General features: G+C 60.4%; 43 protein-coding genes, 3 tRNA genes and 1 pseudogene. 38 read left to right on the forward strand and 9 right to left on the reverse strand.

Features of this window, described 5'->3' with window-relative positions; translation table 11 throughout:
- The first annotated feature begins 94 nt into the window (after nucleotides 1–94).
- From F6S12_RS13700 to F6S12_RS13765, 14 genes and pseudogenes are all read left to right on the forward strand, one after another.
- Nucleotides 95–433 (forward strand): head-tail connector protein, encoded by a 339-nt coding sequence (locus tag F6S12_RS13700; RefSeq protein WP_315868984.1) that lies wholly within the window; start codon nucleotides 95–97, stop codon nucleotides 431–433.
- The gene (locus tag F6S12_RS13705; RefSeq protein ID WP_315868985.1) at nucleotides 420–758 is read left to right on the forward strand and encodes a phage head closure protein; all 339 of its coding nucleotides are present in this window, start codon (nucleotides 420–422) and stop codon (nucleotides 756–758) included. Before F6S12_RS13700 ends, F6S12_RS13705 begins: the two co-directional genes overlap by 14 nt.
- The gene (locus tag F6S12_RS13710; RefSeq protein ID WP_315868986.1) at nucleotides 751–1236 is read left to right on the forward strand and encodes an HK97-gp10 family putative phage morphogenesis protein; all 486 of its coding nucleotides are present in this window, start codon (nucleotides 751–753) and stop codon (nucleotides 1234–1236) included. The genes F6S12_RS13705 and F6S12_RS13710 overlap by 8 nt, the downstream gene beginning before the upstream one ends.
- A complete protein-coding gene (locus F6S12_RS13715) occupies nucleotides 1233–1601 on the forward strand; it encodes a DUF3168 domain-containing protein (RefSeq protein WP_315868987.1) in 369 nt (122 codons plus the stop codon). The genes F6S12_RS13710 and F6S12_RS13715 overlap by 4 nt, the downstream gene beginning before the upstream one ends.
- Before the next feature lie 53 nt (nucleotides 1602–1654).
- Nucleotides 1655–1993, forward strand: a pseudogene (locus F6S12_RS13720) (phage tail tube protein); the annotation flags it as partial.
- A 57-nt stretch (nucleotides 1994–2050) separates the two neighbouring features.
- Nucleotides 2051–2380 carry a phage tail tube protein gene (locus tag F6S12_RS13725; RefSeq protein WP_315869005.1) on the forward strand — a complete coding sequence of 110 codons (330 nt, stop codon included), beginning with the start codon at nucleotides 2051–2053 and terminating at the stop codon, nucleotides 2378–2380.
- 9 nt (nucleotides 2381–2389) lie between these two features.
- Nucleotides 2390–2740, forward strand: a complete 351-nt coding sequence (locus tag F6S12_RS13730) for a phage tail assembly chaperone family protein, TAC (RefSeq protein WP_315868988.1) — start codon at nucleotides 2390–2392, stop codon at nucleotides 2738–2740.
- Between the two features lie 29 nt (nucleotides 2741–2769).
- Entirely contained in the window at nucleotides 2770–3024 is a 255-nt protein-coding gene (locus tag F6S12_RS13735) for a hypothetical protein (protein ID WP_315868989.1), read from the forward strand.
- Between the two features lie 23 nt (nucleotides 3025–3047).
- Nucleotides 3048–5732: a phage tail tape measure protein gene (locus F6S12_RS13740; RefSeq protein ID WP_315868990.1), complete on the forward strand. Its 2685-nt coding sequence runs from the start codon at nucleotides 3048–3050 to the stop codon at nucleotides 5730–5732.
- Nucleotides 5732–6070 (forward strand): phage tail protein, encoded by a 339-nt coding sequence (locus F6S12_RS13745; RefSeq protein ID WP_315868991.1) that lies wholly within the window; start codon nucleotides 5732–5734, stop codon nucleotides 6068–6070. Before F6S12_RS13740 ends, F6S12_RS13745 begins: the two co-directional genes overlap by 1 nt.
- Nucleotides 6067–7290: a hypothetical protein gene (locus tag F6S12_RS13750; protein ID WP_315868992.1), complete on the forward strand. Its 1224-nt coding sequence runs from the start codon at nucleotides 6067–6069 to the stop codon at nucleotides 7288–7290. Before F6S12_RS13745 ends, F6S12_RS13750 begins: the two co-directional genes overlap by 4 nt.
- Nucleotides 7287–7640 (forward strand): hypothetical protein, encoded by a 354-nt coding sequence (locus tag F6S12_RS13755; RefSeq protein WP_161466345.1) that lies wholly within the window; start codon nucleotides 7287–7289, stop codon nucleotides 7638–7640. Before F6S12_RS13750 ends, F6S12_RS13755 begins: the two co-directional genes overlap by 4 nt.
- 49 nt (nucleotides 7641–7689) lie before the next feature.
- Nucleotides 7690–8373 (forward strand): phage minor tail protein L, encoded by a 684-nt coding sequence (locus tag F6S12_RS13760; protein ID WP_315868993.1) that lies wholly within the window; start codon nucleotides 7690–7692, stop codon nucleotides 8371–8373.
- Between the two features lie 2 nt (nucleotides 8374–8375).
- Nucleotides 8376–9152 (forward strand): C40 family peptidase, encoded by a 777-nt coding sequence (locus F6S12_RS13765; RefSeq protein ID WP_315868994.1) that lies wholly within the window; start codon nucleotides 8376–8378, stop codon nucleotides 9150–9152.
- Here F6S12_RS13765 and F6S12_RS13770 read toward each other — a convergent pair whose 3' ends face one another.
- Complete coding sequence (locus tag F6S12_RS13770; protein WP_315868995.1) at nucleotides 9153–9698, reverse strand: hypothetical protein; 546 nt, start codon at nucleotides 9696–9698, stop codon at nucleotides 9153–9155.
- Nucleotides 9699–9821: 123 nt separating this feature from the next.
- On the opposite strand from F6S12_RS13770, the gene F6S12_RS13775 reads away from it, so the two are divergent.
- Genes F6S12_RS13775 through F6S12_RS13805 form a run of 7 tightly spaced genes read left to right on the forward strand, consistent with a single transcriptional unit; the run spans nucleotide 9822 to nucleotide 16366 of the window.
- Nucleotides 9822–10241 carry a hypothetical protein gene (locus F6S12_RS13775; protein ID WP_315868996.1) on the forward strand — a complete coding sequence of 140 codons (420 nt, stop codon included), beginning with the start codon at nucleotides 9822–9824 and terminating at the stop codon, nucleotides 10239–10241.
- 52 nt (nucleotides 10242–10293) lie between these two features.
- On the forward strand, nucleotides 10294–10875 hold the full coding sequence (locus F6S12_RS13780) for a tail assembly protein (protein ID WP_221811686.1): 582 nt from the start codon (nucleotides 10294–10296) through the stop codon (nucleotides 10873–10875).
- A gap of 57 nt (nucleotides 10876–10932) precedes the next feature.
- Nucleotides 10933–14025, forward strand: coding sequence for a host specificity protein J (locus F6S12_RS13785; RefSeq protein ID WP_315868997.1), 3093 nt, complete (start codon nucleotides 10933–10935; stop codon nucleotides 14023–14025).
- On the forward strand, nucleotides 14022–14312 hold the full coding sequence (locus tag F6S12_RS13790; RefSeq protein ID WP_311168400.1) for a hypothetical protein: 291 nt from the start codon (nucleotides 14022–14024) through the stop codon (nucleotides 14310–14312). The genes F6S12_RS13785 and F6S12_RS13790 overlap by 4 nt, the downstream gene beginning before the upstream one ends.
- Nucleotides 14312–15139, forward strand: coding sequence for a hypothetical protein (locus tag F6S12_RS13795; protein WP_315868998.1), 828 nt, complete (start codon nucleotides 14312–14314; stop codon nucleotides 15137–15139). The genes F6S12_RS13790 and F6S12_RS13795 overlap by 1 nt, the downstream gene beginning before the upstream one ends.
- Before the next feature lie 58 nt (nucleotides 15140–15197).
- A complete protein-coding gene (locus F6S12_RS13800) occupies nucleotides 15198–15845 on the forward strand; it encodes a glycoside hydrolase family 19 protein (RefSeq protein ID WP_161466335.1) in 648 nt (215 codons plus the stop codon).
- Nucleotides 15842–16366, forward strand: a complete 525-nt coding sequence (locus F6S12_RS13805) for a lysis system i-spanin subunit Rz (RefSeq protein WP_315868999.1) — start codon at nucleotides 15842–15844, stop codon at nucleotides 16364–16366. Before F6S12_RS13800 ends, F6S12_RS13805 begins: the two co-directional genes overlap by 4 nt.
- Here F6S12_RS13805 and F6S12_RS13810 read toward each other — a convergent pair.
- On the reverse strand, nucleotides 16363–16695 hold the full coding sequence (locus F6S12_RS13810; protein ID WP_315869000.1) for a hypothetical protein: 333 nt from the start codon (nucleotides 16693–16695) through the stop codon (nucleotides 16363–16365). The two genes, F6S12_RS13805 and F6S12_RS13810, sit on opposite strands and share 4 nt — an antisense overlap.
- Nucleotides 16696–17168: 473 nt before the next feature.
- Nucleotides 17169–18023, reverse strand: coding sequence for a bifunctional methylenetetrahydrofolate dehydrogenase/methenyltetrahydrofolate cyclohydrolase FolD (gene folD, locus F6S12_RS13815; protein WP_011062276.1), 855 nt, complete (start codon nucleotides 18021–18023; stop codon nucleotides 17169–17171).
- A 280-nt stretch (nucleotides 18024–18303) separates the two neighbouring features.
- Between folD and F6S12_RS13820 the strand changes: the two genes are divergently transcribed.
- From F6S12_RS13820 to F6S12_RS13860, 9 genes are all read left to right on the forward strand, one after another.
- A tRNA-Arg gene (locus F6S12_RS13820) sits at nucleotides 18304–18380 on the forward strand.
- 32 nt (nucleotides 18381–18412) lie between these two features.
- Nucleotides 18413–18488, forward strand: a tRNA-His gene (locus F6S12_RS13825).
- A 57-nt stretch (nucleotides 18489–18545) separates the two neighbouring features.
- Nucleotides 18546–18630: transfer RNA gene (locus F6S12_RS13830), tRNA-Leu, on the forward strand.
- Between the two features lie 411 nt (nucleotides 18631–19041).
- Entirely contained in the window at nucleotides 19042–20352 is a 1311-nt protein-coding gene (tig, locus tag F6S12_RS13835; protein ID WP_011062275.1) for a trigger factor, read from the forward strand.
- A 92-nt stretch (nucleotides 20353–20444) separates the two neighbouring features.
- Nucleotides 20445–21080, forward strand: coding sequence for an ATP-dependent Clp endopeptidase proteolytic subunit ClpP (gene clpP / locus F6S12_RS13840; RefSeq protein WP_011062274.1), 636 nt, complete (start codon nucleotides 20445–20447; stop codon nucleotides 21078–21080).
- Nucleotides 21081–21192: 112 nt separating this feature from the next.
- Nucleotides 21193–22476 (forward strand): ATP-dependent Clp protease ATP-binding subunit ClpX, encoded by a 1284-nt coding sequence (gene clpX / locus F6S12_RS13845; protein ID WP_011062273.1) that lies wholly within the window; start codon nucleotides 21193–21195, stop codon nucleotides 22474–22476.
- 162 nt (nucleotides 22477–22638) lie between these two features.
- On the forward strand, nucleotides 22639–25035 hold the full coding sequence (gene lon, locus F6S12_RS13850) for an endopeptidase La (protein WP_011062272.1): 2397 nt from the start codon (nucleotides 22639–22641) through the stop codon (nucleotides 25033–25035).
- A gap of 148 nt (nucleotides 25036–25183) precedes the next feature.
- Nucleotides 25184–25456, forward strand: a complete 273-nt coding sequence (locus F6S12_RS13855) for an HU family DNA-binding protein (RefSeq protein WP_011062271.1) — start codon at nucleotides 25184–25186, stop codon at nucleotides 25454–25456.
- 226 nt (nucleotides 25457–25682) lie between these two features.
- Nucleotides 25683–27554, forward strand: coding sequence for a SurA N-terminal domain-containing protein (locus F6S12_RS13860; RefSeq protein ID WP_011062270.1), 1872 nt, complete (start codon nucleotides 25683–25685; stop codon nucleotides 27552–27554).
- Between the two features lie 69 nt (nucleotides 27555–27623).
- Here F6S12_RS13860 and F6S12_RS13865 read toward each other — a convergent pair whose 3' ends face one another.
- Entirely contained in the window at nucleotides 27624–28589 is a 966-nt protein-coding gene (locus F6S12_RS13865; protein WP_315869001.1) for an AraC family transcriptional regulator ligand-binding domain-containing protein, read from the reverse strand.
- A 66-nt stretch (nucleotides 28590–28655) separates the two neighbouring features.
- Between F6S12_RS13865 and F6S12_RS13870 the strand changes: the two genes are divergently transcribed.
- A complete protein-coding gene (locus tag F6S12_RS13870) occupies nucleotides 28656–29534 on the forward strand; it encodes a sterol desaturase family protein (RefSeq protein ID WP_019093765.1) in 879 nt (292 codons plus the stop codon).
- Between the two features lie 58 nt (nucleotides 29535–29592).
- Here F6S12_RS13870 and F6S12_RS13875 read toward each other — a convergent pair whose 3' ends face one another.
- Entirely contained in the window at nucleotides 29593–30798 is a 1206-nt protein-coding gene (locus F6S12_RS13875; RefSeq protein WP_015636346.1) for an MFS transporter, read from the reverse strand.
- 124 nt (nucleotides 30799–30922) lie between these two features.
- On the opposite strand from F6S12_RS13875, the gene F6S12_RS13880 reads away from it, so the two are divergent.
- Together F6S12_RS13880 and F6S12_RS13885 are read left to right on the forward strand one after the other, a co-directional pair.
- Nucleotides 30923–31822 (forward strand): LysR family transcriptional regulator, encoded by a 900-nt coding sequence (locus tag F6S12_RS13880; protein WP_011062266.1) that lies wholly within the window; start codon nucleotides 30923–30925, stop codon nucleotides 31820–31822.
- Nucleotides 31823–31914: 92 nt separating this feature from the next.
- Complete coding sequence (locus F6S12_RS13885; RefSeq protein ID WP_011062265.1) at nucleotides 31915–32760, forward strand: DUF2242 domain-containing protein; 846 nt, start codon at nucleotides 31915–31917, stop codon at nucleotides 32758–32760.
- A 5-nt stretch (nucleotides 32761–32765) separates the two neighbouring features.
- Here F6S12_RS13885 and aceE read toward each other — a convergent pair whose 3' ends face one another.
- Complete coding sequence (gene aceE / locus F6S12_RS13890) at nucleotides 32766–35441, reverse strand: pyruvate dehydrogenase (acetyl-transferring), homodimeric type (protein ID WP_077934514.1); 2676 nt, start codon at nucleotides 35439–35441, stop codon at nucleotides 32766–32768.
- A gap of 160 nt (nucleotides 35442–35601) precedes the next feature.
- Between aceE and F6S12_RS13895 the strand changes: the two genes are divergently transcribed.
- Entirely contained in the window at nucleotides 35602–36072 is a 471-nt protein-coding gene (locus F6S12_RS13895; RefSeq protein ID WP_053152753.1) for a MarR family winged helix-turn-helix transcriptional regulator, read from the forward strand.
- An 11-nt stretch (nucleotides 36073–36083) separates the two neighbouring features.
- Here the strand turns inward: F6S12_RS13895 and F6S12_RS13900 are convergent, their stop codons facing one another.
- Nucleotides 36084–37172, reverse strand: a complete 1089-nt coding sequence (locus F6S12_RS13900) for a transketolase-like TK C-terminal-containing protein (RefSeq protein WP_315869002.1) — start codon at nucleotides 37170–37172, stop codon at nucleotides 36084–36086.
- 214 nt (nucleotides 37173–37386) lie between these two features.
- Here F6S12_RS13900 and F6S12_RS13905 point away from each other — a divergent pair, with 214 nt between their 5' ends.
- The gene (locus F6S12_RS13905) at nucleotides 37387–37512 is read left to right on the forward strand and encodes a hypothetical protein (protein WP_011062261.1); all 126 of its coding nucleotides are present in this window, start codon (nucleotides 37387–37389) and stop codon (nucleotides 37510–37512) included.
- Between the two features lie 28 nt (nucleotides 37513–37540).
- Here the strand turns inward: F6S12_RS13905 and F6S12_RS13910 are convergent, their stop codons facing one another.
- The gene (locus F6S12_RS13910) at nucleotides 37541–38581 is read right to left on the reverse strand and encodes an AraC family transcriptional regulator (protein WP_019093770.1); all 1041 of its coding nucleotides are present in this window, start codon (nucleotides 38579–38581) and stop codon (nucleotides 37541–37543) included.
- Nucleotides 38582–38585: 4 nt separating this feature from the next.
- Nucleotides 38586–39716, reverse strand: a complete 1131-nt coding sequence (locus F6S12_RS13915) for a carbon-nitrogen hydrolase family protein (RefSeq protein WP_015636340.1) — start codon at nucleotides 39714–39716, stop codon at nucleotides 38586–38588.
- A gap of 509 nt (nucleotides 39717–40225) precedes the next feature.
- Here F6S12_RS13915 and F6S12_RS13920 point away from each other — a divergent pair.
- The 3 genes from F6S12_RS13920 (at nucleotide 40226) to F6S12_RS13930 (ending at nucleotide 44786) form a co-directional block, all read left to right on the forward strand.
- Entirely contained in the window at nucleotides 40226–41293 is a 1068-nt protein-coding gene (locus F6S12_RS13920) for a fatty acid desaturase (protein WP_315869003.1), read from the forward strand.
- A gap of 148 nt (nucleotides 41294–41441) precedes the next feature.
- Nucleotides 41442–42587, forward strand: a complete 1146-nt coding sequence (locus F6S12_RS13925) for a serine hydrolase domain-containing protein (RefSeq protein WP_315869004.1) — start codon at nucleotides 41442–41444, stop codon at nucleotides 42585–42587.
- 159 nt (nucleotides 42588–42746) lie between these two features.
- Nucleotides 42747–44786 (forward strand): NADPH-dependent 2,4-dienoyl-CoA reductase, encoded by a 2040-nt coding sequence (locus F6S12_RS13930; RefSeq protein WP_011062256.1) that lies wholly within the window; start codon nucleotides 42747–42749, stop codon nucleotides 44784–44786.
- Nucleotides 44787–44813: the final 27 nt, after the last annotated feature.

Below are 44813 nucleotides of genomic sequence, written 5' to 3' on the forward strand. Positions count from 1 at the left end.
AGCAGGATCAGCAGGATCAGCAGGACCAGCAGGATCAGCAGGATCAGCAGGATCAGCAGGAGCCGGCCGCTAAGCCGAAGGCGGGCAAGAAAAAATGACCGTCACGGCACTGGATCTGCTGCCGATCGGCACGATTCGCCAGCATCTCCGTGTCGATCATGAAAGCGAAGATGCGCTGATCGAGCTATACGCGGAATCGGCATTGGCCTGGGCTCTTTGGTACTGCGACAACCCATCTCTTTCATCAGCAGAGAGCATTCCGCCCAGCTTCAAGGCGGCAATGCTGCTGATGATCGGGCATTCCTACTCCAATCGCGAAGCTGTCGTCACGGGTGTTGCTGCGGCCGAGTTGCCAATGGCGGTTGAGTCGTTGCTGTGGTCTTCCCGAAATTGGCGCGGCCTGGTTGATGAGGTGAAAGATGAAAGCGGGTGATCTTCGCCATCCGATTGAGGTTCAGCAGAAGACCACGCCACGCGACCCCGCTACTGGGGAAAATGGCGAGCCGGTGTGGGAGCTGTTCGCCAAGGTCTGGGCCCAGGTGTCGCCGCTGTCTGCCCGTGACCTGATCGCCGCCCAGGCCGGACACTCCGAGGCCACGGGGCGCATGGTTATTCGATACCGTCCCGGCATCGACTCAACGATGCGCATTGTTTACCGCGGCGAGATCTACAGCATCGAAGGCCCGCCGCTGGAAGATCCCAAGTCCGGCCTGGAGTACCTGACGCTATTGGTGTCGAAGGGGGTAAAGGATGGCTGACGGTGTGGAGTTCAGCATTACCGGCCTCGATAGCCTGCTCGGCAAGCTCGAAGCCATCTCCTATGACGTGAAGCGCAAGGGCGGTAGATCCGCGCTGCGCCGAGCAGCCCAGGTTATCGCTGATAGAGCCAGGGAGGGCGCCCAGCGAATCGACGACCCGGAAACCGGCCGATCAATCGCAAACAACATCGCGCTTCGCTGGAATGGCCGGCTATTCAAGCAAACAGGTGACCTCGGGTTTCGGATCGGTGTGCTTCACGGTGCCGTCCTGCGCGATGGTGGCGATCTCAGGCCGAACGCTCCGACGCCGCACTGGCGCCTATTCGAGTTCGGCACGGAAAATATGGCCGCAGCGCCATTCATGCGGCCGGCTCTGGCGGACAGCATAAGCCAGGCTACGGCCACCTTTGCTTCGGAGTACGAGGCGGCCATAGATCGAGCAATCAGTCGAGCGCAGAGGAGGACAGCTTCATCATGACAGCTCCCATCTATGAGGTGTGCGCGCAAGATCCAGGCGTGATTGCCTTACTTGGCTCTGGAGCTTCCATGCGCCTCTATTCGTTCGGCGAGGCGCCGGAGGGTGTCGCCAAGCCCTACGCAGTCTGGCAACTGATCAGCGGCAACCCGGAAAATTATCTGGCGGGCCGGCCTGATGCTGACGGCTTCACCCTGCAGGTCGATGTGTACGGCACTACTGGCCCTTCTGTTCGCGCAGTGCGTGATGCCATCCGCGATGCAATTGAATTGCGGGCCTACATCGCTCGCTGGGGTGGGGAGGGCCGAGATCCAGCAACCAAGAACTATAGAACCAGCTTCGATGTGGACTGGATAGTCCAGCGCTGAAGTATCCGAGCCCGCCCAGTGCGGGCTTTTTCTTTGTCCAAGGAGTACACCCGATGTCGATTCTTACCCAGGGCACCCAGGTTTATGCGCTGGTGCCACCGTCCTCTGGCACTGGTCCCAGCTCCATCATGGAGATTGAATGTGCGACAGCCTTCAACCCAGGTGGCGCACCAAAGGAGCAGATCGAAGACACCTGCTTGAGCTCCCAGGAGCGGACCTACAAGCCAGGCCTACGAACTCCGGGTCAGGCTTCACTGACCATCAACGCTGACCCGAAAAGCCCGAGCCACATCCGCCTGCATCAGCTCTCTGAGCAGGATGGCGACAGCACTCTCAAATGGGCTGTCGGCTGGTCTGATGGCAAGGCCGAACCCACCGTTTCGGCTGCTGGCGGACTGGAGCAGGTCGCCGTCACGAATGGCGGCACCGGTTACACCGCAGCCCCTACTGTGAACTTGACCGGTGGCGGTGGGACCGGCGCCACCGCTGTTGCTGTCCTGGATGGCGACAAGGTCTCTGCAATCAACATCACCAGCCCCGGCGCCGGCTATACCAGCGCACCCACCGTTGGCTTCACCGGTGGTGCAGGATCTGGCGCAGCGGCTACTGCCATTGTCAGCCTGGAAGAAGATTTCAACCTGCCGCCTTCCAGGACCTGGTTTCTGTTCCAGGGCTACGTCGCCGACTTCCCGTTCGACTTCGCCGCCAATGCCGTGGTCAGCACCGCGGTATCCATTCAACGCTCGGGCGGCTCCGCCTGGATCAAGAAGTCAGCGTAAGGGAAGCCTATGAACCTGCAGCAATTGGAAGCCTCGGGCGGCCTGGTAGGCGCCGAGAAAGTGAAGAAGCAGATAGTCTGGACGCATGACGACCCGGCAACCGGCAAGTCGATCACTGACAAGTTCAGCGTCTTCGTGATGCCGCAATCGTTCGGCATGATCGAGAAGCTGTTCTCAGATGGCGAGAGCGAGCAGAGCCGCAATGCTCGCTACATCTCGGCCTGCGTCACTCTCGGCGAGAACGGCGAGGAAGCCATCCCTTATGAGTCCGCCTACCGTCTTTCGCCTGGCTTGGGCTGGGCGATGCTCGCCGCCGTTCATGAGGTAAACAGCACCGGGGCCGAACGCGCAAAAAACTGACCGCCGCCGACGAGTTCTGGCATGAGCTTGTGCTGAACGGAATCGGCGGCAGATCAGTGGCGGAAGCAAAGCAGCGCCTGAGTCATGCCGAGGTTATGGCTTGGGTCGCCTACCGCAGTAAACATGGCTCACTCAGCGTTGGCTTTCGCGTTGAGCAGATGGGGGCAATTGTTGCCCTGCAGACCAACAGACTTGCCGGCGGCCAGGCCGAACTTCTCGACTTTATGCCCAGCCAAGCCCGCGCTCCTGTTGATCTGGACGAGGCCATGGATCAGTGGGCTTGACCCTAATGTGATGGAATCCTGATATGGCAACTCGTTCGCTTGGGAGCCTTACGCTCGACCTCATCGCCAGGATCGGCGGCTTTGAGCAAGGGATGGACAAGGCAGCGCGGGTTTCCGAAAAGCGCTTGAAGGAGATCCAGAAACGCGCCGAGGAGGTGGGCAAGAAGATCGGCATAGCCATGGGCTCTATTGCTGCCGCTGCCACCGGCGCCGGCACTGCCGCCCTGGTCATGCTGAAAAGCACCGCAGCCGCGACAACGGAGTCTGACCGCTGGGCGAAGTCGCTGGGCATGAGTACCTCCACGCTTCAGCAGTGGCAGTATGCTGCAGAGCGCGCAGGCCTCAGTGCCGACAACATGGCAGATATCTTCAAGGATATCGGCGACAAGATCGGCGACGCCCTGGTGACCGGTGGTGGCGAAGCGATCGACGCCATCGACAAGCTTGGGCTGTCGCTCGACGACCTGGCAAACATGACGCCGGACAAGCAGCTGCTGGCGATCGCTGACGGCTTGAAGCAGGTCGGCTCGCAGTCCGAGAAAATCAACATCCTCGAAAGCCTGGGCAACGATCTTTCACGGATGTTGCCACTGCTCAACAACGGCGCCGAAGGCTTGCGCAAGTACATGCAGCAGGCCAAGGACTTCGGCATTGCGCTGGAGCCTTCGCAGATCGCCAGCTTGGTCAAGGCCAATGAGGTGATTGAGGACCTGCAGGCCCAGGTGCGGGGGTTGCGCAACGAGTTCGTAGCGGGCCTGGCAGATATCGACCTGAGCCCGCTGCAGCACTCGCTTGATGGCGTCCGAGACATCGTCAACGACCCGAGCTTCCAGCAAGGTATTGCCGACCTGGCGGCGATGGTCGTGAAGCTTACTGGTGCCGCGGCGCTGGGCCTGTCTCAGCTGCCCGACGACCTCAAGAAGATGAGCAGCGACCTGAAGTATGTGCTCAGCTGGTTTTCGACTGATGAGAAAAGCCGGCATCTGGCTGGGGTCAAGGACGAGGAAACCACCAACCGGGCATTGGGCAGCTACAACAAGGCCCAGGGCGGCTGGAACAAGTTCGCTGCAAACCCGACGATGTTCGTCGGTGAGTTATTCGGGCAGGATCTGTCGGCCGCGAAAAAGGCCTCAGATGACCGTCTGGCCAGTTACAAGGCATACACGGATCTGCGCGGCTGGGCGGACGACAAGCTGGTTGAAGGTAACAAGAAGCTGCTGGAAGGGGACAAAGCGCTTGCTGAGCAGGAAGGCAAGCTGACGATCTCTAGGAAGGGGGCGAATGGTGTCACCGACAAGCTGCTCGATTCATATGACAAGCTGGCCAAGCTCGAGAAGGACCGGGCCTCTCTGGTTGCTGCTCAGGCCAAGGATCCAGAAAACGCTGAGCGCTATCGGCGTGCAATCGAGGCCATCGACAAGCAGGTAGCCCAGCTAAACGGGGCTACCAAGTCTGCGGCAGAGGCGCAGAACAAACTCAAACAGCAGCTCAAGGAAGCCTCCGCGACATACAAAGAGCTCAAGCAGTCGTTCGATCCTGTGAGCTTCGCTGCCGACGAGTTTCGTAAGCGTGGCACTCAGCTGGATCTGCTGCTCAAGAACGGCAAGATCACCCAGGACGAGTACAACAAGGGCATCGCCGAGATGGCGAAGCAGTTCAACACCGCGGTGGCCACAACTGATCCGCTCCTGCTGCGCATGAAGGAAATTGCCTCGTACCAGGAGGCCTTGGATACCCAGCTCGGCAACTTGAAGCGGTCCGGGCAGCGCGCCGCTGATGCGGTAGGAATGGGCAGCAGCCGGGCTGCGCTGCAGGACCAGCTCAACGGCGTTGACGATACCTACGCCGAGGACCGAAAGGCCTTGGCCGCGCAGTACGCTGATGCTGGCAGCGGCATGTCCGCAGAGGAGTACAACCGTAAGCTCGATGCTCTGAAGAAGAATCATCAGCAGATGGCTGATCAGGTCAAGGCCAACTATGCCGAGATGAAAGAGGCGCAGGGCGACTGGACCAACGGAGCGCGCGGGGCCTGGGAAGACTATCTCGACAGCGCGCAGGATATGGCTGGCCAAACGCGCTCGCTTTTCAGCAACGCCTTCAGTTCCATGGAGGACGCGATCACTCAATTCGCGATGACAGGCAAGCTGTCCTTTGCCGACTTCACGAAGTCCATTCTTGCCGACATGGCGCGTATCGCAGCCCGGCAGGCGGCCTCTTCGGCGCTCAGTTCATTGTTCGGCATGGCTGCATCTGCTGCCAGTTCGTACTTCGGCGGCGCCACCGGAGCTACCCAGGCCGGGTACACCGGGTCCGGTTTCTCGTCGTGGGTTGCCGGTCAGCGCGCTACTGGTGGTCCCGTTGCGCCTAACTCTCTGTACGAGGTCAACGAGCGCGGCCCTGAGCTTTACAACCAGGGAGGGCGCTCCTACCTGATGACGGGCGCAAATGGCGGCAGCGTCACCCCGCTGACTTCTGGAGGCTCGTCTGGAATGGCTGGGGCGCCGGCAAGCGGGGGAGCCTACAACTTCCCAATAACAATCAATGTCGACGCCTCGGGCGCCGCCGGCGGTTCTGGCGTGGGCCAGGACGACGCTGTTGCAGCTGGGAAAAATATTCAGAACGCTGCGCGGGTTGAGGCCGAGACCGCAGTCCGAAAGGGGCTCGCGCCTGGTGGCAGCATCTACAACGCAATCAGAGGTAGAGGGTGATGGCAATCGAGACCTTTTCCTGGTGCCCGCGGGTTGATCCCACGGGCACCGTCTCATTTCGCACGAAATCTGCAAAGTTCGGCGACGGCTACGAGCAGGTTGCCCAGGACGGCATCAACAACCGCATGCAGACATGGCCTCTGACGTTTCTTGACACTGAATCAAGGTCTCGCCAGATCAAGAGCTTTCTTGACGCGCATGCCGGAGCTACGCCGTTCTTCTGGACGCCGCCTCTTGGTGAACAGGGGTTGTACCGCTGCAGGTCATATCAAGCTACGGCCCATGGCGCTGGCTTGTTTTCCATTGCTGCAGAATTCGAACAGGCATTCCACCCATGAGCATCGATCCCATCAACATCGGCGGGGCGCCCAACGATGGCAACGGCCAGGATCTGCGCTCGGGCGGCCAGATCATTAACGACAATTTCGCGGAGCTGGATGCCCGTACGGCTGCAGCCCAGGAGAAAGCTGAGCAGGGCGTTTCAGATGCTGCTGCGGCGCGAGATGCGGCTACAGAGGCGAAAGCAGTAGCCGATGCCGCGGTGCCTGCGACGGCCCTGGGTGACTCGGTTCCGCAGCTGATTAACGGTGTGGTGCCGGCCTCCCAACTACCGAGCTTCGTCGATGATGTGCTTGAATTTCCAACTCTGGAAGATTTTCCGGAAGCGGGTGAGACGGGGAAGATCTACATCGCGGTCAACGATGGCGACAGCCCGACCAACCCGACGCGGCAGTACCGGTGGAGTGGATCCGCCTATGTTGTGATTCCTGCCTCGCCCGGATCCACGGACCAGGTTCCCGAAGGTTCCGCGAATGTCTATTTCACGCAGGCCCGAGTGCGCGCAACGCTGCTGACGGGCTTGGGTGCCTTGGTCAATACTGCGATCCTGGCCAGCGACTCGCTGCTGCAGGCGCTGGCAAAGCTGCAGGGGCAGCTCAACGCCAAGCTGGGGAAGAGCGAAACGGCGGCCGACTCCGACAAGCTCGGCGGACAGCCTGCCGCGTTCTACGTGGCGCCCATGACGGGTGCTACGGCCTCAACTGACGGTGCCAAGGGGCTGGTTCCCGCTCCCCCTGCAGGGGCCACCGTGCGCGTGCTGAGCAGCCTTGGCACATGGATTGCGCAGGCGACTGGAGGTATCTGGGGGGCTATCGGTGGCAACTTGGCTGATCAGGCAGACCTGAAGGCCTGGCTTGATGCCAAGGCCAACGTTGCCGATCTAGTGCTCTCAAAATTTTATGTGTCACCAGAGCAAATCATCACGGCCGGCGGCTCTCTGACTCTGAACCATGGACTTGGTAAGCCGCCAGTGCTGTGGATGAGGACGCTGATTTGTAAGGTGGCCGATGCTGAGTATTCCGTCGATGACGTGATCGATGTGTATGGCGCCGTGGACTACGCATACAACTACGGGATGATGGTCACCGCAAACGCCAGCAATATTCAGTGCCAGTTCGGCAACGCAACCGGGGCATTTTTCGTTTTGAGGAAGTCCAGTCGCACCACGGTAGCGATCACCCCCGGTAGCTGGCGGCTTGTGATGAGGGTTTGGGCATGAGCACTAAATATCTGATGGATGCGAGCGGTAGCTACATCGGCGCATTTGGCGACGGCGTTGAGCTGCCCCCGGGCATCGAGGTTGAAGTGCCGCCTGACTACGCTGATCAGAAATGGCAGTTCCCGGGCTGGGGGCCAAGCCTCGCCCTGGCGCGTCAGATTGAAAACGATTGGCGCAATGCCGAGATGGCCGTTGCTGAAGTGAATGTCACGGCTATCCAGTTCGGTGACCCGGACGCATTGCCGGGGACGGAAAGCGCATGGAAGGCCTACTGGATCGCCCTGAAGAACTGGGCGGAAGGGAAGGGTGGTTATCCGGATAGCGCGAGGCGCCCGGTACGCCCTGCCTGAATCACTGCCACCCGCCTTGAGCGGGTTTGTTTTTACCCGAGGAAAAACGATGCCAATTACGGCCGATATCCAGACCCTGGAGCCAGGCGCGTGGGTGGAGCTTTTCGAGCTCGACGCTACCGCACTGGGCGCAGAGCTGTACCGCTTTCACGGCTACCCGCAGCAGTCGTCGATCTACTGGCAGGGCGAGGAGTACTCGCCCTGGCCGATCAAGGCTGAAGGCTTCGAGATGACAGGGCAGGGCGCTCAGCCCATGCCGACGCTGTCTGTCGGCAACGTCGGCGGGTTCATCACTGCCCTGGTGCTTTACTTCGAGGATCTGGTGGGGGCGAAGCTGATCCGGCACCGGACCTTGGGCAAGTACCTGGACGGCCAGCCGGAGGCGGATCCGGAAGAAGAGCTGCCACCGGACATCTGGTACGTCGAGCGCAAGGCCGCGGAGAACAACGAAACGGTGCAGTTCGAACTGGCCTCGGCCCTGGACTTCGCCGGCGTCCAACTGCCGCGCCGGCAGATTGTGGCCAATGTCTGCTGGTGGCTCAGCTGCGGCGGTTACCGCGGGCCCTACTGCGGCTACAACGGCGGGCCCGTGGCGGATGAGAACGACATCATCGTCACCGACGCATCCAAGGACAAATGCGGCGGGCGCCTGAGCAGCTGCAAGCTTCGCTTCGGCGAGAACAACCCTCTGCCTTACGGCTCATTCCCGGCCGCTGGCCTGCTTCGGAGCTGATCATGAACAAGTCCACCCGCGCCGCTATTGAGCGGCATGCGCTGGCTGAGTACCCGCGTGAGTGCTGCGGCCTGGTGATTCGTGAGGGGCGAAAGGAGGTCTATGTGCCTTGCCGCAACACGGCCTCGACGCCCAGTGAGCATTTCCGCCTGTCGCCCGAGGACTTCGCCGCCGCCGAGGATCGCGGCCAGGTGCTGGCGGTCGTGCACAGTCACCCAGACCACCCAGCAGCACCCAGCGAGGCGGATCGCGTCTCTTGCGAGGCCTCCGGGCTTCCCTGGCACATCCTTGAGGTCCGCAAGGGCGATGACGAACAGGTGCGCCCAGGAGAGTTTGTGAGCTTCGTGCCGGAGGGCTACCAGGCCCCACTGATCGGCCGCAAGTTCGCCCACGGTGTGCACGACTGCCTGAGCATCATTCTCGACTTCTACTGTCGCGAAATGGGCATCGACCTGGGCCAGTACGAGCGGGAAGACGGATGGTGGGAGAAGGGCGGAAACCTGTACCTGGAGAACCTGCCCGCGGCTGGCTTCACGCAAGTCAGTGCACCGCAGCATGGCGATATCGTGCTGATGCAGATCCGGTCGAAGGTGCCGAACCACGCTGGGGTGTACCTGGCCGACGGCGTGCTGAAGACCGAGCCCCAGCACTTCCCGGCCCCTGGGGCGATCCTGCACCACCTCTACAACCGGGACAGCAAACGCGACACCTATGGCGGCTACTGGCGCGAAGTTACGGTCAGCTACTGGCGGCACCGGGATGCATTGAAAACTAATTGACTACGCCGGAGGATCAAATGCCTGAAGCTCTTGAAAGTCCCGAAGGAAAAGATGAAAAAGATCAAGAAGCTGACGATGGGTCGATTCTTCCGTCGCGCGATGGTAAACGGTTATCAGATGTTGCGGCTCACTTCGCCGGAGTGAAAAGGATCGATACGCCAATACCACGCTTGCCAGAATCGGTTCGGCGTAGTCTGGGTATTTCGACCTGACCCAGCGCTCCCAGGCGTCGTTTAGGGCGTGAATCTCTTCTAGGTCGCGAGCCCGACTCTGATCGCGATAGGTCAGCTCCAGATACGACAAATAGTCATCTCCATCGATGCCCGATGCGCACCCAAGAGTCATAAACTGCCCAGTAGCACTGTTGAGCTCGATCAGAAGGGGGCGAAGCCCATTGGCATCAGTCGCCTCATGGATTTCACCAATGCGATCTGGATCAGCCACCAGATCGATTGCACCATTGTTATGGTCGCCATCGTCTCGACGTTCGGGGATGTATGGCCACCGCTGAAAGTTACCTGTGTCGAAGTCCTGTTTCATTGGCATGTGCTTGTCCTTGGCTGTTTGAGGCAGCCAAAGGCTACTACCGGCCGCTCAGGCCCAGTTACTGAGGATTCATCCAGCCGCTGTAAATGCTATCGTCTGCCGATCTCACAAGGAGCGGAAAACATGCGGATTTTGATTGCGGGGGTGGCGATGGCGCTGCTGGCGGGGTGCTCTTCGAATGCCATAACCGTTCAACAAGCTGAGCCAGCGCCGAATGATGAGGTGTATGCATTTCAGGTTCGGCCAGCTGGAGCCTATGGCACGATAACTGTGGTTAGGGATGGCGGAATCAATGCTTCAGCTTGCGACTTCGTGATCTACATCGACGGTAAGAAGGCAGCAAAACTTGGTTCAGGTCAAAAGGCCTCTTTCTTCGTTAAGGCCGGATCATTGAATCTTGGTGCAGGGTTGGCGGGAACAGGCCTTTGCATGGGGCAGGCGATTCGAACTGTTCCCGCCAATGCTACTGCTGATCGAGAGACCATTTTTCGGGTCAGTTCCGATATGTCGGGCCTATATATCGGGCCGTATGTTGAGTACTAACCAAATTACTAAGCGACCGCCTTCGGGCGGTTTTTTATTGCCTGGAGGAAACATGCTGGCAGAGAAAATGCAAACCGTTCTGTTATCTGGGTCGCTGGCTCGTATGTTCGGGCGTCGACACCGGATGGTAACTGGGGCGGGTTTCAGCGACATTCTGGGCTACTTCAAGCAGTTTCCAGGCTTCGAACAGCACATGCTGGAGAGCGCCAGTAAAGGGCTCCGCTTCGCGATCTTCAACGACAAGCAGAACCTTTCCGAAGATGATCTCGGAAAACCTACGGGGCGAGGCGTAATTCGAATCGTCCCAGTAATTGCAGGCTCAAAGCGTGCCGGACTATTGCAGACGATCGTTGGAGCAGTACTGATCATTGCTTCTTTTTTCGTCGCGCCTGGTGCTCAAGCAGCATTTCTTGGCGCAGGTGTAGGCATGACCGCCGGCGGCGTCATCCAGATGTTGAGCCCCCAAGCAAAAGGCCTGGGCACCCAAGACACCCCCAACAACCGGCCCAGCTACAGCTTCAACGGCGCCGTGAACACCAGCGTCCAGGGCAACCCGGTGCCGCTGCTCTACGGCCGGATGATCGTCGGAAGCGCGGTGATCAGCGCCGGGATCTACTCCGAAGACCAGATGTAAACCGAACCCGCCACCAGGCCCGCCAAGAGCGGGCTTTTTTTTGCCTGAAGGAAAGCCATGAACAATCAGATCATCACCGGCGCCAAGGGCGGTGAGTCGAAGCCGCGGCCGTCCGTTGAGGCCCCCGACAGCCTGCAAAGTACCGCGTATGCGCGGATCCTTGACCTGGTGAGCGAAGGCGAGATCCAGGGCCTGGTCGCGGGCGAGCGGTCTGTCTATCTCGACGAAACCCCGCTGGCCAATGCCGACGGCACCCGGAACTTCAGCGGTGTCACTCTGGACGCCCGCACCGGCAGCCAGGATCAGCTGCATATCCCGGGCTTTCCGGCGGTCGAAAGTGAAATCGCTGTGGGTGTTGAGCTGAAGTATGGCCAGCCCTGGGTTCGCGCTGTGCAGAACCTGCAGCTGTCGGCCGTGCGTGTGCGCTTGTCCACCCCGCGTCTGGCGCAGACCAACACCAGCAACGGCGACACCAATGGCTACACCGTGCAATACAAGATCGAGGTTTCCACTGACGGCGGGCCCTATGTCCAGGTGCTGGCCTCGGCGTTCAGCGGCAAGACCTCGACCAAGTACGAGCGCTCCCACCGGGTGGACTTGCCGCCGGCGAGCAGCAACTGGCAGATTCGCGTTACCCGCCTGACGCCGAACAGCACCCCTGGCGCTATTGCGGACAAGACAAGCATCGACGCCATCACCGAGGTCATCGACGCCAAGCTGCGTTATCCAGGTTCCGCTGTCGTCGGCCTGCAGTTCGATGCATCGCAGTTCCAGGCGATCCCGACCAGGTCCTTCGACCTGCGTGGCCGCATCATCCGCGTGCCGAGCAACTACGACCCGGAAAGCCGGCTGTATTCCGGTGTCTGGGATGGTTCGTTCAAGTCCGCCTGGACCGATAACCCAGCCTGGATTTTCTACGATCTGCTGCTGCACTTTCGCTACGGCCTGGGCCACCTGCTGAACGAAGCTCAGGTCGACCGGTGGGAGCTGTACCGCATTGGTCAGTATTGCGACCAGCCGGTGCCGGACGGGAAGGGCGGGATGGAGCCGCGGTTCACCTGCAATCTGTTCTTGCAGACCAGATCGAACGCGCTCGACGTGCTGCAGGACCTGGCCACCACGTTCCGCGGGATGTCCTACTGGGCCGCCGGCTCGGTGATGGCTATTGCCGACATACCCGAGGACCCGGTTTACACCTACTCGAACGCCAACGTGATCGACGGCAAGTTTGGCTATTTCGGCTCGGCGAAGAAGACCCGCTACACCGTGGCCCTGGTCAGCTGGAACGACCCGGCCGACTTCTACCGGCAGAAAGTCGAGTACGTCGACGACCAGGCCGGGATCACCCGCTACGGCATCCAGCAGACCGAGATTACAGCCACCGGTTGCACTTCCCAGGCCCAGGCGCAACGCATCGGCAAGTGGGCGCTGCTGACCAACCGCCTGGAAACCGAAAGCGTGGGGTTCTCTGTGGGCCTGGACGGCACCCTGGCACGCCCCGGGCAGATCATCCGCATCGCGGACAACGATCGTGCAGGGCGCCGCATTGGCGGGCGCCTGCGCTCGTCCACGCTCGACACCCTGATACTTGATGCCGACGTGAAGGCATACCCGGGAGACACCATCACCGTGATCATGCCCACCGGCACCGCTATCTCCCGCAAGATCAAGTCGGTCGGCTATCCGCTGACCTGGGACCAGAACGGGATCACCTGGGATAACGGACGGATCACGTTCGACACCACGGGCTTTCCTTCCGATGTCCAGCAGGTGGTGCTGGCTCAGGATCTGGACGATTTGCCGCCGCAGCATTCGATGTGGGCCATCGACTCGACCACCCTGGCCACCCAGCTGTTTCGCGTGATGTCGGTTGCGGAGGACTTCTCCGATTCGGAGATCAAGTTCACGATCAGCGCGGTACGCCACAACGCGAGCAAGTACGGCGCAATCGACAACGGCACGCGCATCGAGCGGCCACCGGTGACGGTGATCCCGCCGAGCGTCCAGCGTCCCCCGTCGAACGTGACGGTGAGCAATGACCACTTCGTCGACCAGGGCAGTGCGGTCAGCGTCATGACGATCGAGTGGGAAAAGCCCGAGGCTGCGATCGCCTACGAGGTGTACTGGCGCAAGAACGACGGTGACTGGATCTTTGCTGGCCGCACGGGCACCACGTCCATCGATGTGAGCGGGATCTACGCGGGGCGGTATGTGGCCAAGGTGCGGGCCATCAACTCGCTCGACATCGGGTCGGTTTTCGCGACCTCTGTCGAGACCGTACTTAACGGCAAGACCACGCCGCCGCCGGTGCCGTCGTCATTCATCGCCGAGTCGATCGTGTTCGGCATCAAGCTGAGCTGGGGCATCCCGGCCGGAGTCACCACCGCGGATCTGCAACGAACTGAAATCTGGTACAGCCAGACCAATCAGGTGGCCACGGCGACGAAGTTCGGCGACTACGCCTATCCGCAGACCGATCTGACGATCATGGGCCTGGCCGCCGGCGTGCGGTTCTTCTTCTGGGCCCGGCTGGTGGATCGCATCGGCAACGTCGGGGCGTTCTACGGGCCGGTGATGGGGCAGTCCTCCGCCGATGCCGGTGTGATCCTGGAGTACCTGAACGATCAGATCACCGAGACGCAGTTGAGCCAGCATTTGCTGGAAAAGATCGACTCTGGCGGTGGCGCACAGGTTGAGGTCGAGGCTCTGAAAAGCGAGCTCGCGGCCATGTACTCGATCAAGACCCAGCTCACGGTCGACAACAAGCCATACCTGGCCGGCATTGGTGTTGGCGTGGAGAACAACGAAGGGATCATCACCAGTCAGGTGCTGATCGCAGCCAGTCGGTTCGCAATTGTCGATCCGAATGCTGCGGAGATCTATTACCCGTTTGTTGTTCAAAACAATGCGGCCTACATCGATTCCGCGTTCATCAAGAACGGTTCTATCGACATGCTCAAGATCGGCAGTAACTTGCAGTCGGAAAACTATGTGGCCGATGTTTCTGGCTGGGCGTTCCGCCCCGATGGAACGTTCCAGATGATGGGGAATGCCCCCGGAGGCGCAAGGCTCATGATCAATAACAAAGGGCTGTATGTGTTCCATCCGAACGGCGTCAAAGCCATCGACTTGAGCGTGGATGCGACATGACGGCAGGGCTGATTACTCGCGATCCAGACAACAACATCACAACCAAGATGACAAAAAAGCTGAGCCAGGGGGCTGGCTCGGTCATCACCAATAGCAGTAACGGTTCGATACCCATTTCGCTGCCGGCTGGCCGCGAGTACTTCTACGTGGTTCAGCCGTTGGAAGACTCGCAGCGGACAGCGGGCAAGAAGCCTGGTGTCACGATTACGCAGAACAGGATCGAATGGGGGTACGTGATACCGGGCGGCTTTGCGATGAACTGTGAAATCTTCTACGGGTACTACTGATGAATACCGCACTCATAGTCCGCGACGAGAGCGGCAATGTCCTCTATGACACCTCGAAGTCGATCTACGGCCTGATCAAGAGCGGGCCCGTCACCTATCACGGCAGATGGCAGAGGCTTCAATCAAGCGGAGCATGGAGCGTCTACTACGACAACATCTACAAGTTTGAAGTTGAGGGCGCGATCAGCCCGCTTGTATTTGTCACGGGTGCGAGCAACAAACCGTTTCAGTCGAAGGAGGGCAACAAGACGGTGTTCTACTTTGCCGGGCCGGTCGACGGCATCAAGGTTTACTGCTTTGACGTCATGCGGCCAATCTTTACCGGCCCGGCGCTCAAGACCCGAAAGGATGACGGTGGGTTCACGTTCAACAGTCTGCAGCGGCCGCTGAACATCATTGGAACCTCAACTCCGCCAGGCCCTGTAAGCATTGCAGACGGGATGCAAGTTCCTTTCGCCGGTGGCTCCTCTGGCGTGCTCATATCTCAACCGACCGGCTCGACACTCGGCGGCGTCCTGTGGGCGTATTACACGGTAAACCTCGACCAAGGCAGGACATATGCCGCGCATATTCCTTGGGACCGCGGCTGCGCCTTTGTTAGCCAGCTCAACAGCGGGGGCACAGTGTTTCGCGGGGCTGTTCATGAGGGGTGCTACGGCCAGCAGGGGGGAGTCGTTCATTGCTTGTGGAACTCGCCAGAGACCACATATGAGGGCGTTTACAGCACGACCCCAAAGGGATTCATGTCGCTACTTTCAAGCCGTATGCCTTCTTGCTCGTACATAGACACCGCTGAATACCCATACCCCTTCAATCCACAGCTGTAACTGAAGCATTCGAATGCGCCCGCCCTGAGCGGGTTTTTTATTGTCTGGAGAAAGACAAATGCCGATCACCGAGCAGCAGTTGCTGCAGATCCTCCCGAACGCCCGCCCTGTTGCGGGCGTTTTTGTTCCTGCGCTCAACCGCGCTATGGCCCGCTGGAAGATCGACAGCCGGGTGCGCCAGGCGGCGTTCCTGGCCCAGGTCGGCCATGAATCCGGTCAGTTGCGCAACCTAGTGGAAAATCTCAACTATCGCGCCGATCGCATCCGCCAGATCGGCCAGGCCTCCGCCGCTGGCAGCCGTTGGCGCTCGTTGGTTCCGCGGGCGGATGAACTGGGCGGCAAGCCTGAGCGCTTCGGCAACGCTGTTTACGGCGGGCGTATGGGCAATGGTCCGGAATCCTCCGGCGACGGCTGGCGCTTCCGTGGGCGCGGCTTGATCCAACTCACTGGCCGCTCGAACTACCATGCTGCCGCCGCCGGCCTGGGCCTGCCCCTGGAGGTGCAGCCTGAGCTGCTGGAGCAGCCAGAGCAGGCCGCCCAGTCTGCCGCCTGGTGGTGGGCTGCCCACGGTCTAAACGAACTGGCCGACGCTGGCCGCATCCAGGACATCGGCAGCATCATCAACGCCGGACAGCCAGGCCGGGTGCCAAATGGTGCCGTGGAACGGAAAGCACTCTACGACCTGGCTTTGAAGGTGCTGGCGTGAAGGCCCCGGGCTGGTTATTGCCAGCCTTGGCCCTGGTGCTGGGGCTCGCCTTGGGCGGCTGGCTGGCCTGGACGTGGCAGGCCAACGTCTACGGCAAGGCCCTGGCCGAACAGGCTGAGGCGTACAGCACGGATCGCGAGCAGGCTGCCACGGCGGTGATCAACTGGCAGGAAACCCAGCAGGACGCCCGTCGGGCGCTGGAGGATCGCCTGCAAGCGAATGACGAAACCCACTACAAGGAATTGCGCGATGAACAAGCGAACCAGGCTCGCCTGCGTGATCGGCTTGCTACTGCTGATGTCCGGCTGTCAGTCCTACTCAATACCGCCGCCTCGGGTGGTGGCGGTAGGTTGCCAGCCACCGCCGGCACCTGCGGCGTGGTTCATGGAGGCACGCGAGCCGAACTTGACCCAGCGGCTGCTCAACGAATTGTCGCCATCACCGGCGACGGCGATCAAGGATTGATCGCCCTGGCGGCCTGTCAAAGCTACATCAAGGAAATCTCTACGCGAAACCCTTAGTGGCCCCTGGCCGGCGGCGGTATCTGCCTGCGCAGATCTTCGTTGGCCCTGTCCTTTGCTTTGCCCAGCAACTCAAGGTCGCGGACCTGTTGCCGGAGCCTTGCTGCTTCCCCTGATCGCTCCCGAAGCCGCGCCAGGGCTTCGTCGCGATCCCGCTCTGTCTGAGCCTGCAGGTTCACCAGCTTATAAATGTTTTCCCTGGCTGTGCGCAGCTGCAGGTTCAGTTCTGCCACTTCGTTTTCCAGCAACAGCGCATGCTGGTGGGCAGTTTCTAGGGGCGTGGGGATGCCCAGCCAGTCGTCGGCTGTGTCGGTGTCTTCGGTGTGCACGGTACTACCTCGATCCAGGTGCTGTATGTGCATACAGTAATCGAGGCTTGGACGGGGCGCGATTTTCGCCGACGAACTGCAGGGGGGGGGGGATGGTGCTGGGTCGGCAGAACGCCGGAGGCGGGAAAACTGGCTGTACCAATTTTTGTACCACTGGGGGCGGGTCGTGGGTGGCTGGTGCGTGGCGGTGGTGGGTGGAACCCCAGGAAACGCTGGGGTTTATCCCGCTGCGGCCCGCTGGAAACCGCAGAAAACATCTTATGAGTATGGCTGAAGAACTGTCGATTGTTCTTCCACGGTCAGCCGAAAGCCCTTAAAAATAAAGAAAAAACACGTTTTTTTCCTGAACGGTAGGGCTTTGCGCAGCAATGGGCGTGGGCTAAGAGTCAGGGGTGATAAAGAGCCCGGGTGGCCTTTAATTTCAGAATAAAAAAACCCGCCATTGGCGGGTTTTCTGTTGCGGGGCAGCAAACTCAGCTGTGCAGCGATTCGGCTGCGTACAGCGTGTTTTCCAGCAGGCAGGCGCGGGTCATGGGGCCGACGCCACCCGGTACTGGGGTGATCCAGCCGGCGCGGGGCAGGGCGGTTTCATACACCACGTCACCCACCAGCTTGCCGTCGTCCTGGCGATTGATGCCAACGTCGATGACGATTGCGCCTTCCTTGATCCACTCGCCCTTGACCAGGCCCGGCTTGCCGGCGGCTACGACTACCAGGTCGGCACGGCCGACATGACCAGCCAGATCCTTGGTGAAGCGGTGGGTCACGGTCACGGTGCAGCCGGCCAGCAGCAACTCCATGGCCATCGGGCGACCAACGATATTGGAAGCGCCGACAACCACTGCATCCATGCCGTACAGATCGGCACCGGTGCTTTCCAGAAGGGTCATGATGCCCTTGGGGGTGCAAGGGCGCAGCAGTGGAATGCGCTGGGCCAGGCGACCGACGTTATAAGGATGGAAACCGTCCACGTCTTTGTCCGGGCGAATACGCTCCAGTAATAGAGAAGCGTCCAGGTGCTCGGGAAGCGGCAACTGCAGCAGGACGCCATCGATGTTCGGGTCATCGTTGAGGCGGTCGATCAAGCCGGCCAGGTCCTCTTGAGTGGTGTTGGCGGGCAAGTCATAGGCTTGGGAAAGGAAGCCGACCTCTTCGCAGTCTTTACGCTTGTGCGAGACATAAACTTGAGAGGCCGGGTCGCTGCCGACCAGAATCACCGCGAGGCCTGGAGTACGCAGGCCTTGCTGGCGACGCTCGGCGACGCGTTTGGCGATCTGCTGGCGCAGGCTAGCGGCGATCGCCTTGCCGTCGATTAGTTGTGCAGTCATGACGCGTGATTAACCATCGAGAGGGTGAGAAAAAGAGAACGCATTCTCGCATGTCGGAACGTGAGGGCAAAGGCGCTTGGTCTGCAAATTCCCCTAAGCCCTTTAATTAAATGAATTTTTTTCAAAAAAGAGTTGACGACCTAACGGGCCGTCTATAACATTCGTCGCACTTGTCGGGCACAGCCTAGCACTGGTTAAGAAGGTCGGGCAGAGTTGATGTTTAACTCGTAACGACTGAAAGCAATTAGTTTGTAATCGTTAAAGAATACAGATTAATAAGGCGCCCGTAGCTCAGCTGGATAGAGCATCCGCCTTCTAAGCGGATGGTCGCAGGTTCGAGTCCTGCCGGGTGCGCCATTAGGCAGCTTTGGCACAAGTAACGCAATATGGTGGGCGTAGCTCAGTTGGTAGAGCACAGGATTGTGACTCCTGTTGTCGTGGGTTCGATCCCCATCGTCCACCCCATATTCGAAGAAGGCGCCAGATTAATAGTCTGGCGCCTTTGCTTTAAAAGCTTGTTACGCGGACGTGGTGGAATTGGTAGACACACTGGATTTAGGTTCCAGCGCCGCAAGGTGTAAGAGTTCGAGTCTCTTCGTCCGCACCAATAAAGTAGCTAGTTAATAGCAGATAACGGCGCAGCACCTGAAAAGGGCTGCGCCGTTTTCGTTTCTGGATTCGATACCTCTAAGTGGCTGCATCCGATGAGCCGGTTGAGTGGCAGAATGTTGTCCTTTGGTCGTTGAAGGTTCCGGGTTTCAGCTATTGGCTGGCGTTTTTCAGGGGTGTGCTGAACGACTCCTTCTATATATAGAAGGGTTGAAGTAGAGGCCCTGGTTTGGTTCGCAATATTTGCTCTCATGGCGAGGCTCAATCCTTTGTCCCCGCCTTCACATTGCCGGCGGTTTTTTACCCGTTTTCAGTAGGGTGACTTCTTGAGTTTGACCCTCTAGAATGCATGCCCTTGATTCTGGGGTCGGAAAACGGCCGGCTAACGTCTGTGCAACGAGGAATATCCATGCAAGTTTCTGTTGAAAATACTTCTGCTCTTGAGCGCCGCATGAGCATCACCGTGCCGGCTGAGCGCATCGAGAGCCAGGTCAACAAGCGTCTGCAGCAGACTGCCCAAAAGGCCAAGATTCCAGGCTTCCGTCCTGGCAAGGTTCCAATGAGCGTGATCCGTCAGCGTTATGAGGCTGATGCGCGTCAAGAAGCAGTAGGTGATGTGATCCAGGCTTCCTTCTATGAAGCCGTTGTCGAGCAGAAACTGAACCCTGCCGGCGCTCCTTCGGTCGAGCCTAAAGTGCTGGAGAAGGGCAAGGACCTGGAGTACGTTGCCACTTTTGAAGTGTTCCCAGAGTTCACTGTTGCCGGTTTCGAAAACATCGCCGTTGAGCGCCTGAGCGCTGATGTGGCTGATGCCGACCTGGATAACATGCTGGAAATCCTGCGCAAGCAGAACGTGCGTTTTGAAGTGGCCGATCGTGCTGCGCAGAACGACGATCAACTGAACATCGATTTCGTTGGCAAGGTCGACGGTGAAGTCTTCGCCGGTGGTTCGGCCAAGGGTACCCAGCTGGTGCTGGGCTCGGGTCGCATGATTCCTGGCTTCGAAGAAGGCCTGGTAGGCGCCAAGGCGGGTGAAGAGCGCGTCCTGAATCTGACCTTCCCTGAGAACTATCAGAACCTGGATCTGGCCAACAAGGCCGCCGAGTTCACTGTGACTGTCAACAGCGTTTCCGAGCCTAAGCTGCCAGAGCTGACCGAGGAGTTCTTCGCTCAGTTCGGTATCAAGGAAGCAGGTCTGGAAGGCTTCCGCGCCGAAGTTCGCAAGAACATGGAGCGCGAACTGCGTCAGGCCATCAAGTCCAAAGTGAAGAATCAGGTCATGGACGGTCTGCTGGCCTCCAACCCGATCGAAGTGCCGAAGGCGCTGCTGGACAACGAAGTTAACCGTCTGCGCGTTCAAGCTGTCCAGCAATTCGGTGGCAACATCAAGCCGGATCAACTGCCAGCCGAGCTGTTCGAAGAGCAGGCCAAGCGTCGCGTGGTGCTGGGTCTGATCGTTGCCGAGGTTGTTAAGCAGTTCGATCTGAAGCCTGATGAAGACCGCGTTCGCGAGCTGATCCAGGAAATGGCTTCGGCTTATCAGGAACCTGAGCAGGTCGTGTCCTGGTACTACAAGAACGAGCAGCAATTGAACGAAGTTCGTTCGGTTGTGCTGGAAGAACAAGTTGTGGATACTGTTCTACAGAAAGCTAGCGTGACCGACAAATCGGTCTCCTACGAAGAAGCGGTCAAGCCGGTAGAAGCACCTCAAGCCGACTGATTTTCTTCTCGTTCGAAGCACACACCATAAGCCAGCCTTCGCGCTGGCTTATGCGTATTCAAGACGTGACTATTTGGGAGTGACTGCAGAGCATGTTCCGTAATTCGTATATTCAGCAGAACTCTGATATCCAGGCCGCAGGCGGCCTGGTCCCGATGGTTGTCGAGCAGTCCGCTCGTGGCGAGCGCGCCTACGACATCTACTCGCGCCTCCTCAAGGAGCGAGTGATCTTTCTGGTGGGCCCTGTAGAGGACTACATGGCCAACCTGATCTGTGCGCAACTGCTGTTCCTTGAAGCGGAAAACCCGGACAAGGACATCCATCTCTATATCAACTCCCCGGGCGGTTCGGTGACAGCCGGCATGTCGATCTACGACACCATGCAGTTCATCAAGCCTAACGTTTCAACCACTTGTATTGGCCAGGCATGCAGCATGGGCGCGTTCTTGCTGACAGCCGGTGCTCCAGGCAAGCGTTTCTGCCTGCCAAACTCCCGAGTGATGATTCACCAGCCACTGGGCGGTTTCCAGGGCCAGGCATCGGATATTGAAATCCATGCCAAGGAAATCCTCTTTATCCGTGAGCGTCTCAACACGCTGATGGCCAAGCATAGCGGGCGCACCCTGGAAGAAATCGAGCGCGATACCAATCGCGATAACTTCATGAGCGCCGAAGCTGCGCGTGAGTACGGGTTGATCGACGAAGTCATCAACCAGCGCCCCGCTTAAAATAAGCAGCTCAAAATAGGCATGGTCGGTTGTTCCGATCAGTGGCGGGCTTGAAAAAGCCCGCAATAGCCTTCATCTTGTGTTGCAAGCCTATCGGATTTGGATCGAACGAATGACTGACACCCGCAACGGCGAGGACAACGGCAAACTGCTTTATTGCTCCTTCTGTGGCAAAAGCCAGCATGAAGTGCGCAAATTGATTGCCGGCCCCTCGGTCTTTATCTGCGACGAGTGCGTCGACCTGTGCAATGACATCATCCGTGAGGAGGTGCAGGAAGCACAGGCCGAGAGCAGCGCGCATAAATTGCCTTCGCCTAAAGAAATCAGCGGCATCCTTGATCAGTACGTGATTGGTCAGGAACGTGCAAAAAAGGTTCTAGCAGTAGCGGTGTACAACCACTACAAGCGTCTGAACCAGCGTGACAAGAAGAGTGACGACGTCGAACTTGGCAAGAGCAACATCTTGCTGATCGGCCCTACAGGTTCGGGTAAGACGCTGTTGGCCGAAACCCTGGCTCGCCTGTTGAATGTACCTTTCACCATCGCCGATGCCACTACCCTGACCGAAGCCGGTTATGTGGGGGAAGACGTCGAGAACATCATTCAGAAGTTGCTGCAGAAGTGCGACTACGACGTAGAGAAGGCCCAGATGGGCATTGTCTACATCGATGAAATCGACAAGATTTCCCGCAAGTCTGACAACCCTTCGATTACCCGGGATGTTTCCGGCGAAGGCGTTCAGCAAGCCCTGTTGAAGTTGATTGAAGGCACGGTTGCCTCTGTTCCGCCGCAAGGTGGTCGCAAGCATCCGCAGCAGGAATTCCTGCAGGTCGATACCCGTAACATCCTGTTCATCTGTGGTGGTGCGTTCTCGGGTCTGGAAAAGGTTATTCAAAACCGTTCCACCAAGGGCGGCATCGGTTTCAACGCGGAAGTTCGCAGCAAGGAAGAAGGCAAGAAAGTCGGTGAATCCCTGCGTGAAGTCGAGCCTGACGATCTGGTCAAGTTCGGTCTGATCCCGGAATTCGTCGGTCGTCTGCCTGTCCTGGCGACCTTGGATGAGTTGGACGAAGCGGCATTGATTCAGATCCTCACCGAACCGAAGAACGCCTTGACCAAGCAGTACGCCAAGTTGTTCGAGATGGAAGGTGTTGACCTGGAGTTCCGTACCGATGCCTTGAAGTCCGTCGCCAAGCGAGCCCTTGAACGCAAGACTGGTGCTCGTGGCCTGCGCTCCATTCTTGAAGGTGTTCTGCTCGACACTATGTATGAAATCCCCTCGCAGTCCGAGGTGAGTAAAGTAGTGATCGACGAAAGCGTTATTGAAGGCAAGTCCCAGCCACTGTACATCTATGAGAACAGTGAACCGACGGCCAAGGCAGCGCCAGACGCGTAAGCGTCGCGCTGTTGGAATGAAAGAAGGGGCCTTCGGGCCCCTTTGTTTTTAGCGCCTTAAAGTGCTGTCTTTGAGCTTGTTTTTTTTCCAGGCAGCCCCCATCTTGGTTTCAAGCTTACTTCCATCTGTTTACGGCCTTACGGCCGCCGTAGAGGCGAAATCATGAAGACAACCATCGAATTGCCTCTCCTGCCATTGCGTGATGTTGTGGTTTATCCGCACATGGTTATCCCGCTGTTCGTGGGGCGCGAGAAGTCGATCGAAGCCCTCGAGGCAGCGATGACGGGCGACAAGCAGATTCTCTTGCTGGCGCAGAGAAACCCTGCTGATGACGATCCCGGTGAAGATGCACTCTATCGCGTAGGTACCATTGCGACTGTCTTGCAGTTGCTCAAATTGCCTGATGGCACCGTCAAGGTATTGGTTGAAGGCGAACAGCGTGGTGCTGTTGAGCGCTTCAGCGAAGTTGATGGCCATTGCCGTGCCGAAGTCTCCCTGATTGACGAAGTCGATGCTCCTGACCGTGAGTCGGAAGTGTTTGTTCGCAGTCTGCTGTCCCAGTTCGAGCAGTATGTGCAACTGGGCAAGAAAGTCCCTGCCGAGGTGCTGTCGTCCCTTAATAGCATCGATGAACCAAGCCGCCTGGTGGATACCATGGCTGCGCACATGGCGTTGAAGATCGAGCAGAAGCAGGAAATCCTCGAGATCATCGATCTGTCCGCTCGGGTCGAGCATGTCCTGGCATTGCTGGACGCCGAGATCGATCTGCTGCAAGTGGAAAAGCGCATCCGTGGTCGCGTCAAGAAGCAAATGGAGCGCAGCCAGCGAGAGTACTACCTGAATGAGCAGATGAAGGCCATTCAGAAAGAACTGGGTGATGGCGACGAAGGGCACAACGAAATCGAGGAGCTGAAAAAGCGTATCGATGCCGCAGGCCTGCCAAAAGACGCGATGACCAAGGCTCAGGCCGAACTGAACAAGCTCAAGCAGATGTCGCCGATGTCTGCCGAGGCTACTGTTGTTCGCTCTTATATCGACTGGCTGGTTCAGGTGCCGTGGAAGGCACAGAGCAAGGTTCGTCTCGATCTGGCACGTGCCGAAGATATTCTCGATGCCGACCACTATGGCCTGGAAGAGGTCAAGGAACGGATTCTCGAATACCTCGCCGTACAGAAACGGGTGAAAAAGATTCGTGGCCCGGTACTGTGCCTGGTGGGGCCTCCTGGGGTGGGTAAAACCTCCCTGGCGGAGTCGATCGCCAACGCTACCAACCGCAAGTTCGTACGCATGGCCCTGGGTGGCGTGCGTGACGAGGCGGAGATTCGTGGGCATCGTCGGACTTATATCGGTTCGATGCCAGGAAGATTGATTCAAAAGATGACAAAAGTGGGGGTGCGCAACCCGCTGTTCTTGCTCGACGAAATCGACAAGATGGGTAGCGATATGCGCGGTGATCCGGCCTCGGCATTGCTCGAGGTGCTGGACCCCGAGCAGAACCATAATTTCAACGATCACTACCTGGAAGTCGATTACGACTTGTCCGATGTGATGTTCCTCTGCACCTCCAACTCGATGAATATTCCGCCGGCCTTGCTGGACCGGATGGAGGTGATTCGTCTGCCTGGCTACACCGAGGACGAGAAGATCAACATCGCGGTCAAGTACCTCTCGCCCAAGCAGATTCAGGCCAACGGCCTGAAGAAGGGCGAGCTGGAATTCGAGCCGGATGCGATCCGCGACATCATTCGCTACTACACCCGCGAGGCCGGTGTACGCGGCCTGGAGCGGCAGATTGCCAAGGTCTGCCGCAAGGCGGTGAAAGAGCATGCGATGGAAAAGCGCTTCTCGGTGAAGGTCACTTCCGACCTGCTGGAGCACTTCCTCGGCGTGCGCAAATTCCGCTACGGCCTGGCCGAGCAGCAAGACCAGATCGGTCAGGTGACCGGGTTGGCATGGACTCAAGTGGGCGGTGAACTGCTGACCATCGAAGCCGCTGTGGTTCCGGGCAAGGGCCAGTTGATCAAGACCGGTTCCCTGGGCGATGTGATGGTCGAGTCGATCACTGCAGCACTGACCGTGGTGCGCAGCCGGGCCAAGAGCCTGGGCATTCCCCTGGACTTCCACGAGAAGCGCGACACCCACATCCACATGCCTGAAGGGGCGACCCCGAAAGACGGCCCCAGCGCGGGTGTAGGCATGTGCACGGCGCTGGTTTCGGCGCTGACCGGCATTCCGGTGCGGGCTGATGTGGCAATGACGGGCGAGATCACTCTGCGTGGTCAGGTATTGGCTATCGGCGGGTTGAAAGAGAAATTACTCGCCGCTCATCGGGGTGGAATCAAGACAGTGATCATTCCGGAAGAGAATGTTCGCGATTTGAAAGAAATTCCTGACAATATCAAGCAGGATCTGCAGATTAAACCGGTTAAATGGATTGACGAAGTCCTGCAAATTGCGCTGCAATACGCGCCGGAGCCCTTGCCGGATGTGGCTCCCGAGATAGTCGCAAAGGACGAAAAACGCGAGTCTGACTCTAAGGAAAGAATTAGCACGCATTAGTACGCATTAGCCTGGGGGGCTTCCTTGACAGCTTTTTAGAGCCCTTGTTATAAAGCGGCTCTTAAGTGTCTGTAGGCCATTCAGCACTCGTTTTTGCTTTCACCAAAAAACTTAGAATCATACTCATAGATATATAAGGGGACTTAGAGTGAACAAGTCGGAACTGATTGATGCTATCGCTGCATCTGCTGATCTCCCGAAAGCTGCTGCTGGCCGTGCGCTGGACGCAGTAATCGAATCCGTTACTGGCGCTCTGAAGGCCGGTGACTCTGTGGTGCTGGTTGGTTTCGGTACTTTCTCCGTAACTGATCGTCCAGCGCGTATCGGTCGTAACCCACAGACCGGTAAGACTCTGGAAATCGCTGCTGCTAAAAAGCCAGGTTTCAAAGCCGGTAAAGCACTGAAAGAAGCCGTTAACTAAGTTTCTTCAGGGTCTTTGCCCATCCGGGTCGGGGTCATGCCTGATCTGGCAGCGGGGCGCTAGTCAACCGGTCTACCACCGGTTCACGCCGAGGGTCGCGGGTTTAACCTTCGTCCGCTCCGCCAGTTACGAGAAGGCGCATCCTCGGATGCGCCTTTCTTCTATCCGGACTCTACCCACGCTCCACGGTTGCTCAAATTGAAGTACAACCGTTTCTGGGGGACGCATGCTGCAGAATATCAGGGACAATTCACAAGGCTGGATTGCCAAAACCATCATCGGGGTTATCGTCGCGCTGTTGGCGTTGACGGGATTCGATGCCATTTTCAAGGCCACTACCCACAATCAGGACGCGGCCAAGGTCAACGGTGAGGAAATCACTCAGAACGAGTTGAGCCAGGCCGTCGACATGCAACGTCGTCAGTTGATGCAGCAGCTGGGCAAAGACTTCGATGCCTCCCTGCTGGACGAGAAGATGCTGCGCGAAGCTGCCCTCAAAGGGCTGATCGACCGCAAGCTGTTGCTGCAAGGTGCGCAGGATTCCAAGTTCGCGTTCTCCGAAGGTGCGCTGGACCAGGTCATTCTGCAAACGCCGGAGTTCCAGGTTGATGGCAAGTTCAGCCCCGAGCGCTTCGACCAGGTGATCCGTCAACTGGGTTACACCCGCCTGCAATTTCGCCAGATGCTGACTCAGGAAATGCTGATCGGCCAGGTACGCGCCGGTCTGGCAGGCAGCGGTTTTGTCACCGACGCCCAGGTGCTGGCATTCGCCCGTCTGGAAAAGCAGACCCGTGACTTCGCTTCCCTGACCATCAAGGCCGACCCGGCAGCGGTCAAGTTGACCGACGACGAGGTCAAGGCGTACTACGACCAGCACGCCAAGGAGTTCATGACTCCGGACCAGGTGGTGATTGATTACATCGAATTGAAGAAGGCCGCCTTCTTCGATCAGGTCAGCGTCAAGGACGAGGACCTGCAAGCGCTGTATCAGAAGGAAATTGCCAACCTGTCCGAGCAACGCCGCGCGGCGCACATCCTCATCGAAGTCAATGACAAGGTGAATGAGGCCCAGGCCAAGGCCAAGATCGAAGAGATCCAGGCACGTCTGGCCAAGGGCGAAAGCTTCGAGGCATTGGCCAAGGAGTTCTCCCAGGACCCGGGTTCGGCCAGCAACGGCGGCGACCTGGGTTTCGCAGGTCCTGGCGTCTATGACCCAACCTTCGAGAAAGCCCTGTACGCCTTGAACAAGGACCAGGTATCGGCGCCGGTACGTACCGGCTTCGGTTTCCACCTGATCAAGCTGCTGGGTGTCGAAGCGCCGGAAGTGCCGAGCTTCGCCAGCCTCAAGGGCAAGCTGACCCGGGATCTGAAGACCCAGCAGGTCGAGCAGCGTTTCGTCGAGGCCACCAAGCAACTGGAAGACTCGTCGTTCGAAGCGTCCGATCTGGCACAACCGGCCCAGGACCTGAAGCTGACTGTCCACACCTCCGCGCCATTCGGCCGTGAAGGTGGTGACGGCATCGCAGCCAACCGCGCCGTGATACAAGCGGCGTTCAGCACCGAAGTCCTCGATGAGGGTGCCAATAGCACCGCCATCGAACTGGACCCGGAAACCGTGGTAGTGCTGCGTGCCAAGGAACACCGCAAACCTGAGCAACTGCCACTGGAAAGCGTTGCCAGTGCCATTCGCACGCAATTGGCCAAAGAGCACGCCAGTGCCGCGGCCAAGACCAAGGCTGAAGAGCTGATCGCCAGCCTGCGCGACGGCAAGACCGCGCTGAACAAGCCGGTGGATGGCCAGGACTGGAAAGTCGCGCATGCCGTGACCCGTGGCCAGGAAGGGATCGATCCGGCCGTGCTGCAGGCGCTGTTCCGCATGACCAAGCCTGAGTCCAAGGACAAACCGACCTTCACCAGCGTGACCCTGCCTAATGGCAACCTGTTGGTGCTGCAGCTCAATGGTGTCAACGAAGCCGCTGCGCCGACCGAGGAAGAGAAGGCTCAATACCGTCGCTTCCTGGCCTCGCGGGTAGGGCAGCAAGACTTTGCCGCCTACCGCAAGCAGCTGGAAAACCAGGCGGACATCAAGCGTTACTGATGCCTGACCCACAGTGTTGAAAAGACCCCGGCCGCAATGCCGGGGTCTTTTTTTGGGCTGGAAAAAACTTCAGCCAAGGGCGTTCTTCCAGCGTTTGCGTGCATGCAGGTAGGCCGCCTGATCGTTGTAGCCCAACTGCAGGGCAATCTGGGCCCGGGATTCGCCTTGCAGTTGCAGGTGCATTTCCAGCTCGGCGCGGGTCTGGTCGAGCAATTCGCGAAAGCTCAACCCCTGTTCGTCCAGGCGTCGCCGCAGCGTTCGCGGGGTTTGATGCAGTTGCGCGCAAAGGCTTTCCAGGGTTGGTGAGTGGCCGGCGGCCAGGGCCTGGCGACAAGCCGCTGCCACCTTGGCGGCCCAACCGCTCTGTCGCCGGTGCAGGGCCACCCGTCGATCCAGCTCCTCGCTCAGCAGTTCCAGCATGCCGGCGTGGCGGGTTTGCAGCGGCAGTTGCAGGGTTTGCGGGTCGAAGTAGAAACGGTTGGCCGGGCAATCGAATTCGATCCGCTCGCCGAACCAGTGATGATACTGCGCGTGATAGGCCGGGCGCGGATGGCTGAAGCAGGCCAGTACCGGCTGCACTGCAAGGCCGGTGCCACGGCGCAACTGAGTGATGGACATGACGCCATAGTGCTCGATCAGGTAGCGGCCGAGTGGCGCCGATGTGTCGATATCAACCTCGACACCGGCCCCCCGGGTATCCGTCACCAGCTGTACCCGGTCGGTATCCGAACCCAAGGGCGCGTAGCGCACCCAGAACGCCATGGATGCGGCGACATCCGGACAGTACAGGCTGGCGTGGGCGATCACGTGCCAGTCCTGGGGGGTGAAGCGTTCGAACAGCTTGAGGCCGATGGCCGGCTCCAGCGCTGCCGCGGCGCGCCACAGCTGCTCCAGCTGCAGCAGGTTGTAGTCCTGCTGAGGGCCGGTGTTCTGGTCATCGAGAAAGCGTTGCAGGACTTCACCCAGGCGCCCGCGATGGAAGCGCGGGGTCATGCCCTTGGCCGGATCTCGCGGAATTCTGTCCAGTTCGCGCATAGAGCGGGCTGCCTTGCTGATCTCTAATGGTGGGGCGATGCCCACAAGGATAAGAGCGAGAATGCCATGAACCACGACCTGCTGACCAACAACCCGCTGCTGATCGTTTCGGCGATCTTTGTGTTTTTCATCCTCCTGGAAATCGCCTGTTCGGCCTTTGGCCAACCTCGCGGCCAGCGCCGTGATGTGTTGATCGAGGCGGTGGGCTCAAGCCTGTTGCTCGGTGTGACCTTTCCCCTGGTGATGTGGGCCAGCGGCGCGCTCATGCAGCTATCGCTGCCCGAAGCAAAGGGAGCACTGGCACAGATCCCCTGGGTACTCGGCCTGCTGCTGTTCCTGGTCTTCGATGACATGACCCAGTACTGGTGGCACCGCTTGACCCACCGCGTACCGGCGCTGTACGCGTTGCATCGCGCGCACCATTCGGCGCCCTACATGAGCATTCGCATCGTCTACCGCAACAACAGCTTCTATTACCTGCTGATGCCCGGCATCTGGTTCTCGGGAGTGCTGATTTATCTGGGGCTGGCGCCGGTCTACTACGGTTACCTGATTCTCAAGATGACGGTGATCTTCGCCGCTCACAGCAGTGTGGCCTGGGATGACAAGCTGTACCGCATCGGTTTTCTGCGGCCGCTGATGTGGTTGCTGGAGCGGGTCTTTTCTACGCCGTCCACCCATTCGGCGCACCACGGCCTGAGCGCCGAGGATGGTGTGACCCATTACAAGGGCAACTTCGGCAACCTGCTGTTCCTCTGGGATGTGCTGTTTGGTACGGCGAAGATCACTCGGCGCCGGCCCGTTGCCTATGGCATCGAACACTTGGCACCCGTGAGCTGGACGCAAGAGTTGTTCTGGCCGCTGGTACGCAGCCGTAAAGCCCGCTCCAGTGCAGGGGCGAAGGTAGAGGGCGCCTTGCCGGCGAACCCTGCTTCGCAAGGCTAGGCATTCTTTCTCGAGCCCTGGTGCTGGAGCCCCGGCCACCCGAGCCGGGAGCCGGATTTTAAGCCCGGGCAGGGAAGCCCTCGCGTCGGGCGTTCATCGCCACTAGCAGGGTCACCAGCAACAGGGCGGCAATCACCCAGGGGAAGGTGGCCACGCCCGGCCCCTGCAGCAGCAGCGCGCCGCCCAGGCCGCCACCGGCGATTGCCAGGTTCCACAGGGTCACCAGCATCGACTGCGCGGTATCGGCGTGCTCGCCGGCGGCCTTGGCCAGCGCAGTCTGCAGCAAGGTGGCCATGCCGCCAAAGGACAGCCCCCAGATAGCGATTGCCCCATAGATTGCCAGTGGCCGGTCGCCGAGCAGGCCCAGCAGCAGGGTCGAGCCGATAAACAGCAGACAGCTGGCCAGTACCAGCTCACGCAGCCAGCGGTCGATCAGCAGGCCCACCAGCCAGATGCTCAGCAAGGCGGCCAGGCCGAACACCAGCAACACCCGCTCGATTTCCCCGCCAAGCCCGGCCGGCTCAAGAAAAGGCGCGATGTAGGTGTAGAGAATGTTGTGGCCCAGCACATAGGCGAAGGTCACGAACAGCACCGGCCGGATCCCCGGCAGGGTCAGGACACGACTCAGCGACAGGCGCTTCTGCGCCCGCAGCCCGGGGAAGTCCGGCACTTGCACCAGTACCCAGCCGATCAGGCCCAGGGTCAGCACAGTCATCACGGCGAAACTCATGCGCCAGCCCAGCAGGGCGCCCAGCCAGGTCCCGGCGGGCATGCCCACCGACAGCGCCAGCGGCGCGCCGAGCATGGCCAGGGTAATCGCCCGGCCCTGCAAGTGTGGCGCCACCATGCGGCTGGCATAACCTGCCACTAGGGCCCAGAGCAAGCCGGCGAAGACTCCGGCAAAGAAGCGCGCCACCAGGATCAGGCTGTATTCGGTGGAGAGGGCCGTGATGCTGTTGACCACGGCGAAACCGCCGATGGCGATCAGCAGCAGGGGCCGGCGCCGCCAGCCCTGGGTGAGGAGGATCAGCGGAATGGCCGCCAGCAGTGAGCCCAGGGCGTAGACGGTCACCAGTTGGCCGATCAGCGCTGCAGACACGCCCAGGTCGGCACTCATCTGCGGTAGCAGGCCGGCGGGCAGGGTTTCGGTCATCAGGGTGATGAACCCGGCAGTGGCCAGGGCCAGCAGGCCGCCGACAGGCAGGCGTTCGTGGGTTGTGGCAGGTACTTGCAAGGGTTCGCAGGCATTGACGCAATTGCTCATGGAAAGGCCCCGATGGGTGGGTTCGGAAGTGAGGGGCCTAGGGTAGGGCGCTGTTCATGGCGGAAAAATAGGCTAAGGTTCCGAACTTATCGGACACAGGTGTCCTTAATTTCGGAGCGGCGCGATGGACTGGCTCGGCAGTATCCCAGTGTTTATGCAGGTGGCGGAAACCCGCAGCTTCACCGAAGCGGGGCGCCTTCTGGGAGTCTCTTCCTCGGCGGTTGGCAAAAGTATTGCCCGTCTGGAGGAGCGCCTGGAGACTCGTCTGTTTCATCGCACCACCCGCAGCATCAGCCTCACCGCCGAAGGCGCCGGATTCCTCGAACGCTGCCGCAGGATCGCCGCCGAAGTCGAGGCGGCGGAGTTCCAGCTATGTGACTCTTCCAGCGCGCCGGTGGGCAAGCTGCGGGTCAGCGCGCCGCAGGTCCATGGGTTGTTGATGCCGGTACTGGCCGAGTTCATGCAACGCTATCCGCAGATCGAGCTGGATATCGACCTCTCCGATCGCATGGTGGATGTGGTGGAAGAGGGTTTCGACCTGGTAGTGCGCACCGGCAACCCCAAGGACTCGCGGTTGCTGGCCCGGCAGCTGGGGCGCTTTCGCATGGTGCTGGTGGGCAGCCCCGGCTATTTCCAGCAGCGCGGCGTGCCGCAGACCCCGCAGGAATTGCGCAGTCACTCCTGCCTGCGGCATACCTTTCACCACACCGGCAAGCTCGAGGCCTGGCCCTTCAAGGTTCAAGCGGATGCGCCGGAGCCGGTGCTGCCCACTCGCCTGACCAGCAGCTCCATCGAGGCGGTGGAGCACGCGGCGCGCAGCGGGCTGGGCATTGCCTGCCTGCCGGACTTCATGGTCCAGGCCGCGGTGCGCCGTGGCGAGTTGCAAACCGTGCTCGACCCATACCTGGAGCACAACGGCGCCTTCTGGGTGTTGTGGCCCTCGAGCCGACATGCAGCGGCCAAGCTGCGGGTGTTGATCGAGCACTTGAGCGAGCGACTTTTTCCGGCAAACAGTGGTCAGTAAACTGATGAGAAATTTAAGGCACCAATTACCCGCGCTGCGGGACGCTGATCTGTTGCACAATACGCGCCGGAGCGTTTTCCTCAGGATTCTCGATGTTTAAATCATTTCATCTGCGCGCCACGGCCGGGGTGTTGCTGCTGTCTGCGGTGGCCGGCTGTTCGTCGCACAAGACCGCCATCTACGAGCACGAAAGCTTCGATGATTCCGGCACGTTTTCGCGCAATTACCCGGTGAGCGATGCCGCCTCCTGTGAGGCCGCGCGGCGTGCCCTGCTCAGCCAGGGCTACATCATCACCAGCAACGATCCGAAGCTGGTCAGCGGCCACAAGAGCTTCCAGCAGACCGGCGAGACCCACCTGGAAATCAGCTTCAACGTGGTTTGTGCCCAGGACGGCAGCGGCGACCAGCGTTCGACGATGTTCGCCAACGCCCTGCAGGATCGCTATGCGCTGAAGAAGGTGAACAACTCGGCCAGCCTCGGCGTGGGCGTGCTGGGCTCGGTGTCGATGCCGATCGGCTCTACCGATGATTCGATGGTCAAGGTGGCCAGCGAAACCGTGTCCTCGGCCAAGTTCTATGACCGCTATTTCGCCCTGGTGGAGTTGTTCCTGCCCCAGGAAGCGAAGAAGGCGGCGCATATCGAAGAGAAACCCAAGGCCGACCTCGGGGTTCCCGAGAACAAGCCCGAGGCGCCAGCCAAGCCCGAGCCCAAGGCGCAGCCAGTGGTCGAGCCTGCCCCTGTGGCCGCGCCGGCACCCGCCACCGAGCCTGAGCCTGCGGTCTCGCAACCCCTGGCTCCTCCGGCCGAGGCGGCGCCGATAGTGCCGGCAGCCAGCAGCGAGCCAGCGCCCGCCACACAAACCGTCACGCCGCCACCGGCCAGCAACCTGCCGCCGCCCAGCGAGCCGATTCCGGCCCTGCCGAGCAGCGGGCACTAAGGCACCTAGACCGAGCTCGGGTCGACTTTTTCAGCGTCGATCCGATAGCGGCTCAAGGCTTCGCCGACCTGGCTGTAGGGTATCTCCCCGTCATCGGCCAGGGCTTTCAACGCCGCCAGGGCGATGAAATGCCGGTCCACCTCGAACAACTGCCGCAGGTTTTCCCGGGTGTCGGACTGGCCGAAGCCGTCGGTGCCCAGGGCCACGAAGCGCCGACCCTCGACGAAGGGGCGGATCTGGTCGGCGAACAGTTTCATGTAGTCGGTGGCCACCACCAGCGGGCCTTGATGGCCTTCCAGGCATTGCTCGACATAGGCCGCTCGCCGAGGCTGCTGCGGATGCAGCAGGTTCCAGCGCTCCGCCGCCAGGCCCTGGCGGCGCAGTTCGGTGAGGCTGGTGGCACTCCAGATGTCGCTCTGCACCCCGAAGTCCTTCTCCAGCAGCTGCCCGGCGGCGATCACCTCGCGCAGGATCGAGCCGCTGCCCATCAGTTGCACCCGCGGGGCTTTGGCGCCCTGGGCGGTGCTTGAGCTGAAGCGGTACAAGCCCTTGAGAATGCCTTCGCGAGCACCTTCGGGCATGGCCGGTTGCGGGTAGTTTTCGTTGAGCAGGGTGATGTAGTAATACACATCCTCCTGCTGCACATACATGCGCTGCATGCCTTCATGGATGATCACCGCCAGTTCATAGGCGAAGGTCGGGTCGTAGGAGATGCAGCAGGGGATCACCGAGGCGAGGATATGGCTGTGGCCGTCGTCGTGCTGCAGGCCTTCGCCCATCAGCGTGGTGCGCCCGGACGTGGCGCCCAGCAGGAAGCCCCGGGCCCGCGCATCGCCGGCGGCCCAGGCCAGGTCACCGATCCTTTGGAAGCCGAACATCGAATAGAAGATGTAGAAGGGCAGGGTCATGACCTGGTGGTTGCTGTAGGAGGTACTGGCGGCGATCCATGAGGAAATCGCCCCGGATTCGTTCAGGCCCTCCTGCATGATCTGGCCGTCCTTGCTCTCCTTGTAGTAGCTCAGTTGCCCGGCATCCTGTGGGGTATAGAGCTGGCCCACCGCCGAGTGGATGCCGATCTGGCGGAACAGGCTTTCCATGCCGAAGGTGCGCGACTCGTCAGGCACGATCGGCACCACCCGCTTGCCGATCTGCGGGTCCTTGAGCAGGGTGCCGAGGATGCGCACGAAGGCCATGGTGGTGGAGATCGCCCGGTCGCCGGTGTCCTTGAGCTGGGTGGCGAAGGCTTCCAGGGCCGGGATCTGCAGCGGTGCGCAGTCGTTGTAGCGAGCCGGCACATAGCCCCCCAGGCGGCTGCGACAGGCTGCGAAGTAACGGCCTTCCGTGCTGTCCGCCGCGGGCTTGAGGTAGGGCATTTCAGCCAGTTGCTCATCGCTGACCGGCAGTTCGAAGCGATCACGGAAGGCCTTCACTGCCTCGGCCCCCATCTTCTTCAACTGGTGGTTGATGTTCTGGCCTTCGCCGGCCTCGCCCATGCCGAAGCCCTTGACGGTTTTCGCCAGGATCACCGTGGGACGGCCGCTGTGGCGTACTGCGGCGGCATAGGCGTTGTAGACCTTGATCGGGTCGTGGCCGCCCCGGGAGAGCTTCCAGATCTGCTCGTCCGAGAGATCGGCCACCAGCTCCAGCAATTGCGGGTACTTGCCGAAGAAATGCTCGCGCACATAGGCGCCGTTCTGCGACTTGTAGTTCTGATAGTCGCCATCCACGCACTCCATCATGCGCTGGCGCAGCAGGCCGCTGCGGTCCTTCTCCAGCAGCGCGTCCCAGCCGCTGCCCCAGATCACCTTGATCACGTTCCAGCCGGCGGCGCGATACAGGCTTTCGAACTCCTGGATGACCTTGGCGTTGCCCCGTACCGGGCCATCGAGGCGTTGCAGGTTGCAGTTGACGACGAAGATCAGGTTGTCGAGTTTCTCCCGCCCGGCCAGGGAAATCGCCGCCAGGGATTCGGGCTGGTCCATTTCGCCGTCGCCGAGGAAGGCCCAGACCTTGCGCCCCTGGTGCTGCTTGAGCCCGCGCAGTTCCAGGTAGCGCATGAAACGCGCCTGATAGGCCGCGGTGATCGGCCCCAGGCCCATGGATACAGTGGGGAACTGCCAGAAGTCCGGCATCAGCCTGGGGTGCGGATAGGAGGAAATGCCCTGGCCATCGGCCTCGCGGCGGAAGTTGTCGAGCTGGGCGGCGTTGATCCGGCCTTCCAGGTAGGCGCGGCCGTAGATGCCTGGGGAGGAGTGGCCCTGGATGTACACCATGTCACCGTCGAAGCTGTCGCTGCGGCCGCGGAAGAAATGATCGAAACCCACGTCGTAGAGCACGGCTGCCGAAGCATAGGTGGCGATGTGGCCGCCCACGCCCGAATGCTTGCCGGCGCGCAGCACCATGGCCATGGCGTTCCAGCGGATCATCGCGTTGAGCTTGCGCTCGGTCTCCAGGTCGCCGGGGTAGGGCAGCTGCCGCTCGGGGGCAATGGTGTTGATGTAGGGCGTGGTCACCCGGCCATGGAAGTCGCCGTGGCGTGCCACGTCGAAATCCAGCAACTGGTCGATCAGGTAATGGGCCCGCGGGCGACCTTCCACCGTCAGCACCGACTCCAGAGAGTCGAGCCACTCGCGGGTTTCCTGGGGATCGTTATCGAGGGTTGCACTGTTGTTCTGGGTCATACCTGGCTCCGTGTTGGGCGGGGTTCCAGCGCGCGGATTCTTGTGGAATCGGAGGGTATTCGGCGCCGGGAAAAGTAATTGCAATTGCAACTACATGGCCGAATCTATCCCGGCATGCGCTACTATTGCAACCCTTCTTCAAACCTTCGGATGGTGTGGCATGTCTTCAAAAGAGCCCGATGTCTGGTTCCGTTTTGTCAGGGCTCACCGGACGGTGATTCGCGAAATCGAGCGCCGCCTGGCCCAGGCCGGCTTGCCGGCGTACGCCTGGTACGACGCCCTCTGGGGCCTGGAAAGCGGCGCCGAAGGTACCCGGCGCATGCACGAATTGGCCGATGTGCTGGCCATCGAGCGCTACAACCTCACACGCCTGGTGGATCGCCTGGAAAAAGACGGCCTGGTGCAGCGCTCGCGCTGTGAGGGCGATGGTCGCGCGGCCTTTGTCAGCATCACCGACGAAGGCCGAAAGCTGCGCAAGAAGATGTGGAAAATCTACGAGGCGACAGTGGCCGAGCTGTTTCTCTCGCAACTGGACAGCGAGCAGAAACACGCCTTTGCCGATGCCCTGGAACGCACCGCGACCCTGGCTCGGGCGGCGGCCAATGGTGGCGACACAGGCTCCAGGGGCTGAGCCCGGTACCGTCAGGGCAGGCCATAGGTCGCCATGGCCTGTTCCACGCATTGCATGGGCAATTGCCCAGCGTCTGCCAGGCTCTTGAGCGCCAGCACGGCGATCCAGCGAGCCTCGGGGCAGCGGCCGCGTCGCGGGTCGCGGGCGGCATCGAAGGAGTCGGTGCCCAGGGCCACCAGCTCGGCCTTGAGGTGAGGGCGTAGCTGTTCGGCCACCGCCTGGCCGTAGCCAGTCACTGCAATCACGGGCGCCGAGTCATCCGCCAGGCAGCGCTGCAGGTGTGAGCCGCGCTTCTCCTGCCCAGGATGCAGGCGATTCCAATGCTGCGCCGCAGCCGCTTCCCGCGCCAGGCGGGTGTAGCTGGGGCAACTCCAGAGCTGGCTGGCCACCTTCCAATCACGCTGCAGCAGATCCGCCGCGGCCCTGACCTGGGCAAACGCCCGGCCGGCGCCCAGCAGTCGCACGCGCCCCGCCGCTGGGTGGGCAGTGGTGTCCGTCACCTTGTACATCCCCTGCAATGCGGCTTGCCGTTGCTCGGGCGTCAGTTCCAGTTGCAGCTCATGGTCATGCAGGGCCAGGTAGTAGAAGCCTGGCTGGCCCTCGATATACAGGCGTTGCAGGGCCTCCAGGACAATCGCCTCGGCCTCTGCGCCAGTGGCCGGGTCGAATGGCAGGCAGTGCGGGTTGTGGGCCAGCCACAACGCCAGTGACGGGTCGGCACCCTTGGGCCATGGGGAGGTTTGGGTCTCACTGTCGTTGCACAGGATGCCCCGCGCCGCGGTCTCGGCGCTGACCGCGCACAACTGCGCCGAAGAACTGCAGCGGTGCAGATAAAGCAGGGGTTTTTCCGCGCTGTCGGTGGAGAACCACAATGGCCAGGCGCTGATCCGGGTACTCCTTTGTGGTGCGCCGTGGCTGCGCACCACAAAGGACTGGCGTGCGGTGCGCCGGTCCAGCTCCAGGGTATTGGCCATCTCCAGCACGGTGTTGAGTGGCGAACCGCCAGGGGGGCGGGCGCTCCTGAGCAGGTCCAGGCAGGCCTGGGCCGCCTGTTGCGCGAGGGCGTTGTGGCGAGTGGGGAAAAGTGAGGATGGGTTCATGCTCGGCGCCGTCCGCAAGGGGGGAGAGCGGCTACCCTAACGGATTGGCAAATATGATTGCAGTTGCAATCGTTGCAATTGCATCTGTGTTCGAGGGTTAAATTCCTCACGGGCTGTTACGTTTTAATGATAGAAATCCTGACCTGGGGGGTAGTATTTTTTCTGTCATCCCGGCACTTTATGCTGATCCCGATGGTCATTAGGCACAGGGCTATTGAACAAGGTCTTTCAACAACGGAAAAAGGAGTCCGCCATGGACGAATACCAAGAGGAACTGCTGGAGTATCAGGCTTTCGAGCTGGATCCTCTGGAACCTGCAGAAGACGCCACCGAGCTGTAACGCCGGTGGCGTTTTTTTTACCGTTTCTCTAGCCGAATTGTCGGTGGCTGCGGCGAAAATCCCCGGGGGTCTGGCCATTCCAGCGCTTGAAGGCCCGTTGAAACGCCTCGGCTGAGGCAAAGCCCAGCAGATAGGCAATCTCCCCGAACGCCAGTTCAGTATCGCGAATGTAGGTCATGGCCAGGTCGCGGCGGGTGTCATTGAGAATTGCCCGGAACTGCGTCCCTTCTTCCGCCAGCTTGCGCCGCAGGGTCCAGGTCGGCAGCTTCAGGCGCATCGCCACTTCTTCCAGGCCCGGCTCGCGACCGCCATTGAGCAAAGGCCCCAGCATCTGAATGATGCGTTCGCGCAGGCTGCGGGTGCGGGTCAGTTGTTCCAGTTCTCTCTCGCACAACTGCACCAGATGCCGCCAGGTGCTCGGGCAATGCTGCGGGTTGCGCAGGCCCAGGCTGGCCTGGCTCAGGCGCAGCTGGTTCTGTTCGGCGCCGAACTGGATAGGCGTGGGGCCGAGCACCGCATAGGCCTCGTGGTAGTCCGGGCGCTGGAATTCGATATCGATCTGTTCGGCGTGGATCGCCTGGTCGGCGACGCTGGACAACTGCTGCAGCCAGCCGGAGATGATCGAGTCCACCACGAAGCGGTTGTAGGCGTTGTACGGGCTGATGGAGTAGAAGCACAGCCAGGCGCCGCTGGCATCCTCGTGAAAGCTCGACTGGCCGCGATAGTTGGAGCCATACAGAGCTTCGAAGCGGGTCAGGCAGCGGGCTGCTTCGCGCACGGTGGGGGCCTGGGCTGCGGTCACTCCGGCCAGGCCGGCCTGGCTCAGCCGGCTCAGGCGGCCCATGCGCAAGCCCAGGGCCGGGTCTCCGGTCAGCTGGATCGCCCCGTGGCCCAGGCGCATGTAGCGCGGGATTGACAGCCGCGCTCCGGCTTCGCCCAGGCGCGCGGCGTCCAGGGCGTACTGTTCCAGCAGGGGGGTGGGGTCCTGCCCGTAGCTGAGGACCGCGTCCACCAGGCTATGGACGAAGCCCACCGACAAGTCGCCCAGGCGCATCGGTGGGGTTTTCATTGGCCTACAACCAGATGTTCAGCAGGCGGGCGCCGCGGTTGCCGTCGTCGGCAAAGGTCTGGCCGTTGCTGTTGATGAAACTCTGGCCACTGCTGCGTTGGTCCCAGAACTGGCCGCGCAGGAACACGCTGACCCCGGCGCTGGCCAGGCTGCTGGGTGCGCGCGCAGTCAGAGTCAGGCGATGCCAGGCCTCCCCCTCGCTGACTTCCTCGGGCTTGAGGCTGACTTCGCTGGGGGTGGCGATGCTCTTGTATCCGCGCCAGGGTTTGTCCCAGCCATCACGGCCCATGACAAAGGCCGGGACCGCCACCAGTTGGGCGTGCTGGTCATTGAGCTTGCGGTAGTTGTCGGGGTACCAGCTGTCGCTGCCGATCAGCACACCGAGGCGCCCGGCCGGGGTGTCGATAACCTCCAGTGCTTTGTCGGCATCGCCCTTCACGTAGCCGCTTTCGGCGTAGGTCGGGTAGATCTGCCGCTGGGGCTGGCCCATGGGCAGGCCATCGCTGCCAAACACCAGGCTGCTGTTGTACAGGGCGCCGCTGCCGATCTGCAGGTTGCCCTGGCTGACACTGGGTTCTGGAAGAATGATGCTGCCGGCCACCAGGGTCACATGAAACTCCTTGGCCAGGCCGCCGAACAGCGACTGATAGTCCCGAGCCATCCTCTTGGCCTTCATGCGCAGGTACGCATCGTCCAGGCGGCTGTCACCCCTGGCGCTGATCAGCGCCTTGAGAAACGGCAGCGGGTTGCTCACCGCCAGCCAGTTCATTGCCTCTTTCAGAGAGGTGGCCTGATACAGCTCATTCTTTTCACCACTGACCATCAGCCAGGTGCCGACATGCTCGGGCAGCACGACGATGGTCTTGTCATTGACCAGGCCCTTGTCACGGGCTTGCTGCATGTAGGCCGCAAGCTTGCGATGCAGGCGCTCGATGCTCTGGTAGTCGGTGGGGAACAGCTCGGGCTGGATTGCCAGCAGGTTGCCGTGGTCGGCAGGCACACCCTGGTCCACCGCGAGCTGGATACGCAGGTCCGACAGGTAGTGCGCCCCTGGACGATCACGGGTCCAGATGGCGTAGCTGGTGATGGCGGCAAGCAGGGCCAGGGTGAGGGTGATGTAGAGAAGTTTGCGCATGGGAAAACAGTCAGCGGCCGTGTGCTGGATCGTGACATTTCTCGGATATTTGGGCCAAAGGTACAGGAAAACAGTGTGTTAGAGCGGTTTTTTGCATGAAATGGGTCATTTTCCGTGGCGTCTCGGGCTTTTCCCTGGGCTGCGCCTGCGATGTCGCCTCAGGGGGGAGAGGGCTGGCAGGTTGCTGCGGTCCTGCATCGAGCGCGTCAGGTTTAGTGCAGTTGCCCCTACTTTCGTCGAAGTTCCAGGTTTTGCACGTTGATGGGTTGTTCGACAATGAAGCAATCTTGAAAGTTCTTCGGGACTTATCCGAAGAGGCTCAGTAGTGGCGAACTAATAGTTCCAAAGTGGACTGCTGGGTCATTCGTAACAGTTATTAAAAAAACCAGCGGTCCAGGGGGCCACTTATCAGTTGTAGTCGCCGTTTCGGCCCAATTGGTTGTTTTGCTATCGAAGTATGTCTTTCTATTGAAGTTCGCCTCCACTCATTTTCTTCAAAGGATGAAGTGATGAACTCCATAGAAAAGGAACTTGATTGCGGTCGTTCCGTAACTGACCAGCAAAAGATCGAAGAAGTCACCCGCCAAATTACCGAGCATGGTAACGAACTACGCAGACGCTATCCTGTCCTGAACTATCAGAACGCCCTGGGTGCAAGTGCCATGGCTGTTTCGGTGACAGTTATGGTGGTGACTGGTGTGTTGTATGTGAAGGGCATCATGCCCGCGTGGTTGTGCATCTTGGTAAACGCGCTGTCTACCTCGATCATTCATGAACTTGAACATGACCTGATTCACCGTCTGTATTTCCGGAAACAGCCTCTGGCCCATAACTCCATGATGCTGCTGTGCTGGCTGACGCGCCCGGGAATGCCCAGCCCCTGGCTCAGGCGCGGCCTGCACTTTCATCATCACAAGGAATCCGGAACCGCCACCGATGTCGAGGCCTGGATCACCACCAGCGGCAACCCCTGGGGTATTCTCAGGCTGCTGAAGCTGATGGATGGCTTCCTGTTCGGCTTTGTGAATGCGGTCTGCGCGCCGGGCTGGCGGCAGAAAATGAAACTACTGGCCAGGATCATTCGCCTCAATACCCCTTTCGGGCTCCTGTACTGGGGCAGCTGGTATGTGTTCCTGGGTTATCACTTGTCTACCTGGCTGGGCGGCCTGGCAGGAGTGCCGCCACCAAGTTCGCCGTTAGTGCTGCAAGTGATGAACGTGATTGATTGTGCAGTGGTCATTGTTGTTGCGCCGAATATGATTCGACAGTTCTGCCTGTATTTCATCAGTTCCAATATGCATTATTACGGTGATGTTGCGCCACGCAATGCTCTACAACAAACCCAAGTAATGAACCATTGGCTGCTGTGGCCGTTCCAGTTGTTCTGTTTCAACTTTGGCAGTACTCACAGTATTCATCATTTTGTCGTGAAAGATCCTTTTTATCTTCGACAGATGACGGCGCCCTATGCCCATGAAGTCATGGCGAAGGCCGGAGTTCGTTTCAATGACTTCGGTACCTACAAGCGCGCAAATCGTTTCAAGTTGGATACGGTCCACTTTCAGTCCAGAGGCTGAAGGTCTTTTGCACCTCTATTGTTCTTGTTATCACAGGTTTGCATTGCCATTGACGAATGCAACCGGCCTCTTGGTTTCGGTTTTTAACTCATGCTGACCCTGGCCGAGTCTCGCCAGGGCGGCATGACGATGGATGGGAGTTTTGAGAATGGAAGCGCAAGGAACATGTGCGAAGGGTTTCGAAGCCGTGCTGCACGCCTTCGAGGCAATGTTCGATGATCCCCAGGAGCGCGGCGCCGGGCTCTGTGTGCAGGTCGGCGGCCAGACCGTAGTCGACCTGTGGGCCGGCGTGGCGGACCTGGAGGGCAACAAGCCGTGGCACCACGGCACCCTGGCCAATACCTTCTGCACCATCAAGCCCTTGGCCGCAGTGGCTGTCCTGATGCTGGTGGAGGAGGGCAAGCTGGAGCTCGACGCGCCGGTGGCCCGCTACTGGCCCGAGTTTGCCCAGGGCGGCAAGGGGCGGGTCACCGTACGCCAGGTCATGACCCACACCTCCGGCATACCGGCGCTGCGCGGGCCCAATCACAACGCCATGATGTATGACTGGGAGCACATGGTTGAGATCCTGGCTGCCGAGCCATTGTGGTGGCAGCCAGGAACCGGGTTGGGGTATGCCACCACTATCTTTGGCTGGGTCATCGGTGAGTTGATTCGCCGGGTCGACGGTCGAGAGCCTTGCACCTTCATCCACGAGCGGATCACCCGGCCCCATGACCTGGAGGTTTACCTGGGGGTCGAGGAACAGGATTTTGAGCGTATCGCGCATTTCGATGCCGCCGAGGGGCGGGTGGGCGACTACTACTCGGAGGACCTGCGCAAGGTGATCATTGCCGAGCCGGAGCATGTCGCGACCCTGGCCTTTACCAACCCGGGCATGGTCCCCCGGCGCACCTGCGACCCCCGCTGGTGGGCCTATCGGCAGCCGGGGGTCAACGGCCACAGCACCGCCCATGGCCTGGCCGGCTTTTACAGCGCATTGCTGGGGGGCCGCCTGATCGGGCCCGACCTGTTGAGTGAGTTCACCCGTGAGCACAGCAATGACATGGATCGCATCTGGCGACGCCCCATGCGCTATGGCCTGGGCTGCATGATGGAGCAACCGGCCGATCCGGCTGCCTCCCTCGGCATGGGGCCCGAGACTTTCGGTCATATCGGCCTGGGCGGCCCGATCAGTTTTGCCGACCCCGAACGCGAGGTGAGCTTCGGCTTTGTCACCACCACCTCGGGCCGGCACACCATGATCGATCCCCGCCCGCAGCAACTGGCCGCGCTGGCCTACGCGGCACTTTAAGAGGAAGGGGGGATGGTAAAAGGGTGTGCGTTCTGATCATTAAGTTGTCAGTTACAGTCATTGAGTGCCCGATGTTCTGCTCTTAGTCTGTGCAGCAATACTGATGGAAGCCGCAGAGCTTCCGCATTTTTCCGTGATTGCCCGATCTGGAGTGACACCATGGCTGGAGCACCTTACCCGCATTTGCTGGCCCCCCTCGACCTGGGTTTCACCACCCTGCGCAACCGCACCCTGATGGGGTCGATGCACACCGGTCTGGAAGAAAAGCCCGGCGGCTTCGAGCGCATGGCGGCGTACTTTGCCGAGCGTGCCCGGGGCGGCGTGGGCCTGATGGTCACCGGCGGCATCGGCCCCAACGATGAGGGCGGGGTGTATTCCGGCGCCGCCAAGCTGACCACCGAAGAAGAGGCACTCAAGCACCAGATCGTGACCCGTGCGGTGCACGAGGCCGGCGGCAAGATCTGCATGCAGATCCTTCATGCCGGGCGTTATGCCTACAGCCCCAAGCAGGTGGCTCCCAGCGCCATCCAGGCACCGATCAACCCGTTCAAGCCAAAGGAGCTGGACGAGGAAGGCATCGAGAAGCAGATCCGCGATTTCGTCACCTGCTCGACCCTGGCCCAGAAGGCCGAATACGACGGTGTCGAGATCATGGGCTCGGAAGGTTATTTCATTAACCAGTTCCTGGCCGCCCACACCAACCACCGCACCGATCGTTGGGGCGGCAGCTATGAAAACCGCATGCGCCTGCCGGTGGAAATCGTCCGTCGGGTACGTGAGGCGGTGGGCCCGAACTTCATCATCATCTTCCGCCTGTCGATGCTCGACCTGGTGGAAGGCGGCAGCACCTGGGAAGAGATCGTGCAATTGGCCCAGGCCATCGAGCAGGCCGGCGCCACCCTGATCAACACCGGGATCGGCTGGCACGAAGCGCGGATTCCCACCATCGCCACCAAGGTGCCGCGTGCCGCATTCAGCAAGGTGACGGCCAAGCTGCGCGGTTCGGTGAGCATTCCGCTGATCACCACCAACCGCATCAACACCCCGGAAGTCGCCGAGCAGATCCTCGCCGAGGGCGATGCCGACATGGTCTCCATGGCGCGGCCATTCCTGGCCGACCCGGACTTCGTCAACAAGGCCGCCGAAGGCCGCGCCGACGAAATCAATACCTGCATCGGCTGCAACCAGGCGTGCCTGGACCACACCTTCGGCGGCAAGCTCACCAGTTGCCTGGTCAACCCGCGCGCCTGCCACGAGACCGAGCTGAACTACCTGCCGGTCAAGCAGATCAAGAAGATCGCCGTGGTCGGTGCCGGCCCGGCGGGCCTGTCCGCCGCTACCGTGGCCGCCGAGCGTGGGCATCAGGTGACCCTGTTCGATTCCGCCAGCGAGATCGGCGGCCAGTTCAACATCGCCAAGCGAGTGCCGGGCAAGGAAGAGTTCTTCGAGACCCTGCGCTACTTCAAGCGCAAGTTGCAGACCAGCCATGTCGAGCTGTGCCTCAACACCCGCGTCGATGTGCAGCAACTGGTGGCCGGCGGCTTTGACGAAATCATCCTGGCCACCGGCATTGCCCCTCGCGTGCCGGCGATTCCCGGGGTGGAGCACGCCAAGGTCCTCAGTTACCTGGACGTGCTGCTGGAGCGCAAGCCGGTGGGCAAGAGCGTGGCGGTGATCGGTGCCGGCGGCATCGGCTTCGATGTTTCCGAATTCCTCGTGCACCAGGGTGTGGCCACCAGCCAGGATCGCCAGGCGTTCTGGAAGGAATGGGGCATCGACACCCAGCTCCAGGCCCGTGGCGGTGTGGCCGGGATCAAGCCCGAGCCCCATGCACCAGCGCGGCAGGTGTTCCTCTTGCAGCGCAAGAAGACCAAGGTCGGCGACGGCCTGGGCAAGACCACCGGCTGGATCCATCGCACCGGTCTGAAGAACAAGCAGGTGCAGATGCTCAACAGCGTCGAGTACCTGAAGATCGACGATGCCGGCTTGCATATCCGTATCGGTGAGGCCGGCGAACCCCAGGTGCTGCCGGTGGACAACATCGTCATCTGTGCCGGCCAGGATCCGCTGCGTGAACTGCAGGACGGCCTGGTGGCGGCAGGGCAGAATGTGCACCTGATCGGTGGTGCCGATGTGGCCGCCGAACTGGACGCCAAGCGCGCCATCAACCAGGGTTCGCGTCTGGCGGCCGAGCTGTAACGGCCTGCCGTCCTGTAGCCGCTGCCG

Source organism: Pseudomonas sp. JV245A, assembly GCF_032424515.1.
Taxonomy (GTDB): domain Bacteria; phylum Pseudomonadota; class Gammaproteobacteria; order Pseudomonadales; family Pseudomonadaceae; genus Aquipseudomonas; species Aquipseudomonas protegens.

Coding starts and splice junctions, on each gene's coding strand:
- F6S12_RS13700 (WP_315868984.1), top strand. CDS start 95: ATGACCGTCACGGCACTGGATCTGCTGCCGATCGGCACGATTCGCCAG.
- F6S12_RS13705 (WP_315868985.1), top strand. CDS start 420: ATGAAAGCGGGTGATCTTCGCCATCCGATTGAGGTTCAGCAGAAGACC.
- F6S12_RS13710 (WP_315868986.1), top strand. CDS start 751: ATGGCTGACGGTGTGGAGTTCAGCATTACCGGCCTCGATAGCCTGCTC.
- F6S12_RS13715 (WP_315868987.1), top strand. CDS start 1,233: ATGACAGCTCCCATCTATGAGGTGTGCGCGCAAGATCCAGGCGTGATT.
- F6S12_RS13730 (WP_315868988.1), top strand. CDS start 2,390: ATGAACCTGCAGCAATTGGAAGCCTCGGGCGGCCTGGTAGGCGCCGAG.
- F6S12_RS13740 (WP_315868990.1), top strand. CDS start 3,048: ATGGCAACTCGTTCGCTTGGGAGCCTTACGCTCGACCTCATCGCCAGG.
- F6S12_RS13745 (WP_315868991.1), top strand. CDS start 5,732: ATGGCAATCGAGACCTTTTCCTGGTGCCCGCGGGTTGATCCCACGGGC.
- F6S12_RS13750 (WP_315868992.1), top strand. CDS start 6,067: ATGAGCATCGATCCCATCAACATCGGCGGGGCGCCCAACGATGGCAAC.
- F6S12_RS13755 (WP_161466345.1), top strand. CDS start 7,287: ATGAGCACTAAATATCTGATGGATGCGAGCGGTAGCTACATCGGCGCA.
- F6S12_RS13760 (WP_315868993.1), top strand. CDS start 7,690: ATGCCAATTACGGCCGATATCCAGACCCTGGAGCCAGGCGCGTGGGTG.
- F6S12_RS13765 (WP_315868994.1), top strand. CDS start 8,376: ATGAACAAGTCCACCCGCGCCGCTATTGAGCGGCATGCGCTGGCTGAG.
- F6S12_RS13770 (WP_315868995.1), bottom strand. CDS start 9,698: ATGCCAATGAAACAGGACTTCGACACAGGTAACTTTCAGCGGTGGCCA.
- F6S12_RS13775 (WP_315868996.1), top strand. CDS start 9,822: ATGCGGATTTTGATTGCGGGGGTGGCGATGGCGCTGCTGGCGGGGTGC.
- F6S12_RS13780 (WP_221811686.1), top strand. CDS start 10,294: ATGCTGGCAGAGAAAATGCAAACCGTTCTGTTATCTGGGTCGCTGGCT.
- F6S12_RS13785 (WP_315868997.1), top strand. CDS start 10,933: ATGAACAATCAGATCATCACCGGCGCCAAGGGCGGTGAGTCGAAGCCG.
- F6S12_RS13790 (WP_311168400.1), top strand. CDS start 14,022: ATGACGGCAGGGCTGATTACTCGCGATCCAGACAACAACATCACAACC.
- F6S12_RS13795 (WP_315868998.1), top strand. CDS start 14,312: ATGAATACCGCACTCATAGTCCGCGACGAGAGCGGCAATGTCCTCTAT.
- F6S12_RS13800 (WP_161466335.1), top strand. CDS start 15,198: ATGCCGATCACCGAGCAGCAGTTGCTGCAGATCCTCCCGAACGCCCGC.
- folD (WP_011062276.1), bottom strand. CDS start 18,023: ATGACTGCACAACTAATCGACGGCAAGGCGATCGCCGCTAGCCTGCGC.
- tig (WP_011062275.1), top strand. CDS start 19,042: ATGCAAGTTTCTGTTGAAAATACTTCTGCTCTTGAGCGCCGCATGAGC.
- clpP (WP_011062274.1), top strand. CDS start 20,445: ATGTTCCGTAATTCGTATATTCAGCAGAACTCTGATATCCAGGCCGCA.
- clpX (WP_011062273.1), top strand. CDS start 21,193: ATGACTGACACCCGCAACGGCGAGGACAACGGCAAACTGCTTTATTGC.
- lon (WP_011062272.1), top strand. CDS start 22,639: ATGAAGACAACCATCGAATTGCCTCTCCTGCCATTGCGTGATGTTGTG.
- F6S12_RS13860 (WP_011062270.1), top strand. CDS start 25,683: ATGCTGCAGAATATCAGGGACAATTCACAAGGCTGGATTGCCAAAACC.
- F6S12_RS13865 (WP_315869001.1), bottom strand. CDS start 28,589: ATGCGCGAACTGGACAGAATTCCGCGAGATCCGGCCAAGGGCATGACC.
- F6S12_RS13870 (WP_019093765.1), top strand. CDS start 28,656: ATGAACCACGACCTGCTGACCAACAACCCGCTGCTGATCGTTTCGGCG.
- F6S12_RS13875 (WP_015636346.1), bottom strand. CDS start 30,798: ATGAGCAATTGCGTCAATGCCTGCGAACCCTTGCAAGTACCTGCCACA.
- F6S12_RS13880 (WP_011062266.1), top strand. CDS start 30,923: ATGGACTGGCTCGGCAGTATCCCAGTGTTTATGCAGGTGGCGGAAACC.
- F6S12_RS13885 (WP_011062265.1), top strand. CDS start 31,915: ATGTTTAAATCATTTCATCTGCGCGCCACGGCCGGGGTGTTGCTGCTG.
- aceE (WP_077934514.1), bottom strand. CDS start 35,441: ATGACCCAGAACAACAGTGCAACCCTCGATAACGATCCCCAGGAAACC.
- F6S12_RS13895 (WP_053152753.1), top strand. CDS start 35,602: ATGTCTTCAAAAGAGCCCGATGTCTGGTTCCGTTTTGTCAGGGCTCAC.
- F6S12_RS13900 (WP_315869002.1), bottom strand. CDS start 37,172: ATGAACCCATCCTCACTTTTCCCCACTCGCCACAACGCCCTCGCGCAA.
- F6S12_RS13910 (WP_019093770.1), bottom strand. CDS start 38,581: ATGAAAACCCCACCGATGCGCCTGGGCGACTTGTCGGTGGGCTTCGTC.
- F6S12_RS13915 (WP_015636340.1), bottom strand. CDS start 39,716: ATGCGCAAACTTCTCTACATCACCCTCACCCTGGCCCTGCTTGCCGCC.
- F6S12_RS13920 (WP_315869003.1), top strand. CDS start 40,226: ATGAACTCCATAGAAAAGGAACTTGATTGCGGTCGTTCCGTAACTGAC.
- F6S12_RS13925 (WP_315869004.1), top strand. CDS start 41,442: ATGGAAGCGCAAGGAACATGTGCGAAGGGTTTCGAAGCCGTGCTGCAC.
- F6S12_RS13930 (WP_011062256.1), top strand. CDS start 42,747: ATGGCTGGAGCACCTTACCCGCATTTGCTGGCCCCCCTCGACCTGGGT.